The sequence below is a fragment of the Lentzea sp. NPDC058450 genome (assembly GCF_042721395.1).
Classification (GTDB): domain Bacteria; phylum Actinomycetota; class Actinomycetes; order Mycobacteriales; family Pseudonocardiaceae; genus Lentzea.
This window is the reverse complement of record NZ_JBHXLO010000037.1, coordinates 21,957-78,510: the sequence shown is the minus strand read 5'-3', so window position 1 is coordinate 78,510 and position 56,554 is coordinate 21,957. Positions and strand designations below refer to the sequence as shown.

The 56,554-nt window shown below is 68.9% G+C and carries 55 protein-coding genes (1 of these 55 running past the window's edge); 33 read left to right on the top strand and 22 right to left on the bottom strand.

Going from position 1 to position 56,554, the window contains the following annotated elements; all coding sequences use genetic code 11:
* Both ACFWNN_RS38790 and ACFWNN_RS38785 read left to right on the top strand, forming a co-directional pair.
* Positions 1-739: the 3' portion of a cytochrome P450 gene (locus ACFWNN_RS38790; protein WP_382444959.1), read on the top strand. It extends 611 nt beyond the left edge of the window; only the last 739 of its 1,350 coding nucleotides appear in the window; its start codon lies off the left edge, out of view; the stop codon is at positions 737-739.
* Positions 740-940: 201 nt separating this feature from the next.
* The gene (locus ACFWNN_RS38785; protein WP_382444958.1) at positions 941-3,403 is read left to right on the top strand and encodes a PaeR7I family type II restriction endonuclease; all 2,463 of its coding nucleotides are present in this window, start codon (positions 941-943) and stop codon (positions 3,401-3,403) included.
* Here ACFWNN_RS38785 and ACFWNN_RS38780 read toward each other — a convergent pair.
* On the bottom strand, positions 3,345-5,024 hold the full coding sequence (locus ACFWNN_RS38780; RefSeq protein ID WP_382444957.1) for an Eco57I restriction-modification methylase domain-containing protein: 1,680 nt from the start codon (positions 5,022-5,024) through the stop codon (positions 3,345-3,347). The genes ACFWNN_RS38785 and ACFWNN_RS38780 overlap by 59 nt on opposite strands.
* A gap of 433 nt (positions 5,025-5,457) precedes the next feature.
* Between ACFWNN_RS38780 and ACFWNN_RS38775 the strand changes: the two genes are divergently transcribed.
* The 8 genes from ACFWNN_RS38775 (at position 5,458) to ACFWNN_RS38740 (ending at position 13,213) form a co-directional block, all read left to right on the top strand.
* The gene (locus ACFWNN_RS38775; RefSeq protein ID WP_382444956.1) at positions 5,458-6,336 is read left to right on the top strand and encodes a PaeR7I family type II restriction endonuclease; all 879 of its coding nucleotides are present in this window, start codon (positions 5,458-5,460) and stop codon (positions 6,334-6,336) included.
* A 36-nt stretch (positions 6,337-6,372) separates the two neighbouring features.
* Complete coding sequence (locus tag ACFWNN_RS38770) at positions 6,373-6,927, top strand: TetR/AcrR family transcriptional regulator (protein WP_382444955.1); 555 nt, start codon at positions 6,373-6,375, stop codon at positions 6,925-6,927.
* A gap of 32 nt (positions 6,928-6,959) precedes the next feature.
* Positions 6,960-8,096, top strand: coding sequence for an aromatic ring-hydroxylating dioxygenase subunit alpha (locus tag ACFWNN_RS38765; protein ID WP_382444954.1), 1,137 nt, complete (start codon positions 6,960-6,962; stop codon positions 8,094-8,096).
* A gap of 143 nt (positions 8,097-8,239) precedes the next feature.
* Positions 8,240-9,958 (top strand): S8 family serine peptidase, encoded by a 1,719-nt coding sequence (locus ACFWNN_RS38760; RefSeq protein ID WP_382444953.1) that lies wholly within the window; start codon positions 8,240-8,242, stop codon positions 9,956-9,958.
* A 68-nt stretch (positions 9,959-10,026) separates the two neighbouring features.
* Complete coding sequence (locus ACFWNN_RS38755; protein ID WP_382444952.1) at positions 10,027-10,668, top strand: hypothetical protein; 642 nt, start codon at positions 10,027-10,029, stop codon at positions 10,666-10,668.
* A 16-nt stretch (positions 10,669-10,684) separates the two neighbouring features.
* Positions 10,685-11,587 (top strand): LysR family transcriptional regulator, encoded by a 903-nt coding sequence (locus tag ACFWNN_RS38750; RefSeq protein WP_382444951.1) that lies wholly within the window; start codon positions 10,685-10,687, stop codon positions 11,585-11,587.
* 69 nt (positions 11,588-11,656) lie between these two features.
* Positions 11,657-12,652, top strand: coding sequence for a YeiH family protein (locus ACFWNN_RS38745; protein WP_382444950.1), 996 nt, complete (start codon positions 11,657-11,659; stop codon positions 12,650-12,652).
* Positions 12,653-12,682: 30 nt separating this feature from the next.
* Positions 12,683-13,213, top strand: a complete 531-nt coding sequence (locus ACFWNN_RS38740; protein ID WP_382444949.1) for a cysteine dioxygenase — start codon at positions 12,683-12,685, stop codon at positions 13,211-13,213.
* On the opposite strand, the gene ACFWNN_RS38735 is transcribed toward ACFWNN_RS38740, so the two are convergent.
* Entirely contained in the window at positions 13,203-13,814 is a 612-nt protein-coding gene (locus tag ACFWNN_RS38735; RefSeq protein ID WP_382444948.1) for a TetR/AcrR family transcriptional regulator, read from the bottom strand. The two genes, ACFWNN_RS38740 and ACFWNN_RS38735, sit on opposite strands and share 11 nt — an antisense overlap.
* A gap of 38 nt (positions 13,815-13,852) precedes the next feature.
* Between ACFWNN_RS38735 and cysD the strand changes: the two genes are divergently transcribed.
* The 8 genes from cysD to ACFWNN_RS38695 all read left to right on the top strand — a co-directional run bounded on the left by cysD (position 13,853) and on the right by ACFWNN_RS38695 (position 20,661).
* The gene (gene cysD, locus ACFWNN_RS38730; protein WP_382444947.1) at positions 13,853-14,776 is read left to right on the top strand and encodes a sulfate adenylyltransferase subunit CysD; all 924 of its coding nucleotides are present in this window, start codon (positions 13,853-13,855) and stop codon (positions 14,774-14,776) included.
* Positions 14,776-16,524 (top strand): adenylyl-sulfate kinase, encoded by a 1,749-nt coding sequence (gene cysC, locus ACFWNN_RS38725; RefSeq protein ID WP_382444946.1) that lies wholly within the window; start codon positions 14,776-14,778, stop codon positions 16,522-16,524. Before cysD ends, cysC begins: the two co-directional genes overlap by 1 nt.
* Before the next feature lie 59 nt (positions 16,525-16,583).
* Positions 16,584-17,639: a hypothetical protein gene (locus ACFWNN_RS38720; RefSeq protein ID WP_382444945.1), complete on the top strand. Its 1,056-nt coding sequence runs from the start codon at positions 16,584-16,586 to the stop codon at positions 17,637-17,639.
* The gene (locus ACFWNN_RS38715) at positions 17,636-18,784 is read left to right on the top strand and encodes a sulfotransferase (RefSeq protein ID WP_382444944.1); all 1,149 of its coding nucleotides are present in this window, start codon (positions 17,636-17,638) and stop codon (positions 18,782-18,784) included. Before ACFWNN_RS38720 ends, ACFWNN_RS38715 begins: the two co-directional genes overlap by 4 nt.
* Entirely contained in the window at positions 18,784-19,563 is a 780-nt protein-coding gene (locus ACFWNN_RS38710; protein ID WP_382444943.1) for an SDR family oxidoreductase, read from the top strand. The genes ACFWNN_RS38715 and ACFWNN_RS38710 overlap by 1 nt, the downstream gene beginning before the upstream one ends.
* On the top strand, positions 19,560-20,012 hold the full coding sequence (locus ACFWNN_RS38705; protein WP_382444942.1) for an SRPBCC family protein: 453 nt from the start codon (positions 19,560-19,562) through the stop codon (positions 20,010-20,012). Before ACFWNN_RS38710 ends, ACFWNN_RS38705 begins: the two co-directional genes overlap by 4 nt.
* 80 nt (positions 20,013-20,092) lie before the next feature.
* Positions 20,093-20,377: a hypothetical protein gene (locus ACFWNN_RS38700; protein ID WP_382444941.1), complete on the top strand. Its 285-nt coding sequence runs from the start codon at positions 20,093-20,095 to the stop codon at positions 20,375-20,377.
* The gene (locus ACFWNN_RS38695) at positions 20,374-20,661 is read left to right on the top strand and encodes a hypothetical protein (protein WP_382444940.1); all 288 of its coding nucleotides are present in this window, start codon (positions 20,374-20,376) and stop codon (positions 20,659-20,661) included. The genes ACFWNN_RS38700 and ACFWNN_RS38695 overlap by 4 nt, the downstream gene beginning before the upstream one ends.
* Here the strand turns inward: ACFWNN_RS38695 and ACFWNN_RS38690 are convergent, their stop codons facing one another.
* Positions 20,662-21,300 carry a TetR family transcriptional regulator gene (locus ACFWNN_RS38690; protein ID WP_382444939.1) on the bottom strand — a complete coding sequence of 213 codons (639 nt, stop codon included), beginning with the start codon at positions 21,298-21,300 and terminating at the stop codon, positions 20,662-20,664. It lies immediately after the preceding gene.
* 69 nt (positions 21,301-21,369) lie between these two features.
* Between ACFWNN_RS38690 and ACFWNN_RS38685 the strand changes: the two genes are divergently transcribed.
* Positions 21,370-22,578 (top strand): cytochrome P450, encoded by a 1,209-nt coding sequence (locus ACFWNN_RS38685; RefSeq protein WP_382444938.1) that lies wholly within the window; start codon positions 21,370-21,372, stop codon positions 22,576-22,578.
* 2 nt (positions 22,579-22,580) lie between these two features.
* Positions 22,581-22,775, top strand: a complete 195-nt coding sequence (locus ACFWNN_RS38680; protein WP_382444937.1) for a ferredoxin — start codon at positions 22,581-22,583, stop codon at positions 22,773-22,775.
* Positions 22,776-22,920: 145 nt separating this feature from the next.
* Here ACFWNN_RS38680 and ACFWNN_RS38675 read toward each other — a convergent pair whose 3' ends face one another.
* A complete protein-coding gene (locus tag ACFWNN_RS38675) occupies positions 22,921-24,531 on the bottom strand; it encodes a serine/threonine-protein kinase (RefSeq protein WP_382444936.1) in 1,611 nt (536 codons plus the stop codon).
* A 93-nt stretch (positions 24,532-24,624) separates the two neighbouring features.
* Between ACFWNN_RS38675 and ACFWNN_RS38670 the strand changes: the two genes are divergently transcribed.
* Together ACFWNN_RS38670 and ACFWNN_RS38665 are read left to right on the top strand one after the other, a co-directional pair.
* The gene (locus ACFWNN_RS38670) at positions 24,625-26,097 is read left to right on the top strand and encodes a tannase/feruloyl esterase family alpha/beta hydrolase (protein WP_382444935.1); all 1,473 of its coding nucleotides are present in this window, start codon (positions 24,625-24,627) and stop codon (positions 26,095-26,097) included.
* 67 nt (positions 26,098-26,164) lie between these two features.
* Positions 26,165-27,142: an NADPH:quinone reductase gene (locus ACFWNN_RS38665; RefSeq protein WP_382444934.1), complete on the top strand. Its 978-nt coding sequence runs from the start codon at positions 26,165-26,167 to the stop codon at positions 27,140-27,142.
* Positions 27,143-27,474: 332 nt separating this feature from the next.
* Here ACFWNN_RS38665 and ACFWNN_RS38660 read toward each other — a convergent pair whose 3' ends face one another.
* Genes ACFWNN_RS38660 through ACFWNN_RS38650 form a run of 3 tightly spaced genes read right to left on the bottom strand, consistent with a single transcriptional unit; the run spans position 27,475 to position 29,661 of the window.
* Positions 27,475-28,317: an alpha/beta hydrolase family protein gene (locus tag ACFWNN_RS38660; protein ID WP_382444933.1), complete on the bottom strand. Its 843-nt coding sequence runs from the start codon at positions 28,315-28,317 to the stop codon at positions 27,475-27,477.
* Between the two features lie 14 nt (positions 28,318-28,331).
* Positions 28,332-28,541, bottom strand: coding sequence for a hypothetical protein (locus ACFWNN_RS38655; protein ID WP_382444932.1), 210 nt, complete (start codon positions 28,539-28,541; stop codon positions 28,332-28,334).
* Positions 28,542-28,551: 10 nt separating this feature from the next.
* Complete coding sequence (locus ACFWNN_RS38650; RefSeq protein WP_382444931.1) at positions 28,552-29,661, bottom strand: NAD(P)-dependent alcohol dehydrogenase; 1,110 nt, start codon at positions 29,659-29,661, stop codon at positions 28,552-28,554.
* Between the two features lie 117 nt (positions 29,662-29,778).
* Here ACFWNN_RS38650 and ACFWNN_RS38645 point away from each other — a divergent pair, with 117 nt between their 5' ends.
* Both ACFWNN_RS38645 and ACFWNN_RS38640 read left to right on the top strand, forming a co-directional pair.
* Positions 29,779-30,396, top strand: a complete 618-nt coding sequence (locus tag ACFWNN_RS38645) for an isochorismatase family protein (protein ID WP_382444930.1) — start codon at positions 29,779-29,781, stop codon at positions 30,394-30,396.
* 34 nt (positions 30,397-30,430) lie between these two features.
* Positions 30,431-30,967: a YceI family protein gene (locus ACFWNN_RS38640; RefSeq protein WP_382444929.1), complete on the top strand. Its 537-nt coding sequence runs from the start codon at positions 30,431-30,433 to the stop codon at positions 30,965-30,967.
* A gap of 53 nt (positions 30,968-31,020) precedes the next feature.
* On the opposite strand, the gene ACFWNN_RS38635 is transcribed toward ACFWNN_RS38640, so the two are convergent.
* The 3 genes from ACFWNN_RS38635 to ACFWNN_RS38625 are packed head-to-tail and all read right to left on the bottom strand — an operon-like array spanning position 31,021 to position 33,207.
* The gene (locus ACFWNN_RS38635; protein ID WP_382444928.1) at positions 31,021-31,908 is read right to left on the bottom strand and encodes an LLM class flavin-dependent oxidoreductase; all 888 of its coding nucleotides are present in this window, start codon (positions 31,906-31,908) and stop codon (positions 31,021-31,023) included.
* 26 nt (positions 31,909-31,934) lie between these two features.
* Entirely contained in the window at positions 31,935-32,225 is a 291-nt protein-coding gene (locus ACFWNN_RS38630) for an antibiotic biosynthesis monooxygenase family protein (RefSeq protein WP_382444927.1), read from the bottom strand.
* 13 nt (positions 32,226-32,238) lie between these two features.
* Positions 32,239-33,207, bottom strand: coding sequence for a hypothetical protein (locus ACFWNN_RS38625; RefSeq protein WP_382444926.1), 969 nt, complete (start codon positions 33,205-33,207; stop codon positions 32,239-32,241).
* Between the two features lie 156 nt (positions 33,208-33,363).
* Here ACFWNN_RS38625 and ACFWNN_RS38620 point away from each other — a divergent pair, with 156 nt between their 5' ends.
* Positions 33,364-34,071 (top strand): alpha/beta fold hydrolase, encoded by a 708-nt coding sequence (locus ACFWNN_RS38620; protein WP_382444925.1) that lies wholly within the window; start codon positions 33,364-33,366, stop codon positions 34,069-34,071.
* Between the two features lie 22 nt (positions 34,072-34,093).
* Here the strand turns inward: ACFWNN_RS38620 and ACFWNN_RS38615 are convergent, their stop codons facing one another.
* Genes ACFWNN_RS38615 through ACFWNN_RS38600 form a run of 4 tightly spaced genes read right to left on the bottom strand, consistent with a single transcriptional unit; the run spans position 34,094 to position 38,434 of the window.
* The gene (locus tag ACFWNN_RS38615) at positions 34,094-34,564 is read right to left on the bottom strand and encodes a MarR family winged helix-turn-helix transcriptional regulator (protein ID WP_382444924.1); all 471 of its coding nucleotides are present in this window, start codon (positions 34,562-34,564) and stop codon (positions 34,094-34,096) included.
* A gap of 9 nt (positions 34,565-34,573) precedes the next feature.
* Entirely contained in the window at positions 34,574-35,194 is a 621-nt protein-coding gene (locus tag ACFWNN_RS38610; RefSeq protein WP_382444923.1) for a hypothetical protein, read from the bottom strand.
* Positions 35,195-35,211: 17 nt separating this feature from the next.
* Positions 35,212-35,670: an SRPBCC family protein gene (locus ACFWNN_RS38605; protein WP_382444922.1), complete on the bottom strand. Its 459-nt coding sequence runs from the start codon at positions 35,668-35,670 to the stop codon at positions 35,212-35,214.
* A gap of 40 nt (positions 35,671-35,710) precedes the next feature.
* Entirely contained in the window at positions 35,711-38,434 is a 2,724-nt protein-coding gene (locus tag ACFWNN_RS38600; protein ID WP_382444921.1) for an AAA family ATPase, read from the bottom strand.
* A 128-nt stretch (positions 38,435-38,562) separates the two neighbouring features.
* Between ACFWNN_RS38600 and ACFWNN_RS38595 the strand changes: the two genes are divergently transcribed.
* Together ACFWNN_RS38595 and ACFWNN_RS38590 are read left to right on the top strand one after the other, a co-directional pair.
* Positions 38,563-39,390: a cupin domain-containing protein gene (locus ACFWNN_RS38595; RefSeq protein WP_382444920.1), complete on the top strand. Its 828-nt coding sequence runs from the start codon at positions 38,563-38,565 to the stop codon at positions 39,388-39,390.
* Positions 39,391-39,543: 153 nt separating this feature from the next.
* Complete coding sequence (locus ACFWNN_RS38590; RefSeq protein WP_382444919.1) at positions 39,544-40,368, top strand: alpha/beta fold hydrolase; 825 nt, start codon at positions 39,544-39,546, stop codon at positions 40,366-40,368.
* An 87-nt stretch (positions 40,369-40,455) separates the two neighbouring features.
* On the opposite strand, the gene ACFWNN_RS38585 is transcribed toward ACFWNN_RS38590, so the two are convergent.
* Positions 40,456-41,010, bottom strand: a complete 555-nt coding sequence (locus ACFWNN_RS38585) for an EF-hand domain-containing protein (protein WP_382444918.1) — start codon at positions 41,008-41,010, stop codon at positions 40,456-40,458.
* Between the two features lie 124 nt (positions 41,011-41,134).
* Between ACFWNN_RS38585 and map the strand changes: the two genes are divergently transcribed.
* Both map and ACFWNN_RS38575 read left to right on the top strand, forming a co-directional pair.
* Positions 41,135-41,953 carry a type I methionyl aminopeptidase gene (gene map / locus ACFWNN_RS38580; protein ID WP_382444917.1) on the top strand — a complete coding sequence of 273 codons (819 nt, stop codon included), beginning with the start codon at positions 41,135-41,137 and terminating at the stop codon, positions 41,951-41,953.
* Between the two features lie 92 nt (positions 41,954-42,045).
* Entirely contained in the window at positions 42,046-42,333 is a 288-nt protein-coding gene (locus ACFWNN_RS38575) for a helix-turn-helix domain-containing protein (RefSeq protein WP_382444916.1), read from the top strand.
* Here the strand turns inward: ACFWNN_RS38575 and ACFWNN_RS38570 are convergent.
* Genes ACFWNN_RS38570 through ACFWNN_RS38555 form a run of 4 tightly spaced genes read right to left on the bottom strand, consistent with a single transcriptional unit; the run spans position 42,279 to position 45,535 of the window.
* Complete coding sequence (locus tag ACFWNN_RS38570) at positions 42,279-42,605, bottom strand: S26 family signal peptidase (RefSeq protein WP_382444915.1); 327 nt, start codon at positions 42,603-42,605, stop codon at positions 42,279-42,281. The genes ACFWNN_RS38575 and ACFWNN_RS38570 overlap by 55 nt on opposite strands.
* Positions 42,605-44,386 (bottom strand): ABC transporter ATP-binding protein, encoded by a 1,782-nt coding sequence (locus tag ACFWNN_RS38565; RefSeq protein WP_382444914.1) that lies wholly within the window; start codon positions 44,384-44,386, stop codon positions 42,605-42,607. Before ACFWNN_RS38565 ends, ACFWNN_RS38570 begins: the two co-directional genes overlap by 1 nt.
* Positions 44,383-45,318 (bottom strand): MauE/DoxX family redox-associated membrane protein, encoded by a 936-nt coding sequence (locus ACFWNN_RS38560; RefSeq protein WP_382444913.1) that lies wholly within the window; start codon positions 45,316-45,318, stop codon positions 44,383-44,385. The genes ACFWNN_RS38565 and ACFWNN_RS38560 overlap by 4 nt, the downstream gene beginning before the upstream one ends.
* Positions 45,319-45,373: 55 nt before the next feature.
* The gene (locus ACFWNN_RS38555; protein ID WP_382444912.1) at positions 45,374-45,535 is read right to left on the bottom strand and encodes a hypothetical protein; all 162 of its coding nucleotides are present in this window, start codon (positions 45,533-45,535) and stop codon (positions 45,374-45,376) included.
* A gap of 303 nt (positions 45,536-45,838) precedes the next feature.
* Between ACFWNN_RS38555 and ACFWNN_RS38550 the strand changes: the two genes are divergently transcribed.
* Both ACFWNN_RS38550 and ACFWNN_RS38545 read left to right on the top strand, forming a co-directional pair.
* Positions 45,839-46,030, top strand: coding sequence for a hypothetical protein (locus ACFWNN_RS38550; RefSeq protein WP_382444911.1), 192 nt, complete (start codon positions 45,839-45,841; stop codon positions 46,028-46,030).
* A 2-nt stretch (positions 46,031-46,032) separates the two neighbouring features.
* Positions 46,033-47,829, top strand: coding sequence for an HEXXH motif domain-containing protein (locus ACFWNN_RS38545; RefSeq protein WP_382444910.1), 1,797 nt, complete (start codon positions 46,033-46,035; stop codon positions 47,827-47,829).
* Positions 47,830-47,836: 7 nt separating this feature from the next.
* Here ACFWNN_RS38545 and fxsT read toward each other — a convergent pair whose 3' ends face one another.
* Genes fxsT through ACFWNN_RS38530 form a run of 3 tightly spaced genes read right to left on the bottom strand, consistent with a single transcriptional unit; the run spans position 47,837 to position 55,012 of the window.
* Complete coding sequence (gene fxsT, locus ACFWNN_RS38540; RefSeq protein ID WP_382444909.1) at positions 47,837-52,195, bottom strand: FxSxx-COOH system tetratricopeptide repeat protein; 4,359 nt, start codon at positions 52,193-52,195, stop codon at positions 47,837-47,839.
* 1 nt (position 52,196) lies between these two features.
* Complete coding sequence (locus ACFWNN_RS38535; RefSeq protein WP_382444908.1) at positions 52,197-53,267, bottom strand: AAA family ATPase; 1,071 nt, start codon at positions 53,265-53,267, stop codon at positions 52,197-52,199.
* Entirely contained in the window at positions 53,264-55,012 is a 1,749-nt protein-coding gene (locus tag ACFWNN_RS38530) for a hypothetical protein (protein ID WP_382444907.1), read from the bottom strand. Before ACFWNN_RS38530 ends, ACFWNN_RS38535 begins: the two co-directional genes overlap by 4 nt.
* Positions 55,013-55,361: 349 nt before the next feature.
* Between ACFWNN_RS38530 and ACFWNN_RS38525 the strand changes: the two genes are divergently transcribed.
* Complete coding sequence (locus ACFWNN_RS38525; protein ID WP_382444906.1) at positions 55,362-56,015, top strand: Crp/Fnr family transcriptional regulator; 654 nt, start codon at positions 55,362-55,364, stop codon at positions 56,013-56,015.
* A gap of 70 nt (positions 56,016-56,085) precedes the next feature.
* Complete coding sequence (locus tag ACFWNN_RS38520) at positions 56,086-56,409, top strand: hypothetical protein (RefSeq protein WP_382444905.1); 324 nt, start codon at positions 56,086-56,088, stop codon at positions 56,407-56,409.
* Positions 56,410-56,554: the final 145 nt, after the last annotated feature.

The following is a 56,554-nucleotide window of genomic DNA, read 5'->3' as shown; positions in this document are numbered from 1 at the left end:
CCCGCAGGAACGGTCGACCGTCCTCGCCCTGGGCGCGGCGGCGGCCCCGAGCCTCGACCTCGGCCTGTCGTGGCGGGTGTTCCGCGACGTCGAGTCGACGCTCAGCTCGTTCGACGCCTGGCTCTCCCGCCACCTCGACGCCCTGCGCGCGAACCCCGGCGACAACCTGCTGAGCCGCCTGATCACCGCCCGCGAGGACGGCGTGGGCCTCACCGAACGCGAGCTGAAGGCGACCGCCGGACTCGTGCTGGCGGCGGGCTTCGAGACGACCGTCAACCTGCTCGGCAACGGGATCTCGTTGCTCACCAGGCATCCCGAGCAGCTCGCGGCGCTGCGGGCCGACCCGGGGCTGTGGGGCAACGCCGTGGACGAGACGCTGCGGCACGACCCGCCCGTGCTGCTGACCGGACGCATGTGCGCGAAGGACACGACGGTCGCCGGGGTGCAGGTGCGGCGCGGCCAGCTCGTCACCACGGTGCTCGCCGGGGCGAACCGCGACCCGTCCGTCTTCGAGCACCCCGAGCGGTTCGACGTGAGCCGCCCGAACGCGCGCGACCACGTGTCGTTCGGCGCCGGCCGGCACTACTGCCTGGGGGCGCAGCTCGCGCGGATGGAGGGCGAGATCGGGCTGCGGACGATCTTCGAACGGTTCCCGGACCTCGCGCCGCTGCCCGGTGCGCGCCGCCGCCCGACCCGCATCCTGCGCGGCTTCGAACGCCTGCCGACGAGTCTCAACTGAGCATGTTGTGGTTCGCCGTCGAGGTCGACCAAGATGGCGATCGCTCAACGGTTGAGCGATGACCTGACTGTGGGGCCGCATCGCAGCTCCGGTCGATCCTCCTGGCAACAACCTCCACACAGAAGGTTGAGAGCACACGGCACTTCGCACTCATAGGCGTGCCAGTGACAGATCGGCGTGGCTGCTCCTTAAGCTGTTCGCGTGACACTCGGAGCAGCTCCTGACCAGAACTACGGCGAAGTCTTCACCCGTCGCTGGGTGGTCGAGGTACTGCTCGACCTGACCGAGTACACGTCCGACCGCGATCTCGGCGCTCGGCGCCTGGTAGAGCCGTCGTGCGGCTCTGGCGCCTTCCTCGGTCCTGTCGTCAGTCGCCTCCTTACCAGCGCGAAGTCCCACAACCGCGACTTCGCATCTCTCGGTGGCGCCATCCGCGCGTACGACCTCCAACCCGAGCACGTCGAGGCTTCGCGAGAACTGTGCAGGAACCTCCTGACCGCCGCGGGAGCCCACACCTCGGAGGCAAAGAACCTTGTCGAGGAGTGGATCTCTCATTCCGATTTCCTGCTCGCAGAATCGGACGGCACAGAAGCGAACGTCGTCGTCGGGAACCCTCCCTACATTCGCTACGACGACCTGCCTGACCAGCTCGCGGCGCAGTACCGCAGTACCTGGCCGACCATGCGCGGTCGAGGGGACATCTACGTCGGCTTCTTCGAGCGATCACTCCGCATGCTGTCGCCGGAAGGCAAAGTCGGCTTCATCTGCGCCGACCGATGGATGCGAAACCAGTACGGGGCCGATCTCCGCAAGCTGGTCGCCAAGGACTACGGCGTTGAACACATCTGGGTCATGCACGACGTCGACGCGTTCGAACGACAGGTGTCCGCATACCCAGCGATAACCGTACTTGGCAGGCACGAACAAGGGTCGGTTGTCGTCGCGGACACGACCAGCGAGTTCTGCGAGACCAGCGCGTTCGCACTGGCCAAAGCATCGCAAGACACCAACCTCAACGAGTTCGCAGACCTCGGCGTGAAGGCTCATCGACTACCTCACTGGTTCGGCGGCGACGAACTCTGGCCAACCGGTTCACCAGCCCGACTGGCTCTCATCGAACATCTGAACGACCACTTTCAGCCTCTGCACGATCCGCGCACCGGAACCAAGGTCTCCATCGGGATCGCCACGGGAGCCGACAAGGCGTACGTGATCAAAGATCCCTCGCTCGTCGAGCCGGAGCGCGTACTCCCACTCGCGATGCGCCGTGATCTGATGAGCGGCACGTTCGAGTGGCAGGGCAATTACCTGGTCAATCCCTGGAATGCCGACGGGTCACTCGTCTCTCTCGCCGATTACCCGCGAATGGGCGCACACCTCGCTCGCCAACCCGGAATTCGCCATCGATTCGTCGCGCAGAAAGATCCCGCGTCCTGGTACCGCACGATCGACAAAGTGCAGTCCAGCCTGATCAACAAGAAGAAGCTGCTGCTTCAGGACATGAAGACGACGATCCATCCCGTCCTGGAGCAAGGCGGACACTACCCCCACCACAACCTGTACTACGTCATCTCCGACTCCTGGGACATGGAGGTGCTCGGCGGCATACTTCTGTCCCGGATCGCACAAGCCTTCATCGAGGCTTATTGCGTCCGGATGCGAGGCGGCACACTGCGCTTTCAAGCGCAGTATCTCAAACTCATCCGCGTACCGAACTCAGACAAGATAGACGCAGGCACGCAAGAGGCGTTGCGCACTGCGTTCCGAACTCGCGACGTGGAGGCAGCCACTCGAGCTGCAGCCAAAGCCTACGGCATAGCGCTCAAGGATTACGAACTGATGACCGTCGACACCGACGACACGACAGAGCCCAGCAAAACTGCACACAAATTCGACGCGGCAATCGAATCCTTCTGGAAAGAGCGCGAACGCCAAGCCAAAGAGCAGAAAGACAAGGGAAAAAAGGACACCGGAACCCGCGGAACCACCACCGGAGGCCAACATCTCAACGCACTTCAAGAGTTGGTGGCAAGTCAGTTCGCAGACCTCAGCCTGTCTGGCGCAACGGTCCTATACAAGGGAAAGAACACTCTCCCCGGCTACTTCAGGAAAGCAAAGAACTGGGACATCGTTGTCACCTGGAATGACATTCTGGTTGCAGCGATCGAGTGCAAGTCTCAGGTTGGCTCAGTTGGCAACAACTTCAACAATCGCGCCGAAGAGATGCTCGGAAACGCTGTCGACCTCAGATACGCCTTCGAGGAAGATCTCCTCGGCCCGATCGAGCCGTGGATCGGCTACATCTTCGTCTTTGAACACGAAGAGGACAAGGTCGATCCAAAGAAGCGCAAATCAACAACGAAGCGGCCCCACGCGCTAGAAACCGCTTTCGACAATCTCTCGACCCACACGGAGCAATACCGCCTGATGTTCCAAAGGCTGGTGGACAAGAAAATCTACGACGCCATGTGTCTCATCACAACTCGAAGAGGCGAAGGCGTGCACTCTGAGCCCGTACAGGAGATGTCCACAGAGCACTTCGCCGCAGCCGTCGAGGACAGGATCACGAAGATCAAGGACTACGTCCGCGCAAATCCGGCAGGATTCAAGCAGGCTGACACTCCCCTGTCTCTCTTCGCACTTCAACAAGATCCTCAGGATTGAGGTCGTACGCGAGCAGTGCAGCACGCGTGGCCGCCCGCCGATCCCTCTGCCGAAAGGCGTCCCGGAGGGCGCCACTGACCGATTCAGTAAGTCTGTCCCAGGCGGGTACGCGAATCTTCTTGAGATACTGCGCCTGAAAGCGGAGCGTCCCGCCTCGCATGCGCACCGAGTACGCCTCAACAAAGGCCTGAACCACATCAGACATCAAGAGGCCACCCAGCACGCACAGGTCCCAGTGTCCGGAAACGATGTAGTACAGGTTGTGATGTGGATAGCATTCCTGATTCTCCAAAACCGGACAGAGAGAGGACTGCAGGTCTCGAATCAAGAGTTTCTCACGCGACAACAATTCGTGATTGACCTTGTCGATCGTACGATACCAACCTTGCGGATGAGCCTTGGCCGTGTGGCGAGCGACCAACCGCGAGCGATGCCTCTCAAGATATGACGCCAAGCCCGGATACTTCGCGAGGTCGACCAGCTCACCGTTTCGATCCCACGGATTCACCAGGTAATTCTCACCCCACTCGAAGACGCCGGTACGGATGTCACGTCCAGCCGAAAGCCGGAGCAGCCGGTCTGCCTCGACGCCGACCAGTGTGGGATCTCCGGCACCGCGTACGTAGACCTCGTCGGCGCCCGTCGTGACGCCAATTCCGACTCGTGTCCCTGTCACAGCACACTGCAGCGGATCGAAGTTCTCGTTGAGATGCTTGATCAACGACATGCGCGCAGGGCCACCCGCCGGCCACATCTCGCTCCCGGAGAACCAACGCTGAAGGCGGTACGCCTGGTAGCCGGCGCCCTTCTTCCCAACACCAGAACTACACAACGTCCAGTTCACCAGCTCCCGCGCTGCGGCTTCCGCGAATTCACTCGTCGTGTCCGCAACGACCACCGCTCCTTGAGCGTGGCGACCGATCACTGTGATGGCGGGATAAGCAGCCACTGGGGTCTCGAAGGCGTCGACGTCGTGAAGACTCCACAGGACTTCGACTCCGTACTCATGGCCAACTAGTTTCCTCAGATTCGCACCGTACTGGTTGCGCATCCAGCGATCAGCACAAATGAAAGCCAAGCGCCCGCCAGGCTTGAGCGATCGCAGGGCACGTTCGTAGAAACCCACATAAATGTCCGCCTTGCCCGACATGGTCGTCCAGCGCGAACGATACTGCGCGCGAACCGTCTCATCGATGTTCTCGAAGCGCACATACGGCGGGTTTGCCAGCACGAAGTCGATGTCAGGCTCAACCTCATGCTGCATGAGGTCCGAGGTAGCGCGCGCCGACAGCAAGTAATCGGCCTGACACACCCACTGCGCCGCAAGAGTTTCCGCAGTCACCACATCAACCCGAAAACGCAGCAAAGCTGCAACTACGGCGTCGCGGCACTTGACGACATTGGACATCTGGACGTCCGAGGCACAAATGGCGTTGGCCAACCGGTCGTCGATGACCCCCGCGTGGGCCAGCGTGCTCTTGATGAGCCGGTCCACCACCGGAACAAGCATTGCCCCCACCCCGCAGGCCGGCTCCACCAACCGGAATTCGGCCAGGTCGCGATCTGCGGTGTAGCCGACGAGATCAAGCATCACCTCAGCAACCCAGCGACGGGTGAACACTTCTCCACGTTCAGCTCGCACAGACAACGACCCCAGACCCACGCCCAGCTCTCCTTCTCGCAGCGTTCAGAATGCAGCCCACGGCCGCCAGACACACAGCAAAGCACGAACCACCGACACGTCTCGCGGCCCCATTTAGCCATGAAAGAACTTTCACATTTCAAATACAGCAGATTTCTCATCGCCTATGACAAGAAACAGGGTCCATAGCAGCCTGCCGAATTAACGCCGATTTCACAAGCTCACCCCACGGCACACGCTCCCAGACGAGGCGAGAGCATCACGAGTTCACCCGGACGTGGCCGCTAGCCGCAGTCAGCTTGCAGCGACTTGTGCAACCGATGACGTTCCGTCGTCAAACTCATGCGCGCGGCGCGCGAGTGCGCGTACTGTTCTTCGGCAATCGATCATGTAAGGCAAACCGTGGGGAAACATGACGCCCGAACAGGACGCGGAGGTCAGCACCGCCCTGCTGGCCTACTGGACCGCACGTGACGAAGCGCGCCTCGCACAGGAAGGACGAGGCTCGAAGGACGTCGGAGGACGCGCGGACGTGACCAAGGGCGGACACCTCGACCGCATCGCCCAACTCTTGGGCAGGACATGCATCGAAGCCGGCGCTCCTGTCCACGAGGTGTACTACAAGGCTCCCAAGGACGACCCGAACCGCCGCGCGAACATCTCGAACATGTTGACGCTGCCGGGGTACTTCCGCCCCACCAAGAACTGGGACTTGGTCGTCTACCACGACCGCGAACCGGTGATCGCGATCGAGCTGAAGAGCCAGAACGGCCCCTCGTACGGCAACAACGCGAACAACCGCGCCGAGGAGGCAATCGGCAACGCGGTCGACCTCTCCAAGGCGTGCAAAGCAGGCCTGCTCCGCCGGCCGTGGACCGGATACGTGTTCGTCATCGAGGACGACGAGATGTCGCGGAGGACCGAGTCAGGACGAGGCAAGATCGGCACCCAACGCCCAGACCCCATCTTCACGGGATGGTCATACGTTCGCCGTGTGGAACTTCTGTGCAATCGTCTCGTCGAGGCGAAGCACTACGACAGCGCCTGGGCCGTAGCGACGAGCAGGCCGGCGTGCCCCGCAGGACCCGACGCTGATCTCGAAAAGCAGCGCGAGAAATGCGCTCAGTTCGCAGTGAACAAGAAGGTGATTCCCGAACCTCACGAGCACAACTTCGCCTGGAACGAACCGGCTTCCGAAGTCGGCTACGTCCAGTTCATCGATGCCCTTGCCGCCGAGGTCAAGAAATACGACTGGTCACGACCCGCGGGTGAGCAACGCCCGCACAGGTGAGCCACGCCGTCCGGCCGGTCTCACTACGATCGGCGGGTGAGCACAGACTCGGCCGGACGGATCCTCGACGCCGTCCTCACCCTGTTGTCCCGGCACGGCATCGGCGGCGTCAGCATGCGGGCCGTGGCACGGGAGGCGGGCGTCGCGCTGGGCCTCGTCAACTACCACTTCACCGACAAGACCGGCCTGATCGGCGCCGCCCTGCGCCGCATCGAGGAGCAGGACATCGCGCTGGTGGAACCCGATCCGGACCTGCCGGCGGGCGAACGGCTGCGGATCGCGCTGCGCCGGGTCGCCGATCCCGAGTTCCTGACGACCGAGTACCTGTCGCTGCGGCTGCAGCTGTGGTCGCTCGCGCAGGCCGCCGAGGAGTTCGAGCGGATCAACACCGAGGCGCAGGGCCGTTACCGCGCCGGGCTCGCGAAGCTGATCCGCGCGGCACGGCCGGACCTGTCCCGGTACGAGTGCGCGAAACGGGCGGCGGACATCGACGTGATCCAGAACGGCATGTGGCTCACCGCGTTGCTCGGGCTCGACCGCGCCTCGCTGCGCCGGGCCGTGAAGCTGTGCGAGGACATCGCCCTCTCTTGAACGAACGTTCAAACAGTTCTACCTTGGTGTGCATGAAGGTCACGGCTGAGGACGTTCATCGCATCGCCACCGGCTACCACCCCGATCCCGCGCGCTCGATGTCGTTGCGCGCCGAGGCCTACGTCGACCCGGCGTGGTCGGCCTTCGAGGACCGCGCCGTGTTCTCCCGGACGTGGCAATGGATCTGCCACGTCGAGCAGTTCGCCGAGCCCGGCAGCTACACGGCGTCCACCGTGGCCGGTATGCCGATCGTGGTGGTGCGTGACCGTTCCGGCGAACTGCGCGCGTTCTACAACGTGTGCAAGCACCGCGCGCACGAACTGCTGACAGGTTCTGGCGTCACCCGCAACATCGTGTGCCCGTACCACGCGTGGACGTACGACCTGAGCGGCGGTTTGAAGGCGGCCCGCCGGGCCGACCGCATGGAGACGTTCGACAAGTCGTCGGTGTGCCTCGACCAGGTGCAGGTGGAGGAGTTCGGCGGGTTCGTCTACGTCAACCTCGACCCCACCGCGAAGAAGCTGGCCGAACAGGCGCCGGACCTGGCCGCGGAGATCGAGTTCTGGGCCCCGGACGTCGCCGGTCTCACCCACGCCAAGCGGCTCAGCTACACGATCGGCTCCAACTGGAAGAACGTCGTCGACAACTTCCTGGAGTGCTACCACTGCCACATCGCGCACCCGGAGTTCGTCGACCTCGTCGACATGGGCACGTACGACGTGAAGACGCACGGCATCTGGTCGAGCCACTTCGCCGAGGCGGGCAAGCAGGCCAACAGCGCGTACGACGTCTCCGGCGCGACGGTCAACCAGCACGCCGTGTGGTGGTTGTGGCCCAACACGTGCCTGCTGCGGTACCCCGGCCGGGCGAACTTCATGGTGCTCCAGATCCTCCCGGACGGCCCGGAACGCACCCGCGAGACCTGGGACTTCTACTTCGAGACGACCGATCTGACCGCTGCCGAACTCGACGGCGTCCGGTACATCGACGAGGTGTTGCAGCAGCAGGACATCGCCATCGTGGAGAGCGTCCAACGGGGCATGCGCACGCCCGCGTTCGACCAGGGCCGGATCGTCTACGACCCGGCGGGCACGGGCCTGTCCGAACACGGCGTGCACCACTTCCACGGTCTGCTGCTCGCCGCCTATCGGAACGCGGTACACGCCTGACGTGCGACGTTCGTCGTGAGCCGAACGGGGCATTTCTGAAATCGCGCGTCCCGATTCCGCGCTGACCTCCTCTAATGACTCTGACGGGCCCCTGCACCCGCGCGACGTGCGCGGGCATCGCCCGCTGAGAGCTGGAGGAATCCGTGTTCCAGGGTTCACGATCACGCCTGCGCACCGCGGTCATCGCCGCGGTCGTGGGCGCCGGCGCACTGGCGGCGGCCACCCCTGCCGCCGCCGCGCCCGCCGCCGCGGGCAACCGCTCCTACCTGGTCATCACGGCGCCCGGTGCCACCGCCGGCGCCGCGTCGGCCGTGAGCGGCAACGGTGGTGTCGTGTGGTCGAGCTACGACGCGATCGGCGTCATCGTCGCGCACTCGACGGCCACCGACTTCGCCACGAAGATGCGGACCGTCTCGGGTGTGCAGAAGGTCGGCGCCACGCGCACGACCGACGTGCCCGCCGAGGCCGCGACCCAGCCGATCCCCACGAGCCCTGCGCAGGCGGCCCAGCCGAGCACCGAGCCGGTGCGGTCGGACATGACGCAGATCGGCGCCGACAAGGCGTGGGCGGTCACCCTGGGCTCGCCCAGCGTCAAGGTCGGCGTGCTCGACACGGGCGTCGACGACCTGCACCCCGACCTCGCCCCGAACTTCGACGCCGCCAACTCCGCGTCGTGCGCCTACGGCAAGCTCGACACGCGCGCGGGTTCGTGGCGGGACACGGACACGCACGGCACGCACGTCGCCGGCACGATCGCGGCCGCCAAGAACGGCAAGGGCGCGATCGGCGTCGCGCCGGGCGTGAAGATCGCCTCGGTGCGCATCGCGGAGAAGCCGAGCGGGCTGTTCTTCGCCGAGAACACGATCTGCGCCATGGTCTTCTCCGGTGACCGCGGCTTCGACGTGACCAACAACAGCTACTACACCGACCCGTGGCTGTTCAACTGCCCGAGCAACGCCGACCAGGACGCAATCCTCGAAGGCGTGAAGCGCGCGGTGGCCTACGCCGAGGGCAAGGGCGTGCTCAACGTCGCCGCGGCGGGCAACGAGAACTACAACCTCGCCAACAAGACCACGGACTCGACGAGCCCCAACGACTCGACGCCCGCCCAGCGCAACGTCACCAACGCGTGCCTGAGCGTCCCGACCGAGGTTCCCGGCGTCGTCAGCGTCGCGTCGATCGCCTCGAACAACGGCAAGTCGTCGTTCTCGAACTACGGCACCGACAAGATCCACATCGCGGCGCCCGGCGACGCCGTCTACTCGACCGTCCCCGGCGGCAAGTACGGCTCCAAGTCCGGCACGTCGATGGCCTCCCCGCACGTCGCGGGCGTCGCCGCGCTGCTCAAGTCCACGCACCCGACGGCCACCCCGGCGCAGCTCAAGACGTTCCTCGCCACCCAGGCCGACGACCTGGGCTGCACCGACAGCCGCTGCTCCGGCACCACGGCGAAGAACAACTTCTTCGGTGAGGGCCGCGTGGACGCGTTCGCCGCGGTCGAGGGCACGCAGCCTCCCGGCCGCACCTTCGAGAACACCGCCGACGTGAACATCCCGGACACCAACACGGCCGTGACCAGCTCCATCACGGTCTCGGGCATCACCGGCAACGCCCCGGCGACGCTCAAGGTCGACGTCAACATCGTGCACACCTACCGCGGTGACCTGGTCGTCGACCTGATCGCCCCGGACGGCTCGGTGTACTCGCTGCAGAAGTCCAGCAACGACTCGGCCGACAACATCATCACGACCTACACCGTCAACGCCTCCAGCGAGGTCGCGAACGGCACCTGGAAGCTCCAGGTCAAGGACGTGGCGGCGCAGGACACCGGGTACATCAACTCCTGGAAGCTGACCTTCTAGGACGGCATTCGGAGGAACCTCGGCGGCCGCGGCTAACCAACGGCACCACCTGCAGCGATAGCAGTGACGTGGAACCGGATCTGTGGTCGGCGGCCGCCGCGGCCCTCGACGAGCACGAACACGCCCAGGTGATGGCACGGCTGGCGGGCACGATCGTCGGCCCCGGCCAGACCTCGCGCCTGGCCCGCGGCGAACGCGACGTCGTGTTCCTGCTGCCCGACCGGCTGGTGCTCGTGCGGCCCGACCCGTTCTGGACGGGTTCGTACGACCGCAAGCAGATCGTGCGCATCATGCTCGCCGCCGGGCACGTCCAGTTCGACGTGACCGGCGGCGACAGCCTGGAGTTCTGGATCGACACCGAGCTGTCGCCCGCCGAGCCGTTCATCGAGCAGGCCGAGAACTGGCTGGCGCCGCGCAAGAGCTCCGCGAGCGGCGCGGTCATCGGGTTCGGGCTCGCGATCATCATCGCGTTCCTGTTCGTCCTCGGGCCGGTGGACCTGATCCCGTCCGACGGCAGGCTCACCGTGAAGTCCAGCTGCGGCGACTTCCTGCGCGCGGGCGGCGACGAGCAGATCGAACTGCTCCGGCGCCTGTTCGGGCAGGTCGGGAGGCCAGACGAGGCGACCAAGCCGATGACGCTCGACGCGTCGAAACGGCACTGCGGCGAGAACAGCGGCGCGACCTTGGACTCACTCGTCACCGGCAAGTAGGACCTACAGTGCGGGTGTGTTCGACACCCGCCAGCTCGAGGTCTTCGCGACGGTCGCGCGGACCGGGTCGTTCAGCGCCGCCGCCCGGTTGCTGCACTGCACCCAGCCCGCCGTCAGCCAGCAGATGCGCGCGCTCGAACGGCAGGTCGGCGGGCCGCTGTTCGTGCGCACCGGCCGCGGCCTGCACCTGACCGAGGCCGGTCGCATCCTCGCCGAACGCGGATCGGACCTGCTCGACCAGCTCGCGACGACGCACCAGCAGGTCAGCGCGATAGCGACGCACGACATCGGCACGATCCGGATCTGCGCGTTCCCCAGCGCCAACGTGTCGCTGGTGCCGGCGGCCGCGGCGATACTGGCCGAGGAACGGCCTCAGCTGCGGCTCGAGCTGGTCGAGGAGGAGCCGCCGGACTCGTTCGCGCTGCTCCGGCGCGGTGAGGTCGACCTGGTGCTGAGCTTCAGCTACCTCGACGAACCGCAGGACGAGGCGACCGTGACCGGCATGCTGGCCGTGCCGTTGCTGCGGGAGCCGCTCGCGTTGCTCGTGCCGGCCGGGCATCGGCTCGCCGGGCGGGAACGGGTGTCGCTGACCGAGGCGGCGGAGGAACGCTGGATCGCCGGTTGCGTGCGCTGCCAACGGGCGCTGCACCAGGCGTGCGACAAGGCGGGGTTCGTGCCGGACATCACCTGCTCGACCGACGACAACCTGGCCATCCAGAGCCTCGTCACCGCAGGTCTGGGCGTTGCGCTGGTGCCCAGGCTGCTGTTGTCGTTCCTGCAGCACCCCGGGCTGACGACGGTCGAGGTGGAGTCGGCGGCGCACCGGCTCACGTCGCTCTACACCTGGCCGGACCTGATCAAGCTGCCGATCATGCGGGCGACGGTGGACGCGTTGATCACTGCGGCCGGCCGGGCATAAGCGCGGCTTATGGGGCCCCAAGAGATGGCCCTCTACTGCTGTTAGCTCGCGCTGGTCATGGTTGTCAGCATGGGCATCGCCAGGACGACTCCGCGCACCGCCGACTCCGTCCTGCCCGGGTTGTCCCTGGTCGCGGCCGGTGTCGCGATCGCGATGACGGTGTCGTGGCTGCAACCGTCGATCAGCGCGTTGACGATCGCGGTGCTGCTGGGCGCGATCGTGGCGAACGTCGTGACGCTGCCCGCGTCGATGTCGCCCGGGATCAAGCTGGCCGGACGGCGGCTGCTGCGGCTCGGCGTGGTGCTGCTCGGGTTGAAGCTGGTGTTCCAGGACGTGCTGAAGCTCGGCTACGAGATCCTGCTGCTCGCCGCGGTCGCCGTGGTGGTGACGTTCGTGGTCACGCGCTGGCTCGGGCGGCTGCTCGGCGTCGGTGAGGGGCTCTCACTGCTGATCGCGACGGGCTTCTCGATCTGCGGCGCGTCGGCCGTGGCGGCGATGAACTCCGTGCGGCAGCAGGACGAGGAGGACGTGGCGAAGGCGCTCGGCCTGGTCACGTTGTTCGGCACGGTGGCGATGTTCGCGCTGCCCGCGTTGTTCCCGCTGACCGGCCTCACACCCGCGCAGTACGGCGTGTGGGCGGGCGGCAGCGTGCACGAGGTGGCGCAGGTCGTGGCCGCCGCCGGACCGGTGACCGGCGCGCTGGCGATCGCCGTCGCGGTGAAGCTGACGCGGGTCGTGCTGCTCGCGCCGATGCTCGCCGCCGTGAGCTTCGCCGAACGCCTCAAGTACCCGGCGTCGGGTCAGCGGCCGCCGATCGTGCCGCTCTTCGTGGTCGGGTTCCTGGTGATGGCGGGCGTGCGGGCGACCGGGCTGCTGCCCGAGGTGGTGCTGTCCGCGGCGACGTTCGTGGACACCGTGCTGCTCGCGGCGGGCATGTTCGCGCTCGGCACGGCGGTGAAGCTGCGTTCCCTCATGCGTTCCGGCCCGGCGGTGCTGCTGCTGGGCCTGCTCTCCACCACGGTGATCGTCGTGCTCGTGCTGACCGGCACGGTGCTGATCGGCTGATCGCCCCGTTCCTCAGAGGAGGACCCGCTCATGACGCACAGCCTGCTCTCCCCCACGGCCACGCTTCTGGTGGGTTCGCTCCGGGCCGCGATCACGCGCGGCGGTTCCCAGGAGGCCGTCGCGGCACGGGTCGCGCGGACCCTGGAAGGTCATCTCACCGACCCGTTCCTGCTCAGCGCGACGCAGCGCGAGCCTGATCCTTCCGCTTACCGGCAGCACGTGCTGCACGTCGAACCGGACGGGTCGTTCTCCGTCGTCGCGCTGGTGTGGTTGCCGGGTCAGGAGACCTGCATCCACGACCACGTCTCGTGGTGCGTCGTCGGGACGTACGTCGGTGAGGAGGAGGAGACGACGTACCGGTTGCGCGGGAATCGGCTGGTTCCGTTGCGCGTCAACAAGACTCCCGAAGGGGTGGCCGCGTACCTGGTGCCGCCGGGCGACATCCACAAGGTGTGCAACAACTCCAGCTCGGTGGCGATCTCGATCCACGTCTACGGGGCCGACGTGAGCGTGCTGGGGACGAGCATCCGGCGGCGGTACGACCAGCCCGTCAGCGGGTGATTCCCCGTTCTATCGCCTGAGTCGCGAACTCGATGAGGTGCGCCGGCTTCACGCGGTTGATGCGGGCGCCCTGGAGCAGCAGGTCGTCCGCCAGGCCGATCAGCGAGTCCCAGACCCAGTGCGGGAGCGCGGGATCGTCGACCAGCTCCCGGCCGGTCGCCTCGGCGGTCTCGGCCAGGGTCTTCGCGAGGGCCTTGAGCGTCTTGCGGTAGTCCTGCGCGGAGTTCGTGACCTCCTTGCCCCTGCGGCCGCCGGAGAGCACCTTCGCCTCCCACTGCGCCGCCGACCGGCCGAACCGGCGCCACAGGTCGGTGATCTGCGGCTCGATCTCCTTGAGCACGCCCGCGACGCCCAGGCTTCGGTCGACACTCGCGAGGGTGGCTTGGAGCTCCTCCAAGCGGCGTTCCATCAGGGCCGCGAAGACGTCCTCCTTGCCGGAGAAGTACTGGTAGACGGTGCCGGAGCTGACGCCCGCGCCGACCGCGATCGCGCGCATGGTCAGGCCCGCGTAGCCCTGTTCCTCGACGATCAGCTCGGCCGACGCCAGGATGTCGCGCCGCCTGCCTTCCGCATCGCCCCAGGCCGTTTGCTCGGTGCTCACGGTTGCGCAGCTTACTTTGAACAACGTTCAGAAGCATATTGAACGTTGTTCGTTTTGCTCCTACCCTCGGTGACGTGGACCACCTCGACCGGCTCGAAGCCGACAGCGTCGACATCTTCCGCGAGGCCGTCGCGGAGTCCGAACGACCGGTGCTGCTCTACTCGATCGGCAAGGACAGCTCGGTGCTGCTCCACCTGGCGCGCAAGGCGTTCTACCCGTCGCCGGTGCCGTTCCCGCTGCTGCACGTCGACACCACGTGGAAGTTCCGCGAGATGATCGAGTTCCGGGACGCGACCGCGAAAGCGCTGGGACTGCGGCTGATCGTGCACCGCAACCCGGACTGCGTGGCGGCGGGCATCAACCCGTTCGACCACGGCTCGGCCCGGCACACCGACCTGTGGAAGACCCAGGGCCTGCGCCAGGCGCTGGACGAGCACCGGTTCGACGTGGCGTTCGGCGGCGCCCGGCGCGACGAGGAGGCCTCGCGCGCCAAGGAGAGGGTCTTCTCGTTCCGCACCGCGCAGCACCAGTGGGACCCGCGCCACCAACGCCCCGAGCTGTGGCGGCTCTACAACACGCGGGTCGCGCCCGGCGAGAGCATCCGGGTGTTCCCGCTGTCGAACTGGACCGAGCTCGACGTGTGGCGCTACGTCGAACGCGAGCGGATACCCGTGGTGCCGCTGTACTTCGCAGCCGTCAGGCCGGTGGTGGACCGCGACGGCGCGCTGATCATGGTCGACGACGACCGGATGCCGTTGGACGAGGAACCGCGGGAGGAGCTCGTCCGGTTCCGCACCCTCGGGTGCTACCCGCTGACGGGCGCGGTGCGCAGCGAGGCGCGGACGGTCGCGGAGATCGTCGAGGAGATGCGGGCCGCGACGACGTCGGAGCGGCAGGGACGGGTGATCGACCACGACCAGAGCGGCTCGATGGAGCGCAAGAAGCGGGAGGGGTACTTCTGATGGAGCTTCTGCGGTTCATCACGTGCGGCAGCGTGGACGACGGCAAGAGCACGCTGATCGGGCGGCTGCTGTACGAGTCGAAACTGCTCTACGCCGATCACCTGGCGGCACTGGAGGCGGACTCCCGCCGGGTCGGGACGCGCGGCGGCGACCTGGACTTCGCCCTGCTGGTCGACGGGCTGGCGGCCGAGCGCGAGCAGGGCATCACGATCGACGTCGCCTACCGGTTCTTCGCGACCGAGGCGCGGCGGTTCATCGTGGCCGACACACCGGGGCACGAGCAGTACACGCGGAACATGGTGACCGGGGCTTCCACGGCCGATGCCGCCGTCCTGCTGCTGGACGCGCGCAAGGGCGTGCTGGAGCAGACGCGACGGCATGCGCGGATCGTGTCGTTGCTGGGGATCCGGCACGTGGTGGTGGCGGTGAACAAGCTCGATCTGCTCGGGTACTCACAGGAGGCGTTCGAGAACGTCCGGGCCGAGTTCCCTGAGACCACCTGCATCCCGATGTCGGCGACCGAGGGTGTGAACGTCGTCGGTCGCAGCGAGCTGACGCCCTGGTACGACGGCCCCACTCTGCTGCAGTGGCTGGAAACGGCGGATCCGCAGCGGAGGCGGACCACCTCGTCCCGGTTCCTCGTGCAGTGGGCGAACCGGCCGAACGCCGAGTTCCGAGGCTTGTCAGGACGGGTGCTGGGCGGGGTGCTGACCCGCGGTGAGACGGTTCGCCTTGCCCACCGGACCACGAGCGTCGCGCGGATCGTCACGATGGACGGCGACCTGGAGGAGGCGCCGACCGGGTCGTCGGTGACCGTGGTGCTGGCGGACGACGTCGACGCGAGCCGCGGCGACGTGCTGGGCGCGGCGGACGACCCGCCTCGCGTCGCCGACGCCTTCGAGGCCCACCTCGTGTGGATGGACGAGACGCCGCTCCTGCCCGGCCGCCAGTACCTGGCCAAGATCGGCGCGCGCACCGTCGGGTGCACCGCCACGAAGCCGTTGCAGCTCAACGAGATCGGCGTCGACACCGTGCACTTCGACGCGCCGGTGCCGTTCGAGACGTACGCGGACAACCGCGACCTCGGGTCGTTCATCGTGCTCGACCGACTGTCCAACGCGACGGTCGGCGCCGGGATGATCCTCCGCCCGGTGAGCCCGTCCAACCTGCGCTGGCAGACGCTGACCGTCGACAAGCAGGCACGGGTCGCGCGCAACGGGCACCGGCCGTGCGTGGTGTGGCTGACCGGGCTGTCCGGGGCGGGGAAGTCGACGATCGCGGACCTGGTCGAGAGGGCGCTGCACGCGGAGGGCCGGCACACGTTCCTGCTCGACGGTGACAACGTGCGGCACGGGCTCAACTCCGACCTCGGGTTCACCGACGCCGACCGGGTCGAGAACATCCGGCGGATCGCCGAGGTGGCCGCGCTGATGGTCGACGCAGGGCTGATCGTGCTGGTGTCGTTCATCTCGCCGTTCCGCGCGGAACGGGCGCTGGCGCGCGACCTGGTCGGCGAGCAAGAGTTCTGCGAGGTCTTCGTGGACACACCGCTGGAGGTCGCGGAGCAGCGCGACCCGAAAGGCTTGTACCGCAAGGCGCGCCGGGGTGAGCTGGCGAACTTCACCGGCATCGACTCGCCCTACGAGCCGCCTCTCGAACCCGAGGTACGGCTCGACACGACAGCGCTCGCACCGCACGAGGCGGCGGAGGTCGTGCTGGCCAGGCTTCGTGCGCTCGGCGTCTGTTGAACGTTGTCCAGAATCGTGTAGCTTCAGCTAGAACACGTTCTAAATTCGGGAGGCTCGCGGTGCCGGATCAGGCGTGGTCGCAGTTCTGCCGGGCGTTGGAGAAGGCCGGTGAGGTGGTGTTGTCCGAGCCCGCGCCGGACACCCCGCTCGACCGGGCGGAGGGCTACCGGTACCTCTCCCGGCTGACGCGGGAGATGCTGTACTCCTGCCTGGACAACGCCGATCCCGACTTCCCGCGGTTCCACGAGCTCGACCTGGTGAAGATCGGCGCGGACAACCCGGACAACGTGTACCTGTCGGCCAACATCCGCGGCGACCGCGAGTACCGGATCACCGGAACGCGCGGCACGATCGCGTACTTCAGCATCGGGTCGAAGGCCAACAGGTACGCCAAGGACGGCACGATGGCGTCGACCGGCGAGCTGTCCGACGCCGACCTCGAGATCGCACCGGACGGCGCCGTGGAGATCATCGCGAGCGCGACCGAGCACGACGGGAACTGGTTGCCGCTCGCCCCCGACTCCACCGGGCTCGTGGTGCGCCAGACGTACCTGGACCGCGGCTCCGAGGTGCCCGGTCAGTGGCACATCGAGCAGATCGGCGGGCCGTCGCAGCCTGCTGAGCTCACGCCCGAGTTCCTCGCGAAGGCGTTGCAGCGGGCGGCCTTGTCGGTGCACGGCACCGCGGCGACGTTCGCGCACTGGACGCGCACGTTCATGAAGCGCCCCAACGAACTGCCCGACTTCGGCCAGGAGATGTTCCAGCGGGCCGGGGGCGATCCGGAGATCTTCTACCTGCACGGCTACTGGACGCTCGGACCGGGCGAGGCGTGGGTGATCGAGACCGACGTGCCGGACTGCCCGTACTGGAACTTCCAGCTCGGCAACTGGTGGATGGAGTCGCTCGACCACCGCCGTGCCATCACGCTCAACAAGCACACGGCGTCGTTGACCGGCGGACGGCTGATGATCGTGGTGGCCGCGTCGGATCCCGGTGTCGGCAACTGGATCGACACCTGCGGCCACACGTCCGGCACCGCGTTGCTGCGCTGGCTCGGCGCGACCGAGCACCCGATCCCGAAGTGCCGCGTGGTCCCCTTGGAGGAAGTCCAATGACGGTCACCACCGAGTTGAACGTGCCGGAGCTCCTCGACCGCGCCTGCGCCAAGACGGGGCTCGCGAACTTCGGCGACGACTGGTTCCGCGAACCGCTCGACGTGCTGGTCGCGAGCCTGAACGACGAGGCCTCGTTGTCGCCGTTGGGGTTCGAGCTGACCAGGCACCGGCTGACGGCGTTGCTCGCGGACCGGCTGCGATTGCGCGCACTCCAACGCGCCCACCCCGAGGTGCTCGACGTCGAGGTGCGGGTGGCGGCCGAGATCTGCGGGCTGCCACGCACCGGGTCGACGTTGCTGCACCGGCTGCTGGCCGCCTCGCCGCAGGTGACGTCGACGCTGTCGTGGGAGGTCGCCTACCCGCTGCCGTTCCCCGGCGAGAGCCCGGACGCCGAGCAGCGCAAACGCCGTGCGCAGGAACGGATGCAGGTCTTCGCGCAGCTCTCCCCCGACTTCGGCGACCTGCACACCGTCGTCTGGGACGGGCCGGAGGAGGACGTGCTCCTGCTGGACCGGACGTTCGTGTCGATGAGCTTCGACTCGTTCTACTGGGTGCCGACCTACGGCGACTGGCTGCGGTCCGCCGACCAGCGCCCGGCGTACCGCGAGCTGCGCGAGTGGTTGCAGGTGCTCCAATGGCAGCAGGCCGATCGGTCGGTGCCGTGGGTGCTGAAGTCGCCGCACCACCTGACCGCCGTCGACACCGTGCTGGACGAGTTCCCGGACTGCAAGATCGTGATGACGCACCGGTCACCGGTCAACGCCGTGCCGTCGTACGCGTCGATGGTGCGCGCGATGTCCTCGCAGTACAGCGAGAACGTCGATCCGGTCCACATCGGACGGTACTGGTCGGACCGGTTCTCCCGGACGTTGCGCGGCTTCGCCTCCGCCCGGTCCGCGCGGCCCGACCGGTTCGTGGACGTGCGGTTCGCCGACACCGTCAGCAAACCGCTCGACGTGGCCCGCGAGGTGTTGTCCGCGCTGGGCCTGCCTCCCGGTCCGGCCGACGACGCCGCGTTCGAGGCCTACCTGGCGCGCAACCGCACCGAGCGGCACGGCTCGCACTCCTACTCCCCCGCGGACTTCGGGCTGTCCGAGGACCAGCTCCGCGCCGACTTCGCCTTCTACTCGGAGGTCTACCTGTGATGCTGCAAGACGAGGTCGTGGTGATCACCGGCGTCGGCCCCGGCCTGGGCTCGAAGCTCGCCGTCCGCGCCGCCGCCGAGGGCGCCAAGGTCGTGATGGCGGCCCGCTCCGCCGACGTGATGACGCAGGTGTCGAAGGAGGTCGCGGCGGCCGGTGGCGAGGCCGTCGGCGTGCAGTGCGACGTCCGCCGCCCGGACGAGGTGGCGCGGCTGGTGGAGACGGCCGTCGACCGGTTCGGCACGATCACGGGGCTGGTGAACTCGGCGTTCGGGCACCCCGGCTGGTTCGACCTGCTGGACACGCCCGAGAAGGCCGTCCGGCGCTCGATGGACATCATCCTGTTCGGCGCGCTGAACGTGACGCGCGAGGTCGTGCCGCACATGAAGGCCGCCGGGCGGGGCTCGATCGTCAACGTCGGCACGATGACCACCCGCAAGCCGATGCGCGGCGAGGGCGGCTACGCCGTGGCGAAGGCCGCGATGGCGACCGCGACCCAGTTCCTCGCGCTGGAGCTCGGCGAGCACGGCATCCGCGCCAACCAGGCCGTGATGGGCTGGCTGGACGGGCCGGGCGTGCGCTTCTACCTGAAGTTCACCGCCGAGGCGCGCGGGATCACCGAGCAGGACGTCTACGACGAGATCGCCGCCCGCAACCCGCTGGGCCACATCCCGACGGACGACGCGTGCGCCGGCGCGGTGCTGTTCCTGTTGTCGCGCCTCGCTTCCGAGGTGACCGGCGCGGTGCTGGACGTCAACGGCGGGGAGTACATGCCGGCATGAGCCACCTCATCGAGTCCGTGGTCGTGGAGATCCCCGCGCCCGCCGCTGTCGTGTGGTCCGTGCTGCTCGACTACCCGCACTATCCACAGTGGAATCCCTACACCCTCGCCGTGTCCACCACACTGGAGGTCGGCTCGCCGATCGACCTGACGCTGCCCCGACCGGACGGCGGCCCCGGGACGTTCGTGAGCCGCGAGTTCATCCGGGTGGTGGAACCGCCGACGTTGCTGCGGTACGACACCGGTGACACCTTTCCCGGGCTGCTGGGCGTGCGGGACCAGGTGATCACCCCGCTCGGTGCCGACCGGTGCAGCTATCGGACGTTCGAGACGTTCACCGGCAAGTACGCGGACGCCATCTTCGCCGCGCAGGGGGCGTACGTGAAGAACGGCTTCGACTCGGTCGCGCACGCGCTGGTGGCCCGGGTGGAGGCGCTGAGCATCAGGTGAGTAGTTGTACCGATGCCCGTTCAGGTTGGTAGCGGCACTCTCGACTTGTGAACGACACCAAGAGTCACTTAGGGGCGGGAGTGGCAGGCTTCGCCACCACTCTCGGGCTGTTGTTGCTCACCTTTCTCGCCATGCAGAACGACGCGCTGGAGTCGCTCGGGTGGCAGGGCGGCCAGTACGCCTACGCGTTCGTCTGGATCGCGCTCGGTTCGGTGGTAGCCGGGGTCGTGCTGAAGGTGCGGTCGCCCGCACCGTGGCGGGCGGTCGGCACGGGGTTGATCATCGGCGGCACGTTCGGCGTGGTGCTGCTGATCGCGTTCTTCATCCTGGTCGCGTACGCCCTGTCGAACCTGTCGGTGCCGTGAGCGCCCGCGTCGCCGCGGCGAGCGGGTTCGCCGTCGTCGCGTTGTTGCTCGCGCTGTCCGTGGCGAGCCTGGTGACCGCCGCTCTGCCGGCGAACTGGGCGGGCATCGAACTCGCCGCCTTCTTCTTCATCGCGCTCGGTGCGGCGCTCGCGGGTCCGCTGATCAGGACCGGCGCCACCGGGTCGTGGCGGGCGGCGGCCAACGGCATGATCCTCGCCGGTGTCTTCGGCCTGGTGCTCTGGGCGACGCTGGTGACGACGATCTTCCTGTTCCTCGGGGACTAGCTACAGCATCTGCGAAAGTCCTCGCAGTGCGGCGGCGATCTGCTCGCGATGCCCCTCCAGGGTCGCCCTGGTCACCCCGTCCGCCGCGGCCCTCGCGACGTCGTCGGTCGCGACCTTGAGCACCGCGCTCATCGCGGCGGCCTGAACCCGCACCTCGATGGCGTCCCTGCCAAGCCCTGCGCGTCCCGCGAGCACGTCCGCCAGCGCGTCCTCGGCCCGTTCGCGCAGCATCAGGTACGCGGCACGCAACGCGCGTTCGTTCTGGGTCAGCCGCACGACGGCGAGCACGGCCTCGATGTCCTCGTCGGAGGCCGCGTCGAGCAACGGCGTGTAGGCCTCGCGCAGGTGGTCGATCAGTTCGAGCTCGCGCGGCCAGGCCCGCACCACGGTGCAGAACGCGTCGACCATCTTGGTGAGCAACGGTTCGACGCACGCCTCCTTCTGCGGGAAGTAGCGCCAGAACGTGCGCTCGGAGACCCCCGCGGCCTGCGCGATCTGCTCCCCCGACGTGGCCGCGACACCTCGTTCGGCGAACAGCCGCACCGCATGCCGGGAGATGTCCAGCCGCTGACGCTGACGTTGCTCGTCGCTCACCGGCGGCCGGCCCCGGCGCGGCTTTTGCGTCACAACGTCCGTCATCGGGCGATTCAACCACACGGCCGAGCACATTTATTGGCAGCATCTGCCATTAAGCGCTACGGTCGGTGCATGAGCATTGACGCAGAGCGCTTGCAGCTGCCGCTGGCCAGGCCGAACGTCCTCGATCTCGCCCCGCTCTACGAGGTGCTGCGACGGGAGGCGCCGATCGCGCCCGTGACCACCCCGGCGGGCGACCCCGCGTGGCTCGTGACCCGGTACGAGGAGGTCAAGCTCCTGCTGGGCGACAAGCGCTTCGGCCGTTCCCACCCGGAACCGGAGAAGGCGTCGCGCATCTCGACCTCGGCCGTGCAGGACGGCCCGACCGGCGAGTACGCGACCGAGGAGGCCGACCACACGCGCATGCGGCGCCTGCTCACGCCCGCGTTCTCGGCCAAGCGCATGCGGATGCTGGGCGAGAACATGGAACGGCTCGTCGACGCGTGCCTCGACACGTTGATCGCGGAGCACGCCGAGACCGGCGTGGTCGACCTGCACCGCGGGCTCGCGTTCCCGTTGCCCGTGGCCATGATCTGCGGCCTGCTCGGCGTGCCGGAGGAGGACAACGAGCTGTTCGCGTCGCTGTCCGAACGCATGGCCAGCACCGAGATCGGCGAGGAGGCCCACAAGGCGCGGGAGGAGTTCTTCCGCTACATGGTCGGGCTCGTCGAGGGCAAGCGCGGGCAACTCGGCGAGGACGTGATCTCCGACCTCGTGCGCGCGCAGGCCGAGGACTCGTCGTTCGACTACGTGCAGATGGTGCGGCTGTGCGTCGGCCTGCTGTTCGCGGGCCACGAGACCACGGTCAACCGCATCGGCCTCGGCGTGCTGTTCCTGCTCACCGACCGCTCCCGCTGGGACGCCCTGGTCGCCGACCCGGACGGCCGCGTCGACGCCGTCGTCGAGGAGGTCATGCGCCTCGGCGCCCCCGGTGACCTCGGATTGTTGCGGTACGCCAAGGAGGACGTGGACATCGCGGGTGTCACGATCCGCGCCGGTGACGCGCTGGTGCTCTCCACCAACGCGGCGAACCGGGACGTGACCGTGTACTCCGACGCCGAGGAGTTCAACCCCGACCGTCCGGAGAGGACACACCTCGGCTTCGGCCACGGCGCGCACTTCTGCATCGGCGCCTCGCTGGCCCGCACGGAGCTGCGCGTGGTGTTCCGCGCGCTGGCCCTGCGCCTGCCCCAGATGCGTCTCGCCAAGGAACTCGACCAGCTGCAGGTCCGCGCGACGCTCACCGGTGGCGTCGCCGAGCTGCCCGTGACCTGGAGGTAGCCGTGAAGGTAGTGGTGGACCAGGGCAAGTGCGTCGGAGCGGGCCAGTGCGTGCTGGCTGCGGACGACGTGTTCGACCAGCGCGACGACGACGGTCTCGTCGACCTGCTGGACGCGAGCCCGCCGGCCGAACGGCTCGCGGACGTGCGGCACGCGGCGGCGGTGTGCCCGGCGTCGGCGATCGCGGTCGAGGACTAGCGCGGCGACAGTCGTGGGGGGGCCGGGGGGGGGGGGGGGCCGGGGGGGGGCGCGGGCGTTCGCTGCTTCGGGGCCCCACTGTGGGGCGGCCGGGGGGGGGGCGGCCGGACCGCCCCCCACGGGCCCTCACGGGCACGAACCCTCGTCAGTCCTTCATGAGCGGCTCGACCAGCTTCGACCCGTCCGCCTTGCCGACGAAGCAGTAGATGAGCCGGTCGGAGCTGCGGTAGCCGTTCTCCGTCTTGACCTTCCAGGCCTCGGCGGTCGGGATGATCACCCAGTACCGCAGCGTCTTCTCCTTGTCCTGCCCGGTCACCTCGTCGGACAGGAACGTCTTCGTGCACCCGGTGCCGCCGACCTTCGTCAGCTCCTCGACGCCGGGGTACGGGACGTCCTTCTCGATCTCGGTGTTGGCGAGCACGGTGTCGAGCAGCTCGGTCTCGTGCTCGGCGTAGCAGCCGACGCGGTCCTTCATCTCGATCTTGCGGACGTCCTTGGCCGGCGTCCAGGTGAGGCACGCGTCGGGGAACGACATCAGCGAGTCGTGCTTCAGGTCGCCGTCGGGACCGAGGGTCAGCACGGGCTGCATGGCGGCGGTGCTGGCGGGTCCCGGCGCGATGCCGCCGAGGCCGATGTTGTCGATCATCGGCTTGAACACGGTGAAGTACAACAGGACTATCGCGCCGACGAGGAACAGCGGCACGAGCGTCGCCGACAGGAACAACCCGACCGACCGCTTGCGGCGCGGCGGCACCCCGACGGACGGCGCGGGCGCGAACTGCCCGATCACCACCGGCCCGGACGTGGGCGGCGGCCCGTAGGCCGGCAGCGGACCTGAGCCGCTTCCGTTCAGCCGCGCCGGGTCCACGCCCAGCGTCGGCCCCGCCATCGTGGGCCTGCCGTCGGCCACCGGCCCGGTGAACGCGGGTGGCACGGTCGGGTGGAGCTCCGCCATCACGAGTGCGCGCTCGATCAGCCGGTGCGCCTGCACGACCCCGAGACGGCGGCTCGGGTCGGGTTCCATCAAGCCGGTGATCAGCTCGCCGAGCGGACCGGTCACGCGCGGCACCGGCCGTTCGCTCATCACCGCGATGATCGTCGCCGAGGTGGTGGCCCGGTCGAACGCGCCACGCCCCTCCACGGCGAAGAACAGCGTGGCTCCGAGCGCCCACAGGTCCCAGCCCGGCGAGGCCTCGCCGCCCGCGAGCCGTTCCGGCGACATGTAGGCGGGCGACCCGATCAACGTGCCGGTGGCCGTCAGCCGTGGATCGTCGACGGACTGGGCGATGCCGAAGTCGGTGAGCTTCGCGGTCCCCTTCCCGGGCACCATCACGTTGCCCGGCTTGACGTCCCGGTGCACGACACCCGACTCGTGCGCCGCCTCCAGGGCCGCCAGCAACTGCCCGGCCAGCGCCGCGGCGGCCCGCGTGGTGAGCGGCCCGGACGTCTCGACCAGCGACTCCAGCGTCGGAGCGTTGATCAGCTCCATCACGATGTACGTCTGGTCGTCCTCGGAGATGAGGTCGTACACGGTGACCACGGCGGGATCCCGCAACTGGCTCGCGATGCGCGCCTCGCGCAACACGCGTTCCCGGTAGACCGCACGCTCCTGCGCCGGCACGTTGCCGGGCAGCAGCAGCTCCTTCACGGCGACGTCCCGGCCGAGCACGGTGTCCTTGCCGAGCCACACGGCCCCCATGCCACCGCGCCCCAGCTCGCGGACCAGCCGGTAGCGTCTGTTGCCCACCTCGCGCATGCGCGGCAGTCTTTCACCCGTCCCAGTGACGTACACCGGCACCGTCACCTGACGGGCGCGACCACCGGGCGCCCGCTCCTAGCGTCGCGCACCGTGAGACGACTGACGAAGCTGTTGGCCACAACGCTGCTCCTGACCGGCCTGACCCCACTGGCGCCGGCCTCGGCGGCCGCCCAGAACTGCGCACCGGTGGCCGTCACCGCCCCGGCGGGCGCGAAGATCGAGTCCGTGGACGCCGTGAGCCACCCCTCGCACTGCGAGATCACCGTGACGCTCACGCACACCGACGACCACGTGAAGGTCACCATCGGCCTCCCCCAGGCCTGGTCCGGCCGCCTTCAGGGCGTGGGCGGCAGCGCCTACGCGGCAGGCGACACCGGCGCCCCGTTCGCGAAGGCCCTCCAGGACGGCTACGCGGCCGTCACCACCGACGCCGGCGTCCTCGACGGCCTGAACGCGAGCTGGGCCTCGAAGAACGGCCGGCTCAACCAGACCCTCCTGACGAACTTCGCCACCCGCTCCGTCCACGAGGCGGCGGTGCTCGCCAAGCAGGTGGTCCGCAAGCACTACCAGCGCGCGGTCACCTACTCCTACTGGAACGGTTGCTCGACCGGCGGCCGCCAGGGCTACGCCGAGGCCCAGAACCACCCCGGCGACTACGACGGCGTCCTCGCCGTCGCCCCCGCCGTGAACTGGTCCCAGTTCGCCGTGGCCACCCTCTGGCCGCAAACCGTGCAGGCCAACGACAAGCACGTCATCGGCAACTGCGTCCTCAACGCCTTCCGCGAAGCGGCGATCGACGCGTGCGACGCGTCCGACGGCGTCACGAACCGCATCATCGACCGCCCGGACCGCTGCAGCTACGACCCGCGTCAGCTGGTCGGCAAGAAGATCCTCTGCGACGGCACCGAGATCACTGTCTCCCAGGCCGACGCCGACGTGATGCGCAAGATCTGGGACGGCCCGACCGACGAACGAGGCCGCAACCTCTGGCCGGGCCTGCCGAAGGGCGCCGACCCGGTCTGGCTGGCGGGCACCATCCCGGGCTTCCCCGGCCCCGGCTTCCCGGTGGCGTCCCTCTGGGTCCAGAACTTCCTGCTGAAGCAACCGAACTTCGACACCTCCGCCCTCACCTACGACCGGTACCGCGACCTCTTCCGCCAGTCGGTCCGCGAGTTCGACAGCTCGATCGGCACCGCGAACCCGGACCTGACCGCGTTCCGCCGCGAGGGCGGCAAGCTGATCACCTGGGTGGGCACCAGCGACCAGCTCATCCCGCCGGGCGGCCTGCTGAAGTACCGCGAGCAGGTGGAACGCCGAATGGGCAACGTCAACAACTTCTACCGCCTCTTCACCGCCCCCGGCGTGGACCACTGCCTGGGCGGCAACGGCCCTCAGCCCACCGACCCGCTGAAGTCCCTGGTCGACTGGGTGGAAAACGGCAAGGCCCCCGCCACCCTCCCCGCCACCACCGCGGACACCAGCCGCGACCTCTGCGCGTACCCCCGAACCTCGCGCTACCTCCACGGCGACCCGAAGCAGAACTCCAGCTACCGCTGCCTCTAGAAACTAGTCAGGATTAGTGACTATCAACTAAAGTTACTACATCCGACCGGTCACGAGGGAGTCCGAGATGCGCGCCGCCTACTACAAGAAGCAGGGCCCCGCCCACGAGGTGTTCCAGGTGGGCGAGGTCCCCACACCACAACCAGGCCCCGACGAGGTCAGGGTGAAGGTCGCCATCTCGGGCGTGCACGTGGGCGACGTGGGCAAACGCCGCGGCTACTGGGGCTCCACGATGACGTACCCGAGAGTCATCCCCCACGGTGACGGCGCAGGCACCATCGACGCGGTCGGCTCCACCGTGGATCCCTCCCGCATCGGCGAACGGGTCTGGGTCTACCTCGCCCAGTCCTACCGCCCGTTCGGCACGGCGGCGGACCACGTGGTGGTCCCCGCCACCCACGCCGTCCACCTCTCGGACGACGTGGACCTGGAACAGGCCGCGATCGTCGGCATCCCCGGCATCACAGGCCACCGAGCGGTCTTCGCCGGCGGCCCGGTGACAGGCAAGACCGTCCTGATCACCGGCCCGCTGGGCGGAGTGGGCAGAGCGGCCCTGGCCGTGGCCCGCCGAGGCGGCGCCACGGTCATCGCCACCGTCCGCCACTCCTCCCAGATCGACGAAGTCCAAGCAGCAGGCGCCCACCACGTCGTCTCCCTGGACTCTGGCGACCCCATCGCCCAGATCAAGGCCATCGCCCCGGACGGCGTGGACCGCATCGCCGAGATCGACCTGGCGGGCAACGCCACCTTCGACGTGGAAATCCTCAAGTACAACGGCGTGATCGCCACCTACGCCACCAGCGACCCGGAAGCCCCGCTCCCGTACTGGCTGCTGGCCTTCAAGAACATCACCGTCCAGTACCTGAGCAACGACGACTTCCCGGAAGAGGCCAACGACCAGGCGGCCCAGGACCTGACCGCCGCCCTGGCCGCAGGCGACCTCCACTACCCGATCGCAGAACGCTTCACCCTCGACCACACCGCAGACGCCCAGGACGCAGCCGAACACACGGGCGCAGCAGGCCGAGTGATCATCGTTCTCTGACACACAAAGCCAAACGCACGACCGACCACACCGCGAAGCCGAAGGCGAGCCCGAACCTCCGGGCTCATCACGGCAACCGGTAATGAGGTGACGTGCCCGCCCAACTCAGCCACGCACAAACGAGATTGGGGCTTGACTTTGGGTGCGAGGTGCTACCTTCGCGGATCGGCCGGGCGCTTTTCAGCCCGGCTTTTAACGGCCGACCAGCACCTCGCAAGGGCCCCGAAGTCAAGCCCCAATCTCTATCGTCGCGCAGCGGCGATGACTTGACCACGCTCGTCCGCAGTTGTCTTTGCACCAAACGCAACCACCGCACAAAGGCGACAGAACCGTCAGGAAAGCTTGTCAGCCAACCACTTCCGAGCCACGGTCCAGGCATGCCCATCGGGTTCGATCACACTGAAGTGATCCCCACCAGGCGAATCCACGAACTCCGCCAACACATGCCGCACCGCATAAGCCCGGCTGAACTCGGCGGGGATGACCTCATCCGCAGACCCGTGAATCGCCAGCACCGGCACCCCGCCATCCCCCATCTCCACCGGCGAAGCCAACGCGTACAACGAAGGCCCTTCAACAGCAGACACCCCCATCAGGAACCGAGTCATCCCCTCTCCCACTCCAGCCGCGACAACAGGCCAGAAGTCAGGCCCGGAAGGCCCAGGCGCCCCACGAGGCGGCTCCCCGCTCAGATCAGCGAGCTCAGTCCCCAACCGAGCCCCATCAGCAGCAACCAGATCCAACACGCCGGCGATCGACACAACCCCGACCAACGGCATAGAAGGCGAAGCCCCGACAACCCCACCAGGCAACGCGGCACGATGCGCAATCCAGGTAGCCAAATGCCCACCGGCGGAATGCCCCACCACCGCCACCCGAGACAAATCCAGCGGAGCATCCAACTCACCCACCAAATCCACCGCAGACGCGACATCGGTGAAGGTCCCAGGCCACCCGGCCCCGGCCTCCCCCATCCGCCGGTACTCGACACTCCACACCGCGTACCCGGACCCCACCAGATCCGAGATCAACGGCTGCACCGCGGTGTCGTCCCACATGGCGGTCCACCACCCGCCATGCACCATCACCACGACGGGGAACGGCCCGTCCCCCACCGGCAGGTGCAGGTACCCGAACTGCGACGGCTCGGCACCATAAGCGATCTTGCGAAACATGAGACAAGTCCTTTTCACGCAGGGATGTGCGAACGGAAGTGCGTGGCGATGCGCGCGAGCGACTCCCGGGCCTCCGGCACGAACGCCCCGAAGTGCTGCCAGATGTGCGGCGTCCCTTCGGTGACCGCCAGGCGAGCGTCCACACCGGACACCCGAGCGCGCTTGGGATCACTGGCCGCCGTGCTCGCCGGCAGGTCGTGCGCCGTGCGGAGATCCTCGTTCATCGCTTCTCTCTCAGGGAATGACCACGGGCTTGACGACGCGGCCTGACTTCATCGCCTCGGCCGCCTTCTCCACGTCCGCCAGGGCGAACGTCTCCACCAGCTCTCCGACCGGCATCCGGCCGTCCGCCACCATCTCGGCGAGCATCGGCAGGAACAGCGGCGGGTTGCTCTCCCCCTCCACCACGCCGAGAACGCGCTTGCTGTCGTTCACGAGGTCGGCGACGTCGACCGGGGCGGTCACGCCGAACGGGGGCACGCCGACGATCGCCGCCGCGCCGCCGATGCGCAGACTCTTCAACGCCTGCACGAAAACCGCGGGAACACCACTGCTCTCGACGACGTAGCCGGGGCCGCCGCCGGTCAGGTCCTTCAGCGCCGCAACGGGATCCGTGAGGCGGGCGTTGATCACCTCGGTCGCGCCCAGCTTGCGGGCGAGGTCGAGGCGCGAGTCGTGCACGTCGATCACGACGATCTCGGACAACGGCAGCAGCGCGGCCGCCATCACCGCGGACAGACCGACCACGCCTGCGCCGAAGACGGCGATCTTGCCGCCGGCAGCGGGCTTCAGCACGTTCAGCACCGCGCCCGCTCCGGTCTGGATGCCGCAGCCGAGCGGCGCGAGCACCTCGCCCGGCAGGTCTGCGGCCACGTCCGGCACCGCGACTGTGTTGCGCACGGTCGACAGCGCGTGCCCGGCGAACGACGACTGACCGAAGAAGCCGCCGTGCAGGCGCTGACCGTCGAGCGTCAGGTTCTCCGGCCCGTTGGTGAAGTTGCGCGGCAGGAACTCCGCGCACTGCGACGGCACCCCGGCCAGGCAGGCCTGGCAGGCACCGCACGAGTCGAACGTCATGATGACCCGCTGGCCGGGCCGCACCGAGGTGACGCCCGGACCCACGCGCTCGACCACGCCCGCGCCCTCGTGGCCGACGACGCCGGGCAACGGGAACGGGAAGTCGCCGTCGCGCGCCGCCAGGTCCGCGTGGCACATGCCGGTGGCCTCGACGCGGACGAGCACCTCGCCCGGTCCCGGCTCGTCCAGCTCGACGTCCCGCAGGACGAAGTCCGCTCCGGCGGAGGACACGACGGCCGCTGCTGTGCGCTGTCCCACTTCACTCACCCCATTGCCCCTCAGGCACTTGCTCGTGGCGCTGCTCTTGCCCACCACAATAAGTCATGTATCGTGATAGTCAAGCTTAGTGACTATCCAAGTCCATGACCACAAGGGGAGAACACCATGAACGCGTTCCTCGAGCGGCTCACCTCCGAGAACGCCGCGGTCCTGCTGGTCGACCACCAGGTCGGCCTGTTCACGGGCGTCCGGGACATCACCGTGAACGAGCTCAAGCACAACGTCGTGGGGCTCGCGAAGGCCGCGCGGGCGCTGGGCGTGCCGGTGATCCACACCACGACGGCCGCGGACAGCATGTGGGGCCCGTCGATTCCCGAACTGCTCGCGGTTCTGCCGGAATCGCAGGAGATCCACGACCGCTTCACCGTCAACGCCTGGCACGACGAACGAGTGCGCGCCGCCGTGGCGGCGACCGGCGCCACCAAGCTGGTCATCGCGGGCATCAGCCTCGAGGTCTGCGCGGCGTTCCCGGCGATGGCGGCGCTCGCCGACGGCTACCAGACCTACGTCGCCGTGGACGCCTCCGGCACCTTCTCCGCCACCAAGCGCGAGGCCGGCATCGCCCGCATGCAGCAGGCCGGCGTCATCGTCAGCGACTACGCCACGTTGATGGTCGAGATCCTCGGCGACAACGCCCGCGAGGTCGCCGGCGAGGTGTACGGCGCGCTCGACATGGACTTCGGCACCCTGCTCGGCCAGGTCGTCGCGTCCTACCAGAAGTAGTCCCGCACAAACCTCGCAGACAAAGGAACCCATGATGGACATCACCTTCCCGGCCGGCAGCTACGTCATCGACGCCGCCCACTCCTCTGTCACCTTCTCCACCCGCTTCGTCGCCGGCCGGGTGCGGGGCACCTTCGACGACATCTCCGGAACCGTCGAGATCGCCGAGGATCCGGAGAAGTCCACCGTCACCGCGCGGATCGGCACGCAGTCGCTGCACACGGGCATCGCGCCGAGGGACGCGCACCTGAGCTCCGCCGACTACTTCGACGTCGAGAACCACCCGAGCGCGTCGTTCACGTCGACCGAGCTGATCGCGGACGGCGAGCGCTTCGCGTTGCACGGCGACCTGACGTTCCGCGGTGTGACCCGACCTGTGGAGTTCGATCTCTACCCGCTGGGCTCGGGCACCGACCACTTCGGCTCGTTCCGGGTCGCGTTCCACGCCACCGCAAGGGTTTCCCGCAAGGCGTTCGGCGTGAACGGGAACGCTTCCCTGCCCGGTGGCCCCCTGCTGATCGGCGACGCCACCGACGTGACGCTGGAGATCCAGGCCGTTCCCGCCGCCTGATCGAAGCCAGAACCAAGCCGGGCGCCCGCAAGGCGCCCGGCTTTCTCGGTGCTTCAGTCCAGCCGGACGCGCACGACCGGCGCGACCTCTTCACCGAACCGGTGAGCCTGGTCCGCGGCATCGCCCTCCGGCCACAGCACGAACCCGGTGAACGACTGCAGCGCGAGCTTGGTCAGCACGTCCGCCCAGCCCTGCGCGTCCGTCCGGATGGGCGCCGACCCCTGCAGGTCGACCGGCCCGGGAGTGTCCGTGATCGTGCCGACGAGCTGCGCGATCCGGCGCACCGACCCCGGCTCGCGACCGGCCTCCACAGCGGCCCGGTCGATCAAAGCGTTGCTCTCGGACCACTTCTCGTACGGCAGGTACGACGGAATCGGCGCCGCCCAGCCGTCCGCGACCCGCCCGGTGAGCGCGAGACTGCGCGGCCCCTGCGCACCGACCCAGATCTCCACGCCGCCGGGAGCGGGTGGCTGGGACGTCAGCCGCGAGACCGAGTACCAGTCGCCCTGCGCCGTCACGTGCTGACGCGGCTGCCACAGCGCGCGCATCAGCTCGATCGCTTCCGCCTGCGCCGCAAGGGCTTCCCCTGGACTGCGGCGCGGCACGCCGAGCTTGGTGATCGCGTCCCAGTACCCGCCGGCGCCGAGGCCGAGGTGGAACCGGCCACCCGACAGGCGGCTCAGCGCGCTCGCCTGGCGGGCGAGCATCGGCGCCGGCCGCAGCGGGAGGTTCGCGACGTCGGGGAAGAACGAGATCTTCCTGGTGTGGGCGATGAAATCGCCGATGAGCGCGAACGCGTCGAGGTAGTCCGCCACGTACGGGTGGTCCTGGACGCCGACGAGGTCGAGCCCCGCCCGTTCGGCCGCCGCGACGACCGCCCGGTTCTCGTCGATGTCGACGGTCGGCGCGACCGAGACGCCGAAGCTGAGTGCCTGCACCACAACTGTCTCCTTCGCAAAGACGTCCCCTACTCGGAGAGCACGCCTTCCTCAGCGCTGACAAGGGAGTCGATCGCGTCGAAGAACGCCTTGATGCCCGGAAGGTTCGGACCCTTCCTGCTGGACGCGGCGTAGTCCTCCGAGGAGCGCCATTCGACGATGTCGAGCCATTCGTCGTTCGGCAGCCGCACCAGCCGGGCGCCGAGGAACCCCTCACGGTCGGCCTCGAAGTCGGCGATCATCCCCGGACGGGCGGCGAGCAGCGCCTCGGTGTTCTCCGGCGCCACGCGGAAGCGGGTCAGTTCCACTGAAGTAGTCATAGATTTATGATAGTCAAGATCTTTGACTAAAACCAGGGATCGACCGCCACCCGATCGTGCCGATGAACACCGTGATGGCGGCCAGCAGCACACCGGTCTCCCAGCGCCACCCCGCCGGCTGGGTGATGGCCAGCCACTGCTCCGTGAGCGAGACCGCGGCGGCCAGCGGGAAGGTGAACGACCAGAAGCCCATCGAGAACTTCAGCCTGCGGTAGCGGGGAAGCATGCCGATCTGCATCAGCAGCAGGACCACGCCGATGCCGGCGATCGAGTCCGCGACGGGGTCGACCACGTGCCCGTTCAACGTGAACCAGGCGAGCCCGCCGACGGCCGGCGGCGCGAGCAGGATCATCGCGGTGGGCGCCAGCGCGTCCGGCAGCGGGGCGCGGAACGAGTGCCGCTGCACCGCGAGCCCCGTCATCACGACGCCGAAGAACGTGCCGGTGGCGAACAGTCCCCAGGCAAGGCCGGTGTTGCCCATCTTCGCGGCCACGTCGGCGCCGATGAGTCCGGGCGCGACGGTCGGCAGCAGGTACCCGGAGTGCAGCGCCTCGTGCTCCAGGCCGCCCTCGAACCACCGGCCGAACACGACGACCACCAGCGCCGCCGATCCCGCCAGCGCCAGCAGGTAGAGCGCCCACCCGGCCGTGTGCGAGTACGTGTGGAGCTGTGCGGCCAGCAGCATCGCGGTGACCGGGGCGAGCGACGCGACCGGCCCCTGGGCGGGGTGCCGGATCTGGTCGATCAGCCGTTCCTCTCCTCTGGCACCGCGGACGAGGTGGGCGACGATCAGCCACACCCACGCGATCGCCGCGACCGCGTAGAACACCTGCGACACCGCGGTCGGCAGGCCCAGCGCGGGGGTCGCCGACCTCCACGCGCCGGCGAGACCCGCGAGGCCGAAGCCGATGGCGAACGTGGTGAGCGGGATTCTCGTCACCGGCCGCGCCGGGGCGCCGGGCTCGACGAGCGTGCTGGTCATGTCGTCCTCCGTGGACAGTCCGTTCCGATGGGGAGAACGTTCCTCCGCCGGGCGGTGTCCGTGCGTCTGTCAAATGACCGTCGTCAGCAAGACCGTCGCGCGGACCGTCGGACGACAGTCATGTGACGGGCACTGTCCGCGTCCGCCGGAACCACGATGGAGAGCATGAAACCCACCATCGTTCTGGTACACGGGGCTTTCGCCGAGTCCGGCGGCTGGGGTCCCGTCGCGGACCGCCTGCGGGCCGAGGGACACCACGTCGTCGCGGCGGCCAACCCCTTGCGCTCGGTCGCGTTCGACGCCGCCCAGGTCCGGGCGCTCGTCGACTCGATCGAAGGACCCGTCGTCCTGGTCGGCCACTCGTACGGCGGCATGGTCATCAGCAAGGCCGGGGCCGGCGCGGAGAACGTGACGGCACTCGTCTTCGTGGCCGCGTTCGCACCCGAGGCCGGGGAGAGCGGCGCGAGCCTGTCCGGGAAGTTCCCCGGCAGCACGCTCGGGGAGACGTTGCGGACGGTCGACCTGCCCGACGGCAACCAGGACGCCTACGTGGCGCAGGAGTTGTACCACCGGCAGTTCGTCGCGGACGTGCCCGAGGAGCAGGCCCGGCTGATGGCGATCACGCAGCGGCCGATCACGATCGCCGCGCTGAACGAGGAAGCTGAGGGCCCGCAGGCGTGGCGCGGGCTGCCGAGCTGGTTCGTGATCGCCGAGGCGGACCGGAACATCCCGCCGGCGGCCGTGCACTTCATGGCGGAACGCGCGGGCGCGGAGGTCGTCAGCGTCGAGGGCGCCTCGCACGCGGTGTTCGCGTCGCGGCCGGACCTCGTGGCCGACGTGATCCTGCGCGCGGCGAACGCCTGACCACACCGAGCCGAACGGCCGGTCAGTCCTGTGTGGACCGACCGGCCAGGCGCTGGTGCTCGGTGATGTCGACGAGCATCCGCTTGAAGCGGGTGTACTCGCCCTTGCCGACGCGTTCGGCGTGCCGTTCCTGCATCGTGGCCATGATGTGGTCCGCCGCCTGCATCTGCGCGAGGCCGCGGCCGGTCGGGCAGATCAGCTTCGCCCTGCGGTCGCTCGGGTCGGGCCTGCGTTCGACGTAGCCGAGCGTCTCGAGCTCGTCGATCAGCGTGCCGATGATCTGCTTGTGCTGACCCGACAGGTGCGCGAGGTCGGTCGCGCGCACCCCGTCCGGGTCCAGGTAGGCGAGCACCGCGCCGTGGCGGTGCTTCAGGTCGCCGAACCCCAGCTCGGCGAGGGTCTTGAACAGTTCGCGCTGCACGGCGAACAGCAGGCGGCCCGACAGGACCCCCAGATCGGGGTTCGAGGCGTTGCGTTCCGCGCGGGTGACCATCCGGCCACCCTAGCGGCGGACGAGGTCGCGCCCGAGGACCTCCCGCAGATGCACCTCGACGAACACGCGCAGGTACGGGTCCTTCGCCATCTCGCCGAACGCCGCCACGAGCTCCTGGTCGACCTCGTCGGTGAGGTTCACGATCCTCCACAGGTTGAGCGGGTCGGCCTCGGTGCCGCCGACGGAGTGCTCGACGTGGAAGATCGGCTGGCCGGTGCCCGCGGTGAACACGCGGCCGTCCGGCGCCTCGAACCGCTCGTCGCCCACGAAGAAGGCGCGGCGGCGCTCGTGGTCGAGCCGCACGTGCTCGATGATCCGCGCGGTCCTCGTGCGGTCGGCCCAGAGCCGCTGCTCGGACACCCGCGTGAACTCCTCGACCTGGCCGTGCCAGACGCTCGGGAACTTCTCGGCACCCGGCAGGACCACGGTCGGGATGAAGACGTCCGGCGCCTTCGCCTTGCGGACCTCCATGTCCCACAGTTGGGTGCCCGTGTACTCGAACGGCGGGGTGGCCCGGTAGCGCTCGCGCAGCACCTGGTTGACCCGCACGTGCGGCAGGTCGGCGGTCGTGGCGCCCGGTTTCGCCCAGGCCTGCTCGAAAACGGCCTCGTGGTCGAGCGTGGTGATCATGACGAACTCCCAACTAGTCATTCATCGTGATAGTCACGATACCTGACTATATCGAGCGAGGCCAGCCACTCCTTCGTCTGGTCGAGTCGCTCGGCCGCGCGCAGGGTCGCGGACGGGCCTCTGGCGGCCTCCTCGAACACCACGCGGGTGCCGCCGGCGTCGGGGAGCAGCAGCCACGACTGGTAGAAGCTCAGGCCGTCGCTCACCGCGATCCAGCCGAACCGCTCCGGGCGGTCGAGCTCGCCGACGATGCCGTCGAGCGTGTTCAGGGCCGTGGCCACGACGAACCCGCTGCCGACGGAGAGCTCACCGTCGATCTGGACCTCGGCGGTCCCGCGCTGCCACTTCGGCCACTCCCCCACCGCCGTGAGGTGGTCGAAGAGGGCCTCCGGGGCCGCCGCGACGAGCCGCTCGCAGCTCACGAAGCTGTCGCACTGCTCCGGCCCCCAGCCGGGCGGCCAATGGACTTCAGTCATGCCCCTCAGCGTCGCGCGCGACCCGCCGGCACAACATCAGTCACATGACGGTCCGCTCGTCGTACGAGGTCAGCGCGTCGCGCAAGGCCGCCCGGGAGGTGATGCCGAGCTTGGGGAAGATCTTGTACAGGTGGTCGCCGACGGTCCGGTGCGACAGGAAGAGCTTCTCGCCGATCTGCTTGTTGGTCATGCCGCTGCCCGCGAGGTCGGCGATCTCGCGCTCCTGCGGGGTCAGCAGCGAGTCCGCGGCGGACGACGCCTGCCTGGTGATGCCGGTCGCGCGCAGTTCGGCCGCCGCGCGGTCACGCCAGGGCACGGCGCCCAGGGCCGTCATCACGTCGTGCGCGAGCGTGAGCTGCTCACGGGCACCGCTGGTGTCACGGGTCCTGCGCAGCCGTTCGCCGTAGAGCAGCCGCACGCGTGCCGTGTCGAACGGCCACACGTCGAGGTCCGGCCCGCTCAGCGCGTCCTCGAACTCCTTGGTGTCACTGGAGACCAACGCGCCCGCGGCCGTGGCGAGCAGCCGCATCCGGGGCGAGACGTGCTGGACCGACGCCATCGCGGCGGCGTGCTGCTCGGCCTCCTGGCGCCGTCCGATGTGCAGGGCGGCCTCGACCAGGTCGAGGCCCGACCACAGCGCGGTGGGCCGGTAGCGGGCGATCTGCCCGGCCGGGCTGACCCGCGTCGCGTACTGGTAGGCGGACTGGAAGTCCCCGGCGCCGATCTCGGCGAGCGCGCGGGCCTGCTGGACGAAGTACGTGACACCGAGCGCCCGGTTCGCCTGCGCCCAGCGCACGGTCGTGTCGGTGAGCTGGCGCGCGGCCTCGACCTGGCCCCGGCCCGCCGCGACGAGGGCCCGCACCCAGTCGAAGTACCAGCGGAAGAACTTGAAGCCGTGCTCCGCGCACACGGCGATGCCCTCCTCGCACAGCTGCCACGCCTCGTCCCACCGTCCCGAGTGGAACTCGTCGATCGCGAGGTGGATGAGCGCGCCGATGTAGCGGCGGGCAGGGCCGTTGCCCTCGCGGGCGTTCTGCACGAGGAGGCGTTCGGGGGCGCGCAGGCGGTGCAGTCGGTCGCCGAACAGCGCGGCGGTGCCGATCCGCACGAGCCTGGTGGGGTCCTCGTCGTTGTCGACCGAGTCGATCAACGCGTCGAGCGCGGCGATGTCGTCGTCCGCGGCCGTGACGGGGTCCGCGAAGATCGCCGCGTTCACCCGCGTGACGGGCGACGGCGCGGGCACGAGCCTGTCGACGAGTCCGCGGTGGTGACGTCCCGCGTCGTCGGTGCCGACCCACCAGCTGATGAGCATCAGGCTGTGCATGGCCTCGGTCAGCACCGGGTCCTCGGCGTCGAAGCCGTGGTCACCGGCCTCGACGGCGCCCGCGAGCAGCCGGTACGCGGTGGTGACGTCGCCGTCGTTGTTGATCAGCAGGTGCGCGGCGGCCGCGGCGGCGAACAGCGACTGGGTTTCCAGCACGCCGGTCTCACGCGCGTCGCCGAGGAGCCTGGTCGCGGTGGCCATCTCACCGCCGTTCTCGGCACCGATGTAGGCGGCCTCCGCGAGCCTTCTGCCGCGCGCCTGCAGGGTGGGGCTGAGCTCGGCGGCCCTGGTCAGTGCACCGATCGCGCCGAGCGCGTCACCCCGCTTCGACAACGCGTGGGCGGCCTGTTCGAGCTGCGCGGCGATGGTCTCGTCGGGGTCCAGGGTGGACTCGGCGAGGTGGCGGACGCGGCGTTCCGGGGAGTCCACGGCGGTCGCGATCACGCCGTGCGCCCAGCGGCGTTCCGACTCCGAGGACGCCTCGACGACGGCGGCCTTGATCAGCGGGTGCCGGAAGGTGAGCCGGTTCGGGGCGGTGTGGACGAGCCGGGCCTGTTCGGCCGGGGCCAGGTCGTCGAGCACGCACCCGTTGTCGTTGGCGGAACGCAGGCGGGCGAAGTCGACGTTGCCCGCGAGCGCGCCCAGCAGCAGCATCTGCCGTGCCTTCTCGGGCAGGTTCCGCACCCGGTCGCCGAACATGCCCTGGAGCCGTTCCGGCAGCGGCAGCGCCTCGCTCAGGGTGGTGAAGTCGGAGCGTTGCTCGCCGTCCAGCGCGGACGGGAGTTCCAGCAGCGCCAGCGGGTTGCCGGCGGCGGTCTCCAGCAGACGCCTGCGCACGGCCGGGGCCAGGTCGGGGAAGTGCGCGTTGACGAGCTCGCGGGCCGCCGGGACCGCCAGTGGCGACAACGTTGTCTCGTTCAGGCCGCTCTGGCCGAAGAACCCGCGCTCGCCCGTGCGGCAGGCGCCGAGGAAGACGATGGGGCTGCCGACCAGGCGTCGCGCGACGAAGCTGAGCACCTCGGCGCTCGCCCGGTCCACCCAGTGCAGGTCGTCGACGATGATCAGCAACGGCTGCTGCTTCGCGACCGCGCGCAGCCAGATCAGCGCTGCGTTCGACACGACGAGCCGGTCCGGGACGGGGCCGACGTCGAACCCGAGCGCACACCTCAGTGCCGCGCGGTGAGCCTCGCCGAGCGGGGGCATCTCGTCGCCGAGAGGGAAGAGCAGCTGGTTGAGCGTCGAGTAGTTGATCTCGGACTCGAACTGCGCGCCGGCCGCCCTGAGCACCATCCCGGTCTCGCGCGCGGCCAGCTGGTCGAGCACCGCCGTCTTGCCGACGCCCGCGTCCCCGCTGACGAGCAGCGCTCCGCCGCGCACTCCGGCGGTGTCGAAGTACGCCCTGATGGCACTGATGTCCTGCTCGCGGCCGATCAGCGGCACAGGCCGGTCCTCCCGAGGTGGTGATGCTCCCGCGGGAGCATCACGCGTGCCGGTCGAGATCTCCACACTCCGGAGGCTCAATTTCCGTCGAGATCGGATCAAGTCATGATTTGTGATTGTATGTCGCCGTGACCAGCTTGAGCGGACTCGTCCGGTTGGCGAGGCCCGAGGGCGAGATCGACGTGCGCTGCCTGCTGGCCGGGAGCGTGACGCTGGACAACCCGGCGTCCGGGCCCGGCGAGGTGCCGTTCCACCTGCTGCTCGACGGCGCCTGCACGCTGACGTCCGGCGGCTACTCCGTCGCCCTGTCCCCCGGCGACATGCTGCTGCTCCCCCACGGCGACGCGCACGTCGTAACGTCCACCGGCGGCGGGATCGACCTGTTCTGCGGCCACTACCGCTTCGAGCAGGGCGCGGGGGCGTTGCTGTTCCGGCTGATGCCCGCCGTCGTGCACGTGACCCTGGACCCACCCGCCCTGGCGCTGGCCGAGGTGCTGAGGGCGGAGGCGGTGTTCGCGGGCGCCGGGTCGCAGGCGGTGATCTCCGCACTGCTGGACGCGTTGCTGGTGATGACCCTGCGCAGCCGCCCCGACCAGCGCCTCGACACCCCGGGCCTGTGGACGGCGATGGGCGACGACGTGCTCGGCCGGGTGATCACCGGTGTGCTGGAGCAGCCGGGCGAGGCGTGGACGATCGAACGGCTGGCGGCCGAGGCGTCGATGTCGCGGGCGACGTTCCTGCGCCGGTTCAGCGCCCGCACCGGCACGACCGTCGCGACCCTGCTGACCGCGATCCGCATGATGGCCGCCACCGACCTCCTCACCCGCACCGACCACTCCGTGACGCGCGTGGCCCGCGAGGTCGGCTACCGCTCCGAATCGGCGTTCAGCCAGGCGTTCCGCGCGGCCCTGGGCACCTCGCCTGCCCGCTACCGCCGCGAGTCCTCGCCCCGCTGACGTTTCGGGAGTTCACTGACTCCGCAGGCGCTCCGGCCGTCATCCGTCACATGACGGTCGCCCCGCCGGTCCAGTCATGTGACAGACCCTGTGGCCACACCGGCCGCAGCAGAGTTGCTCCCAACAGAAGCGAACCCGAACAGGAGCAGGGCGATGCCGACGATCACAACCAAGGACGGCGTGGACATCTTCTACAAGGACTGGGGCACCGGTCAGCCGATCGTCTTCAGCCACGGCTGGCCGCTCTCGTCGGACGACTGGGACACCCAGATGCTGTTCTTCGTGCGGCAGGGCTACCGGGTCGTCGCCCACGACCGCCGCGGCCACGGCCGTTCCGCCCAGGTCGCCGTCGGCCACGACATGGACCACTACGCCTCCGACCTGGCCGCCGTCACCGAACACCTCGACCTGCACGACGCCATCCACATCGGCCACTCCACCGGCGGCGGCGAGGTCATCCGCTACCTCGCGAACCACGGCGAGTCCCGCGTGGCGAAGGCGGCCATCCTCGCGGCCATCCCGCCGCTGATGCTCAGGACCGAGGCCAACCCGGGCGGCCTGCCCGTCGAGGTCTTCGACGACCTCCGCGCCCAGCTCGCCGCCAACCGCTCGGAGTTCTACCGCGCCCTGCCCACGGGCCCGTTCTACGGCTTCAACCGCGACGGCGTCGAGGTCCGCGAGGCCCTCGTCCAGAACTGGTGGCGCCAGGGCATGATGGGCTCGGCGCTCGCGCACTACGAGGGCATCGCCGTGTTCTCGGAGTCGGACTTCACCGAGGACCTGCGGAAGATCACCGTCCCCGTCCTCGTGATGCACGGCGACGACGACCAGATCGTGCCGATCGCCGACGCGGCGCTGCTTTCCGCGCCGTTGCTGAAGAACGGGACGCTGAAGGTCTACGAGGGCTTCCCGCACGGCATGCCCACCACGCACGCCGACGTGATCAACGCCGACCTGCTGGAGTTCATCCGGTCCTGAGTGGACGATGCAGAAGGGGCCGGACGCGAACGCGTTCGGCCCCTCCGGGTTCGACGACTGCGGTTGTCACACTCCTGCGCGTGAGGCTCAGGTGTGCTGGAGGGCCTTCGGGTACAGCCAGCTGCCGGGCGTGTCGTCCGCCGGGTTCGTGTAGTAGTCCCGGACCGCCGCCACGTACTCCTGCACGCTGATCGCCCCGTCGCCGTCCGTGTCGAGGTGCGCGAACGCCAGGCCGCACTCCTCCTCGGAGAGGCCGCGCGCCCTCAGCAGGACCTGGAACTCGCCCGCGTCGACCCGGCCGTCGCCGTTGGTGTCGATCAGGGCGAGCAGCGAGGTGACGATCTCCAGGAGGTCCGCGTCGAACGGGCCGTGGTCCACGAAGGCCTCGATCATGGCCTCGCGGTACTCGTCCGGGCCGATGCGGCCGTCGCGGTCGGTGTCGCAGTGGTCCACGAGGAGTTCCCAGAAGCGGTCGTAGGCCTCGATCAGGTCGCGGCCCCGGTCGGAGGAGGCCGGTTCGCCGAACGCCTTGAGCAGGCGGTTCGCCAGTGCGTAGATGTCCGCCAGTTCGATGACGCCGTTGCGGTTGACGTCGTAGTGGGCGAAGGTCGAGTCGATCCTGTGCTGCAACACCTGCTTCATGACCTGGCACTGTGGTGACGGCGACGGGGTCGGCGCAACGCGCGTCCCACTCTTGGGTGGTGTTGTTCAGCCGGATTCGCGACGGCGGTATAGTTATACCGGTAACCGCTGATGGAGGACCACGTTGATCGAGCTCAAGTCGCCGGCCGAGATCGAACGCATGCACGTCACCGGGCAGTTCATCGGGGAGGTGCTGGACGCGCTCGCCGAGAAGGCCGTGGCGGGGGTGAACCTGCTCGACCTCGAACACCACGCCCGGCACATGCTGAAGGAGCGCGGCGCCGTGTCGTGCTACTGGGACTACTCGCCGTCGTTCGGGCGCGGGCCGTTCCGCAACGTGACGTGCCTGGCGGTCAACGACGCGGTCCTGCACGGCCTGCCGAAGGACTACGTGCTGCAGGACAGCGACGTGCTGACGATGGACATCGCCGTCACCATCGACGGGTGGGCGGCGGACTCGGCCATGACGGTCGTGGTCGGCAACGCGCGCGAGGAGGACCTGCGGCTCGTCCGGACGACCGAGGTGGCGCTCGCGGCGGCGATCGAGCAGGCGCGGGTCGGCAACCGGATCGGCGACATCTCGGCCGCGATCGGCGAGGTGTGCGCGCAGTTCGGGTACAAGCCCAACCTCGAGTTCGGCGGGCACGGGATCGGCCGCACGATGCACGAGGCGCCGCACATCTCCAACGACGGGAGGCGGCGGCACGGCATGAAGCTCCGTCCGGGGTTGACCGTTGCCATCGAACCGTGGCTCGCGGCCACCACCGACAAGATCATCTACGACGACGACGGCTGGACGCTGCGGTCGGCGGACGGGTCGCGAACGGCGCATTCCGAGCACACGGTCGCGATCACCGAGGACGGGCCCCTGGTGCTGACGCGGAGGAAGAGCGAGCTGAAGGACGCCGCCGAGCCTGCCACGAACGAGGCGCGCACGCCCTAGTCGCGAGGACAGTGGCGAAGTCCCGTCCCCTCGGGTAACCATGCAGTGGGCTGAAGGAGAGGAACGGAGCAACCCACTACAGGGGAGTCTGGATGACCACAGGGGGCAGGACAGAGCTCGGCGTCGACCTGGACGAGCTGCGTCTGCTGGTCGGCTTGTCGTACCGGGAACTGGCGCGCCGCACCGGGTGCGCCCGCAGCACGTTGCACGACGCGTTGACCGGTCGCCGGTTTCCCAGGCTGGACACGGTTCTCGCGATCGCCACGGCGTGCGGCGGGGACACGGCGCGGTGGCGGTTGCGGTGGGTCGCGGCGTGCAAGCGCTCTCACGTGCCGCGCACCGAGGCCACGACGTCCTTGCAGTCGACCAGTCCCAGCTGACGGGAGTCCTGTGAACGCGGGTTGTCTCCCACCACCACGACGAACCCGTCCGGCACCTGCTCCACGCCGGGCAGCGGCAGCCACTCCGGAACCGGGTCGCCCGCGACCGCGGCCACCCTCTTGACCCGGTGCGGCAGCTCGGGGTCCGCCACCCGGAACACGATCACCTCACGGCGGCGCGGGCGCCGGAAGAGCTTGCGCGCCAGGAGCTTCTGGCCGTCGTGCAACGTCGGCGACATGCTGTTGCCGCGCACCGTGACCCTGATCCACATCAGCTGACCCTCACGTCCTGGTAGCCGTCGGCCTGCAACCGGAACAGGCGCGCGTACTCGCCGTTCGCGTCCATCAACGCGTCGTGGTCACCCTGCTCGGCGATCCGTCCGCCGGCCAGGGTGACGATGAGGTCGGCGCCGCGCAGCGCGGAGAGCCGGTGCGAGATCAGCAGTCTCGTGCGGCCTTCCGCGTGCCGGCGCACGGTCTCGTGCACACGGTGCTCGCCCTCGGCGTCCAGCCCGGACGTCGGTTCGTCGAGGATCATCAACGCCGCGTCCGCGCGCATCAGGCACCGGGCGAGCGCAACGCGTTGCCACTGCCCGCCGGACAGCGTCACGCCCGTCCGTTCGTCGTCGGCGTGGGTCCGCGACAGCACCGTGTCGTACCCGTCCGGCAACGCCTCCAGCACGTCGGCGACCCGCGCTCGTCCAGCGGCGTCGGCGATCCGCGACCGGTCGCCCAGCGCGGACACGTCACCCATGCCGACGTTCTCGGCCGCGCTCAGGTCGTAGGTCATGAACTCCTGGAACACCACGCCGATCCGCGCTCGCAACGCCGTGACGTCCAACGCGCGCAGATCCACGCCGTCCCACGTGATCGAGCCGCGCTGCGGGTCGTAGAACCGGCACAGCAGCTTCACGAGCGTGCTCTTGCCCGCCCCGTTGACCCCGACCAGCCCGACCGCCGCGCCCGCCGGAATCGTCAGGTCCACGCCCCGCAGCACCCACGGCCCGTCGTCGGCGTACCGGAACCAGACGTCCCGCAGCTCGATCGCGCTGAGACCGGGGACAGCGGTGCCGCCGGGCAGGTCGTCGGGCGTCGCGAGCACGTCCAGGTAGTGCCCGAAGAGCCGCACCGCCCGCCCGGCCTCGCCGAGCTGCAGCACGACCCCGGACAACCCGGTCTGCACCGCCGCCACGGCCCCGAGGAACAGTACGAGATCACCGACCGACGACCGCCCGCCCGCGACGCTCAACGCCACCACGACCGTGCCCGCACCGGCGACCACGGCCCCCAGCAACGCCAGCGCGCTCTGCACGAACGTCCCCCGGCGCTGCGCCGTCAGCCTCGCCGAGCTGACCGAGGCGAGCGACTCGACCATCCTGGTGTGCAACAACTCCCCGAGCCCGAACAGCCGGATCTCCTTGGCGGCCCGCACGTCCGTGAGCAACGCCCGGTAGAACAGCCGCCGCCGATCCGTCGCCACCCAGGCCTCCTCCGTCGACGCCTCACGCCGGGCCGTGGCGAGCCGCGCGAACACGGCCGTCACCACGGAGGCCAGCAACAGCAACGTCATCGGCGGCCACACCACCAGCAACGCACCCGTGAAACCGGCGAGGAGCACGACCGAGCGCACGACCTCCTGGGTGAACTGCGAGATCGTCCCGGGAGCCTCCTGCGCGGCCTGCTCGGCGAGTCGCACCCGGTCGTGGAACGCGGGGTCCTCGATCCGCCGCAACCCCGGCAACGCGGCGATCCGCTGGAACAGCGCGCTTTCCACCGTCACCGCGACCCGGCTCCGCACGACCTCCCCGAGGTACCCGGTGAGGTAGAGCAACGCGATCGCCGCCCCACCCACCAGCGCCGACGCCACCGCCAGGAACACCGCGTGACCGGTGCTCGCCGCACCCGACGTCAACTCGTCGACCAGCGACGCCGTCAGCCAGGCTCCAGCAGCAGGCGCCGCACCGGCCACGACTGTGAGCACGAGCGTGCCGAAAGCCAGCACCGGCGCAGCCCGGAACGGCACCGCGAGCGCCGCCAGCGCGGTGCGGATCACGCCACCGGCGCCGGCGCACCGGCGAAGTCGGCGAGCTTGATCCCGGACGCCGTCACCACTCCCCCGTGCGTGTGCAGCAACGTCGGATAGGCCATCACCTCGAACGCCGACAACACCGGATCGTCCGTGCCGACCACGACGACCCGCCCCAGCACACCCACCTTCGCGACCAGCCCGGCCGTGCCGTCCGGATCACTGGCATCTCCGTCCACAACGGACACGAACCGCGCCGCGGGCGGATCCGCGACCAGCGCGTCCGTGAGCGTCCGGCACGGCCCGCACCCGACGGAGAAGAACCCGACCTGCACCGCCCCGCCGAGATCGGCCTCGGTGAACGGCAGCCCGTCGGTGTCCAGCACGGCGAACGGCTTGATCACCATGCCCGGCCGCGGCAACGTCGACTCGCGCTTCGGCACGGCGTTCTCCTGCAACTCCCGGACCCGCGCCACCAACCCGAACGTGAACAGGACGTGCACCGCCACCACCACGGCGAGCAGCACGACGGCGATCGTGAGCAGGGTCAACGGTTCCTCCCAGGAAGCAGGCGACGGCACGAACGCCCCCAAAGCAACAACGACGAGCAACACCCCGTTGCGCACCAGGTGTTTCACCCCCAGCACGTCCCCACCCGCACCAAAACAATGGCAGCGCACGGATTTCCGGCCGTGAAGGGCCAGCACCACCGCGCCGCAGAAGGTCACCAGCAGCAACGCCGAGACGCCGTACCCGAGCAGCGTGCCGGGAACTGCGAGCAGCACGACCGCCAACGCCTCTCCGGCGAGCACCAGAACAGCGACCACATTCGCGGGCAACGGAACGAGCGCGGCAATGGAGTCGCGGAACTCCGCGAATCCCTGCCGCGTTCGAACCTTTCCGGCAAATGCGGCCAAGAAGACCGCGATGAGAAGCACACGGGCGAAGAGATCCAGCACGACGGCACCCCCGAGCAGGCGGGGTGCCGGCGACGAACGCCGGCACCCCGTTGTGTCACTTGCAGGTGCTGCTCACGGACGAGCAGATGCCGTTGCAGTTGAAGCGGTAGCCCTTCTTGCAACACTGCCCGTGCTCCGGCACGCAGGCACCGGCATCGATCTTCGGCAGCACGAGCCCGACGAGCCTCTCACCGGCCAGCTTCGCGAAACGCTTCACAGCATCGCTCCTCCCAGTCAGACCAACATCAACACGTCCACGCTCACCCGGCACACCCCGCTCGCCCAAGCGACTCGGACGGTGTCGGACGCTCTCGGACTCCCACTCCCCCGCACGCCGGAAAACCCTTCCGCCAAAAGGCTTCCAATTCCTGTCCAATTCCAGGCCACGCACGCCTGACGGCCCACCGTTGCCCGTTTCAGGGCAAGGAACGCAACGCAACGGCCTACCTGAACCCCGCGTTGTTGCGTCATCATGGAATCGCCTGCACCGACCTGCACTCGGCGTGAGGGGAATCGACACATGAGCTCATCGGGCTGGGAGCCGGACCTGGAGTCCGCGCTGATCGACCTCGAAGGCATCCCCTTCACCAGGTTGCGCGACCTCGACGGCGAAGCCTTGCGCCACTCCCTGCGCCATGTGGTGGAACGAGCAGGCCTCGTCAGCGCGGGCTACAGAAGCGCCGAAGCCTCGGGCGGTGAACGGATCGACTGATCATGCCGCAGCCCACCGCCTTCCACCGCCTGCCGTGGAGCGACTTCGACTCCTTCGCACGCCTCACCGGTGACGCGACCATGATCGACCGGTTGCGCGGAGCGGAGTTGAGCAGGCGAAAGCTGTTGGTGCACGCATTGCTCGAAGCGGCCGTCAAAACGCCGGCGGCGTTCGGGCCGCTGCCCCCACTCGAAGCGGTGTGGGACCTGCTCACCCGAGTCGAGACCGTGTCACCCGCGGCCCTTGACCGGGCGTTCGCGCACCCGTACACCGGAAGCTGGGCCGGTTACACGACGCGGTTGCTGAACGACGGAGTCGACGGCGCCTGTCCACTGTGGATGCACGTCGGCCACGTGCACGCGCTCGCGGCGGCCGCAGCGATCACCGCAGACCTGGACTTCGAGATCTCCGTGCCGCTGTGGGAGGGCAACGCGATCCTGCCCTCGCTCGGCACTGCCCGGTTGCACGCGCCGGAGCAGTTCTCGACCGCCGAGGTGCGGGGCCGACGTGGCCGTTACGCGATTTCCAACGAGCACGGTGAGGTGTGGCTGCCGACCGCGCTCGAGGCCGACTCACCCGGCTGGTGGGGACTGCGCACCTGCCGGAGCGGCTCCGAGGCGGCTCGGCTCTTGGTGACCCTGGACGACCTGGACCCCTACCGCGGCCTTCACGAACCGCTGTTACCGGAACGACTGGAGAGCACCGACGCTGCCGAGTGGCGTCGTTTGCTCAGGGGCGCGCACGAACTGCTGCTGGACGCCACACCGGAACTCGCGGATGTGGTCGCCGCCGGGCTGGGCGCGGTGGTGCCCAAACCAAACGTGCCTTTCCAAAACCCGAGCGCGTCGACAGGCGAGGCCTTCGGCAGCGCCGTGATCGGGCTGCCCGTGGACGCCGCCGACCTCGCGGCCACGCTGGTGCACGAGTTCCAGCACATCGTGTTGGGCGGCATCCTGCACCTGGCGCAGCTCTACGAACCCGACCGCACGGAGCGGATCTACGTGCCCTGGCGGGACGATCCGCGCCCGCTCAGCGGCGCTCTGCAAGGCGTCTACGCGTTCTTCGGCGTCACCGCGTTCTGGCGGGGGATGGCCCGATTCCACGGATCGCGGCAGGCGTTCTTCGAGTTCGCGCACTGGCGCGGCCAGACGTGGCGCACGCTGGTGGCTGTACGCCGGGACGCGACGTTGACCGAAGCAGGACAACGGTTTCTCGCCGGTGTCGCGGAGGTGCTCGGCCCCTGGCAGCAGGAACGGGTGCCCCAGGACGTCGTGGACCTCGCCGGCCTGCTCGCCTCGGATCACCGGGCCGGCTGGCGGCTCCGCCACCTGCGGCCGGATCCCGCGGTCGTCGCCGCGACCACCGACGCCTGGCTGGCCGGCAGAGCGCGGCCGCCCGTCGTCCTCACCTCGGCCGACCTTCCCCCGACCCCGGTGCCGGACGGACCGTGGCCCCGCTGCCGCGCGACACTGGCCCGCCTCAGCACGAGCGACGGAGGACAGGACCTCTGGCACGCCGTGCCCGGAGCGACCGACGCGGACTTCGCCCTGACGAGCAGTCGTTTCAGCGACGCGGCCCGCGGTTATCGCGCGGAACTGCGCGCCGAACCCGACCGGCCCGCTTCACTGGTCGGGCTGGGACTCGCGCTCAGCGGCTCCGGCCCCAACCCGGCCGCACGGGCTCTGTTGCACCGCCCGGAACTGGTGCGGGCGGTGCACCGCGAACTCCGGCGCACCGCCCGTGACGTACCTACTCCGGAGAAGCTCGCCTGGTGGCTCGGCCAGCTCGTCTCCGGCTGAGACCGCGCTACATCAGCAGCGGGTCGATGTCGCAGTTCGCGCGCTCACCCTTGATCGCTGCGATGGTGCCTGGGTGCGCTTCGCCGAGCACCCTGCGATACCTGTCCAGCACCGGTTCTTGGTACGGCGCGGCTTCCTCCGCGCGACCTGCTGCCCGCAGGTCGTAGCCGAGGTTCAGCGACACCGCCAGGACGGTGGGGTGGTCCACGCCCAGCACACGACTGCCCCGCTCCAGAGCGTCCTCGCCGAGCGCGATCGCTCGCTCGACCTCTCCGAGTGCGGACAGGTCACTCGCCAGGTTGATCGTGGTGATGATCGCGTGCGGGTGATTCGGGCTGAGACCGCTGCGGAAGAGTTCCAACGCCCGCTCGTCGAGCTCTCGTGCTTCGGCCACCTCTCCCCTCAGCCGCATCGTCACCGCGAGGTCGACGGTCGCCGAGATGGTGTGGGGATGGTTTTCCCCGAGGCCGCTCCGGTAGTGCTCGAACGTCTCCTCGCCGAGCTTCTTCGCGGCGTCCAAGTCTCCCGAGTGGCGGAGGTCGATCGAATGCGCCAGGGCGCACGCCATACGAGTGGGGTTGTCGGGCTTGTACAGCAGCGAGTACCGGGCGAGTGCCGGAGCGGACAGCTCCAGCGCTCGCGCGTGGTCGCCGTCCTTGCGCCGCACGATGGAGAGCAGGAACGAGTAGGTCGCCTGGCTCGGGTTGTCCGCGGGGAACCGCGTCCGGAACACCTCGGTGAACTTCTCCATCTCGATCCGGGACCGCGTGTACTCACCGGCCTCGCGCCGGTCGACGATCTCCGAGGCGTAGGTGCTGAGCGTCCTGAGGTGGTCAGGTCCCAGCAGCTCGCTGCGGCGGTGGGCGGTGTCGCGGTCGAGCTCCGCTGCCGCCAGGTACTCACCTGCCAGCCGGAGGCTGATGGCGTGCTGGTAGGCGGCCTGCAGGGTCTCCGGCTCCCCTTCGCCGAACAGCCTCTTGTACTTCTGGTAGGTCTCCTCGGTCACCTTCGCGGCCGCGGCGAAGTCGCCCTTCCAGCGCAGATCGACCACGATGTTGAGCAGGAGCTTCAGCACCTCCTCGCTGTCCTCGCCGGTCACCGTGATCTGGCGCTGGAGAGCGCGCTGGTTGACGAGCGAGCCCTCTTCGTGGCGACCGGCGGCCAGGAGGTAGAAGCCGAGACGTTGAGCCACTTCCAGCGTCTGCGGATGCGTCGGTCCGAGTTTGCGCTCGAAGCTCTCGAACGCACGCTCCGCCAGCCGGGCGGCCTCCTCGTGGTCACCCCAGGCGGAGAGGAAGCGCATCAGGTTGATGATGAGCTGACGGGGCCAGTCGTCGTCGCAGTCGAGGATTTCGGAGGCGTAGGCGTGCGGCAGCAGCTCGCGGTAGCGCGGCCAGTGCCTGTTCGACTCTGGGTCGTTGGGGTCGAGACTGGCCAGGAGCTGATGCGCGCCGTGCATCATCTGAGCGTGCAACTGGGGCGCCATGGTTCGGTTGCGCAGCACCAACTGGACCAGGCGGTGCAGCTGCAGGGTGTTGTTGGCGTGGTCGATCTTCGCGAGGCCGTAGCGGTTGATGTCGCGGATGGCGCGGGCGAGCTTGATCGGGTCTTTCAGCGCGGCATCGAGTTCCGGGGAGATCGACACTCGGCTGACGCCGGTGAAGAGGTCTCGGGAGATCGGCTCCGGCGAGAAGAAGGCGCAGATGTGCAGGATCTGATGTGCTGCGGGGTTGCGCTTCTTCAACTCGTCGAACGACACGTTCCAGGCAGCGGCGACCGACCGCTCGTAGTCGGTCTGGGCGGACGTGTCGAGGATTTCCGCCACGGACTCGTCGAACAGCCGCAGGTACTCGCTCACAGGCATGCCGGTGACCGCGCGCCAGGCCGCAGCCTGCTCCACGGCCAGTGGGAGGTCACCGAGCTTCTCCGCGAGCACGTTCGCGTCCGCGTTGTCCATCTCCGGACCGCGCTTGCCGAGCAGTTCGATGCTCTCCGCGCGGTCGAACACCGCGAGTTCCAGCGGCCTGGCCACGCCGGCCCAGTCCGGGTTGCGGGAGGTGATCAGCACTTCGCCCGGGCCGTTGGTCGGGAAGAACGGACGCACTTCCTCGGGGCTCTCGGCGGCGTCGAAGACGAGGAGCCAGCGGCGGAACGGGCGGCCCACGCGCAGGGCCTCGCGGACGGCGGGGACGGCGGTGTTCGCCTCGGAGGCGCCGGGCAGGCCCAGTTGGCGGGCCAGTTCGGTGAGGCCGGCGCGGATCTGGGTCGGGCGGGCCGCCTCGATCCACCAGATGAGGTCGTAGTCCTGCAGGTGGCGGTAGATGTACTCGGTCGCCATCTGGGTCTTGCCGATACCGCCCATGCCGTGCAGGGCGGAGGGCAGGACGGCGGTGGCGCCGCCCGCGGTCAGGCGTTTGCCCAGTTGCTCCAGCAGTTCCACGCGCCCGGTGAAGTTCGGATTTCGCGGCGGCACATTTCCCCAGATGATCGGGGGATCATCCGACCTCCGCTCGTGAAACGTCCGCGAGCTCGAAGCGGGCAGAACTGTCATACCGCTCACCTCGGGGAGGTCGTTGTCGCGCGCCCCGGCGAATTGCTCCGCGTCCGATGCGGAATGCGCACGTGGTTCGGATACCGTCAACTTGCTGGTGCGCTCGGCCGCATCGGGCATTTCCTTGCTTTCCATCCTAGTCGTACGGGACTTGATTGATTCAGGAGGCGACGCGCCATCGCGTGCCACCGCATTGCCCAGTCGATCCGCGCGCGACAGGTACGGACCCGACAGCGCCCCCATCACCGCACGCTGCAGCCCGACTTCAGCAGCGTTCGCAACGGAGGGAACCGGGTCCGGCGTGTTGTCCGGATCCACGATGGCGTCCCTGAGCCTGCCCAGTACCGGAATTCGATCCCCGAATACCGCCGCAGCCGTTTGCACGACACCCGCGGTTTCGGACCGACGAGCGCCGTTGAGCAGCAGTTCTCGCACTTTCTCGGGAAAGACGAAGGTAGAGGAGTCCCAAGTGGACTTGTCATCGCTGGAAGCCGGAGAATAGTGCATGACTCCGCTGAGGAGCAATTCTGAGAGATGTTCCGTGCGGGCCTCGGGAACGAACCGATGGCGGACGAGTTTCACCACTTCGGGATGGGCGGGAACCGCCGCGAGCAACGTCGCGAGGCGGAGTGCGGGCGGGGAGGCGAGACTGCGGAAGCGGCCCACGTGCTCTTTCGCCGAGATGTCCCCGTCGGGCGCGGTCGCCGTCTCCCTGGTGGCCAGCAGCACCGTACCGGCGGCCGGGCCCCGGTGCGCCGCCGTCACGAGCCTCGCCCACCACTTGAGGTAGCGAGGTTGCAATTCGATCACCGGCACGGGCACGGCACCGTCGCGCAGGTGCGCGGACGGGTCCTCCTCCAGCCACGCGTCCGGCAGGTCGTACTTCCAGCGGCTGTTGGGACGCATCGCCGACGGCACGGTGAGGTTGGCGCGGTGCAGCGGCACGGAACCCCGGCCCCACAACCACTGCGGCAGCAGATGAAGAACGCTCACCGGCATGGATCGCGCCCACCGGGCCAGCATCGGGTTCAGCAGACCGGGACGCCAGACGCCCCCGACCCCGTCCGTCACGAGCAGCATGACCCTGCGGCCCGAGACGTCGAGCACCTCGGCCGGATCGCGCGCGGGCGCACCAGGCGTACCACCGCGCAGCACCGGGACCTCCGTGCCCTCCCCGTCGCGGACGACGTCGACCAAGCGGAACTGGATCGTGCGGAAGGCCCCCAGCCGCGCGAGCATCTCCAGGAACGCGACGACCTTGGGCCGCCACAGCGACATGGACGGACTGTCGTCCAAAACGACGGTGAGATCGAGCCAACGCTCCGGACTCGAACGGGTGATGGGCCACCAGGTGCCGGTGCGGGCCATCTGCTCCGCGGTCGCCACCTCGTCCAGGATCGTTGACCCGTAACGGAAAGAAGCCACCTCGCGCTTCAACGGCCGCAACGCGCGGAAGCACTCCAGCATCTCGGTGAGCGCGGGCGTCACCACCGCGACGGGAGGCACTTCCCCGCGTGCCTCGTCGTCACGCCCGGACGGGATCTCGGCCGTGTCTTCCGGCCTCGGCACGGGCACCGGGGCCTCGGCGGACGTGGCCCGCGGGTCAGGCTCCGGTTCCCCCGCCTCCGGTTCCGGCTCGGCGGGCGGCGGCGGTTCGTCCCGCACGACCTCGACGGGCGGTGGCCTCACGAAGTCGGGCGGATCGGGATCGCCCGGCTCGCTCTCCCCGCTTTCCGTTGCACCGCCTCGCATCGCGGCGGCCAGCCACACGGCGTCCCCGACCTCGGTCCAGCCCAGACCCTCCAGGCCGCCCACGTCACAGCTCCGTCAATCGGCGCCACAACGAGTCGAGCAGCCGTTGCCACGCCGCGTCGTCCGGCTGGTACGCCCCGGACGACGCGAGGTACACGGCGTCCAGAAGACGGTCCGCCGGCAAGCCGCCCTCCGCGCGGCTCTTCGCGATGAACTCGCGCACCAGCCGGTCACGGTGTTCACCCTGGGCGTCCAGCAGGTGGTTGGCCACCATGGCGGCCAACTGCTCGACCGTCGGGTCCTTGATCTCCAGCTGGAGCACTCGCCGCAGGAAAGCGGGCGGGAACTCGCGCTCGCCGTTGCTCGTCATGACGACGATCGGGAACGCGCGGCAACCGACCCTGCCGTCCACGACGGTCGCTGTTCCGTTGGGATCGTTCGTGTGAACGGTGACCTCGCGCGTCTGGTTGCGCACGCGCGCCAGTTCCGGGATGACGAACTCGCCGTCCTCGAAAATGCTCAGCAGGTCGTTGGGAAGATCGGATTCGGATTTGTCGAGTTCGTCGATCAACACGACCCGCGGAAGTCTGCGCGGCAGGAATGCGGTGCCCAGCGGACCGAGGCGGACGAATTCCCCGATGGGTGCTTCTTCCTGTTTTCCGGACTGCGCCCGGCTCGCAGCGGCCTGAACCCGGCCGATGGCGTCGTAATCGAACAACCCGGAATTCAGCGTGGTGCGGCTGGTGATGGACCAGCGCAGCACGCGACCGAGTCGCAGTTCTCTGGCGACGCGCCACGCGAGCGAGGACTTTCCGACGCCGGGCTTTCCGGTGAGCAACAAGGGACGGCGCAGATAGAGAGCGGCGTTGACGACGTCGAGCTCGTGCGCGTCGACGTCGGACTCGGCCAGGTTGATCTCCGGTCCGAGCCGGCGGCCCGCCTCGCCGTCGTCACCGGGCGGCACGTCGTTCCCGGGAACCGGCCCGCCCTGGAAGTCCCGCCACGGTGGCGGTGGCGGGAGCAGCTCGGCGAGGTCGATGTCGTGGATCTCCCGGCCGGTGCCGCGGTAGATCCACCAGTCGGGCGCGTCGAGCCCCACCCTGCGGCCGTCCTGGCCGTGTTCGCGGACGCTCATCGGCGACCCCCGCTCGACGTCGGCGAGGCGGGCCCGCCGGGCTCGATCTTGCGATTCGGGTCGTCGAGGAGGACGACGAGGTTCCGGATCAGGTCGTCGTCGGTCGCCGCCAGGTGTGCGTCGCGGTGACGGCCCGGCACTCCGGCGATGCCGCCGTCGCCCGTGACGAGCCGGCTGACGAGCTCGCGGAGGTCCTCGGCGCTCGCACGGGGGTGCCACACGACCAGGGGCACGCCTGCCCGCAGCGCGGCAGGTGGCTCGTCCATGACCATTCCAACCCACGTGGATTCGCTCAGCACGGCGTCGATCGGATTCTCCTTGCTTTCCGCTGATCCGTACGGGTGAATTCGACGTAAGGACGAGTTGTCATCCACAGCCGAGTCCCATCTCATGCGCCAAAGACGATGCCAGTGAGCGGACCGCATTCGCTCCAGAGATCTGATCGACAAAGGATAGTCGTACACGAGCGGGCGAGGGAAACCAGACTCGATTTCCTTGCGGTACGCCATGATCGGCGCACCCAGCAGAGGCCTGGGCACGACGAATTCCAGGGCGACTGAAATAGCCTGGTCGGCCCACTCGCTCTCGGCCGCGATGATCACGTCGTCGATTCGCCGTTCCAGTTCGTCCACGGCGAGCTCGTACGGCCCCCCGCGCGGCGGAGGCCATTCGAGTGGATCTTCCTGACGCCAGAAGCTGAGCACGCACCTGCTCTCGTCGATGGCGTCCAGCTCGACCACGATCATCAGGTGCAGCCGCGGTTGCACCGGCAGCGCGACCCTGGTCTCCCGGCGCTCCTGCCGCTCCCCCGTGCGCCGCAGGTTGTACACCTTCTGCTCGATCCACTCCGTGAGCTCGGCGGCGTTGTCACCGCCGATGTCCTCGGCCAGCAGCTCGAGGAACTCGACGGCGGGCGGGATGCCGTCCGCGTCCGCGTTGACGTCGGACAGGTCGACGAACGCGTCCCAGACCGAAAGGGCGCGGGGCAGCGGAATTCTCGCCCGCGTGGCACGCCGGACGATCATCGGCAGCCGCTCGGTCTCCACCTCGGACAGCAGTCCCTCCAGGACCTTCATCTCGTCCGCGGGGAACAGCGGCCGCACGACCACGTCGTCCGCCCTCGCCGGCGCGGCGACCAGCGCGGGAGGTGCCGGCTCCGGCTCCCAGCGCCCGCCGTGCAGCCGCAGCCAGGCGTAGCCGCCGAAGGACTTCACCGAGACCTCGATGCGGCGGTACGACTCCGGTGCGCTGGCCGGGTCCTGGGTGATGACCTCTTCGTAGAAGTACGAGCTCGCGATGAAGGCGACGAGCTGACCGGATCTGCTCAACTCCGTCTTCGCCTCCTCCGCATCGAGGATCCGGAACGTCTGGACCACGGCGTTCCCGACCCAGCCGTTCGCGTTCTTGCGGATGTCACCGGCGTGCAGCCCCACCCGGAGGGTGAACTGGGAGGCTCGCGCGTGGGTCGCGTTGTGGCGGCGGATCTCGGCGGCCAGGCGGTCGGGGAGCTTGTCGGCGAGCTCGCTCTTCGACACCGACGGCGGGATCAGGATCAACGCGCCGTCGCCGCGGTCCTCGATGTGGCAGTCCTCCACGACCGCGCCCGCCGCGGTGAGCGCGGCCCGCAGCACGCCGTACAGCCCTTCCTGCACCGCGAGCTGGTCAGCGACGGTGCGGTCCGGGCGGGTGAACTCGGCGACGTCGACAGCGACGATCGTCCGGTGTTCGGTCGGTGGCTGGGGCACGACCGTCCTTCCCACGACATGACGCCGGCGGCTGCCGGCGAGTCGATTCGTCGTGTACCAGACCGACCGGCCGGGCTGCGCGCCGTTTGACGCACAAGGCCCAGTTCCACCCCGTGGGATCTCGCACAGCAGACACTCGTGCGTAACTACAGCAGGATTCCCTTCACACCAAGGAGCGCTCGGGCGGCCCGGCCGGAGATTTCAACCGATAGGACGAGCGGGTCGCGGGCCCGACCCGCCGGGAACTTCGGCGAGCCGTGGCAGGTCGTTACGCCCGGTTGCCCGAAAGGCGGGGGGATTAGATCGATCGGGGCAGTGACCGCAGGGCTGTTCCGTGAATCATGGAAGCATGGGGATCGGCCAGTCGTTCTGGGGGATGCTCGACGAACCGGACCGCGCGGCCATGCTGGCGGCCGCCTCCCGCAGGACCTTCGCCGCCGGCTCGGTGATCTGCCACCAGGGGGACGAGACGCGCAACGTGCTCGTCGTGTCGCGCGGGCGGGTGCGGGTCAGCCGGTACTCCCTCAGCGGCGACGAGTCGCTCTTGGCCGTGCGCGGCCGGGGCGAGATCATCGGTGAGGTCGCCGCCATCGACGGACTCGGGCGCTCGGCCACGCTCACGGCGGTGGACACCGTCGAGGGCGTGCTGATCACCGCTCCCGCGTTCATCCGGCTCTGCGAAAGGCATCCGCGCATCGTGTGGGCCCTGCTGCGGGTCCAGCTGGCGCGGGCCCGGGCCGCGGCCGACCAGCAGGACCTGCGGACCGGGCCCTCGTTGCAACGCGTGGGCGGGCTGTTGCTCGGCCTCGCCCACCGCGACGCCGGCGACATGATCGCCACGGTGCCGTTGAGCCAGCGCGAACTGGCCGGGATCGCGGGAATCTCCCGGGAGACGTTGGTGCGGGCCTTGAAGACGTTGCGGGAGCAGGGGATCATCGCCACTCACCGGACGCGCATCGAGATTCTCCGCGAGGACGAACTGCGCGCGTTGTGCGGCATATGACGCACACGTTTCCGGCCCGCGGCGGTTTCCTCGGTGCAGAGAACTTCTGAGAAACCACAGGGGAGCCGTCATGAAGCGCCACACGTTGCCAGAAGCACCGTCCCGCAAGCAGATGGCGACGGCGCGGCGCAAGCACACGGAACGTGTGGTGCTCGCCGTGCTCTTCACCGCCATCGAACTGTGGGCCGTCGTGGCAGCCGTGGTGCTGCTCGACGTCGACGGTGTGCTCACGATCGCGATCGCCGTCGTGCTGTCCGCCGCGCTCATCGCGGTGTGGGACACGTGGCAGGCGGTGTTCGCCGGTGGGCGGGACCTGCGGGCGCACGAGCCCCAGGGGACGTCCGCGGGCGAGACCGTGTTGCCGGACCAGGAGATGAAGCTGGTCCGCACCTGAGAGACCAGGTGTGGCCGCGGCGTAGGGGGGCGCGGCCACACCGCCCAGAAGTGGGGGGGGGGGGGGGGGGGGCCGGGGCCCCCCCCAACCCCCCCCGCGGGGGGGCGGGGGGCCGGGAACAGCCCCACGGGGCGACCGGGCGACA

Bases quoted from the DNA above. Each gene is read 5' to 3' on its own strand.
- ACFWNN_RS38615 (WP_382444924.1), bottom strand. From the start codon at position 34,564: ATGGTCACCCGCGCGGAACGCAACGCCTCGAACCCCGATCTGGGGGTC.
- ACFWNN_RS38575 (WP_382444916.1), top strand. From the start codon at position 42,046: ATGACCACAGGGGGCAGGACAGAGCTCGGCGTCGACCTGGACGAGCTG.
- ACFWNN_RS38705 (WP_382444942.1), top strand. From the start codon at position 19,560: ATGAGCCACCTCATCGAGTCCGTGGTCGTGGAGATCCCCGCGCCCGCC.
- ACFWNN_RS38660 (WP_382444933.1), bottom strand. From the start codon at position 28,317: ATGTTTCGCAAGATCGCTTATGGTGCCGAGCCGTCGCAGTTCGGGTAC.
- ACFWNN_RS38745 (WP_382444950.1), top strand. From the start codon at position 11,657: ATGGGCATCGCCAGGACGACTCCGCGCACCGCCGACTCCGTCCTGCCC.
- ACFWNN_RS38525 (WP_382444906.1), top strand. From the start codon at position 55,362: ATGGGGATCGGCCAGTCGTTCTGGGGGATGCTCGACGAACCGGACCGC.
- ACFWNN_RS38640 (WP_382444929.1), top strand. From the start codon at position 30,431: ATGGACATCACCTTCCCGGCCGGCAGCTACGTCATCGACGCCGCCCAC.
- ACFWNN_RS38610 (WP_382444923.1), bottom strand. From the start codon at position 35,194: ATGATCACCACGCTCGACCACGAGGCCGTTTTCGAGCAGGCCTGGGCG.
- ACFWNN_RS38605 (WP_382444922.1), bottom strand. From the start codon at position 35,670: ATGACTGAAGTCCATTGGCCGCCCGGCTGGGGGCCGGAGCAGTGCGAC.
- ACFWNN_RS38645 (WP_382444930.1), top strand. From the start codon at position 29,779: ATGAACGCGTTCCTCGAGCGGCTCACCTCCGAGAACGCCGCGGTCCTG.
- ACFWNN_RS38775 (WP_382444956.1), top strand. From the start codon at position 5,458: ATGACGCCCGAACAGGACGCGGAGGTCAGCACCGCCCTGCTGGCCTAC.
- ACFWNN_RS38620 (WP_382444925.1), top strand. From the start codon at position 33,364: ATGGAGAGCATGAAACCCACCATCGTTCTGGTACACGGGGCTTTCGCC.
- ACFWNN_RS38630 (WP_382444927.1), bottom strand. From the start codon at position 32,225: ATGACTACTTCAGTGGAACTGACCCGCTTCCGCGTGGCGCCGGAGAAC.
- ACFWNN_RS38520 (WP_382444905.1), top strand. From the start codon at position 56,086: ATGAAGCGCCACACGTTGCCAGAAGCACCGTCCCGCAAGCAGATGGCG.
- ACFWNN_RS38535 (WP_382444908.1), bottom strand. From the start codon at position 53,267: ATGAGCGTCCGCGAACACGGCCAGGACGGCCGCAGGGTGGGGCTCGAC.
- ACFWNN_RS38690 (WP_382444939.1), bottom strand. From the start codon at position 21,300: ATGACGGACGTTGTGACGCAAAAGCCGCGCCGGGGCCGGCCGCCGGTG.
- ACFWNN_RS38665 (WP_382444934.1), top strand. From the start codon at position 26,165: ATGCGCGCCGCCTACTACAAGAAGCAGGGCCCCGCCCACGAGGTGTTC.
- ACFWNN_RS38740 (WP_382444949.1), top strand. From the start codon at position 12,683: ATGACGCACAGCCTGCTCTCCCCCACGGCCACGCTTCTGGTGGGTTCG.
- ACFWNN_RS38685 (WP_382444938.1), top strand. From the start codon at position 21,370: ATGAGCATTGACGCAGAGCGCTTGCAGCTGCCGCTGGCCAGGCCGAAC.
- ACFWNN_RS38570 (WP_382444915.1), bottom strand. From the start codon at position 42,605: ATGTGGATCAGGGTCACGGTGCGCGGCAACAGCATGTCGCCGACGTTG.
- ACFWNN_RS38625 (WP_382444926.1), bottom strand. From the start codon at position 33,207: ATGACCAGCACGCTCGTCGAGCCCGGCGCCCCGGCGCGGCCGGTGACG.
- ACFWNN_RS38710 (WP_382444943.1), top strand. From the start codon at position 18,784: ATGCTGCAAGACGAGGTCGTGGTGATCACCGGCGTCGGCCCCGGCCTG.
- ACFWNN_RS38590 (WP_382444919.1), top strand. From the start codon at position 39,544: ATGCCGACGATCACAACCAAGGACGGCGTGGACATCTTCTACAAGGAC.
- ACFWNN_RS38675 (WP_382444936.1), bottom strand. From the start codon at position 24,531: ATGCGCGAGGTGGGCAACAGACGCTACCGGCTGGTCCGCGAGCTGGGG.
- ACFWNN_RS38545 (WP_382444910.1), top strand. From the start codon at position 46,033: ATGCCGCAGCCCACCGCCTTCCACCGCCTGCCGTGGAGCGACTTCGAC.
- ACFWNN_RS38765 (WP_382444954.1), top strand. From the start codon at position 6,960: ATGAAGGTCACGGCTGAGGACGTTCATCGCATCGCCACCGGCTACCAC.
- cysC (WP_382444946.1), top strand. From the start codon at position 14,776: ATGGAGCTTCTGCGGTTCATCACGTGCGGCAGCGTGGACGACGGCAAG.
- ACFWNN_RS38585 (WP_382444918.1), bottom strand. From the start codon at position 41,010: ATGAAGCAGGTGTTGCAGCACAGGATCGACTCGACCTTCGCCCACTAC.
- ACFWNN_RS38655 (WP_382444932.1), bottom strand. From the start codon at position 28,541: ATGAACGAGGATCTCCGCACGGCGCACGACCTGCCGGCGAGCACGGCG.
- ACFWNN_RS38550 (WP_382444911.1), top strand. From the start codon at position 45,839: ATGAGCTCATCGGGCTGGGAGCCGGACCTGGAGTCCGCGCTGATCGAC.
- ACFWNN_RS38715 (WP_382444944.1), top strand. From the start codon at position 17,636: ATGACGGTCACCACCGAGTTGAACGTGCCGGAGCTCCTCGACCGCGCC.